The sequence below is a fragment of the Variovorax sp. OV084 genome (assembly GCF_900111625.1).
GTDB lineage: Bacteria > Pseudomonadota > Gammaproteobacteria > Burkholderiales > Burkholderiaceae_C > Variovorax.
This window is the reverse complement of sequence record NZ_FOII01000006.1, coordinates 218,593-276,263: the sequence shown is the minus strand read 5'-3', so window position 1 is coordinate 276,263 and position 57,671 is coordinate 218,593. Positions and strand designations below refer to the sequence as shown.

General features: G+C 67.6%; 34 protein-coding genes (2 of these 34 only partly in view). 23 read left to right on the top strand and 11 right to left on the bottom strand.

From position 1 onward, the window contains the following. Nucleotides 1-38, bottom strand: the 5' end (the start) of a protein-coding gene (locus BMW87_RS18510) for a LysR family transcriptional regulator (protein ID WP_177192800.1). 904 nt of this gene lie to the left of the window's left edge; only the first 38 of its 942 coding nucleotides appear in the window; its start codon is at nt 36-38; its stop codon lies beyond the left edge, outside the window. 112 nt (nt 39-150) lie between these two features. On the opposite strand from BMW87_RS18510, the gene gstA reads away from it, so the two are divergent. Then, a complete protein-coding gene (gene gstA / locus BMW87_RS18505; RefSeq protein WP_093077867.1) occupies nt 151-762 on the top strand; it encodes a glutathione transferase GstA in 612 nt (203 codons plus the stop codon). Between the two features lie 132 nt (nt 763-894). After that, on the top strand, nt 895-1,275 hold the full coding sequence (locus tag BMW87_RS18500) for an HU family DNA-binding protein (protein WP_093051666.1): 381 nt from the start codon (nt 895-897) through the stop codon (nt 1,273-1,275). A gap of 72 nt (nt 1,276-1,347) precedes the next feature. Here the strand turns inward: BMW87_RS18500 and BMW87_RS18495 are convergent, their stop codons facing one another. Continuing rightward, a complete protein-coding gene (locus BMW87_RS18495) occupies nt 1,348-1,557 on the bottom strand; it encodes a hypothetical protein (protein ID WP_093051663.1) in 210 nt (69 codons plus the stop codon). A gap of 163 nt (nt 1,558-1,720) precedes the next feature. On the opposite strand from BMW87_RS18495, the gene BMW87_RS18490 reads away from it, so the two are divergent. Together BMW87_RS18490 and BMW87_RS18485 are read left to right on the top strand one after the other, a co-directional pair. Next, nucleotides 1,721-2,194, top strand: a complete 474-nt coding sequence (locus BMW87_RS18490; RefSeq protein ID WP_093077866.1) for a hypothetical protein — start codon at nt 1,721-1,723, stop codon at nt 2,192-2,194. 96 nt (nt 2,195-2,290) lie between these two features. Further along, on the top strand, nt 2,291-4,117 hold the full coding sequence (locus BMW87_RS18485; RefSeq protein WP_093077864.1) for a bifunctional metallophosphatase/5'-nucleotidase: 1,827 nt from the start codon (nt 2,291-2,293) through the stop codon (nt 4,115-4,117). On the opposite strand, the gene BMW87_RS18480 is transcribed toward BMW87_RS18485, so the two are convergent. Continuing rightward, nucleotides 4,101-4,796, bottom strand: a complete 696-nt coding sequence (locus BMW87_RS18480) for a DUF418 domain-containing protein (RefSeq protein WP_093077863.1) — start codon at nt 4,794-4,796, stop codon at nt 4,101-4,103. The genes BMW87_RS18485 and BMW87_RS18480 overlap by 17 nt on opposite strands. Before the next feature lie 235 nt (nt 4,797-5,031). Between BMW87_RS18480 and BMW87_RS18475 the strand changes: the two genes are divergently transcribed. Next, a complete protein-coding gene (locus tag BMW87_RS18475; protein ID WP_093051892.1) occupies nt 5,032-5,616 on the top strand; it encodes a BPSL1445 family SYLF domain-containing lipoprotein in 585 nt (194 codons plus the stop codon). A gap of 13 nt (nt 5,617-5,629) precedes the next feature. Here BMW87_RS18475 and BMW87_RS18470 read toward each other — a convergent pair whose 3' ends face one another. Beyond that, entirely contained in the window at nt 5,630-6,475 is an 846-nt protein-coding gene (locus tag BMW87_RS18470; protein WP_093077861.1) for a ParB N-terminal domain-containing protein, read from the bottom strand. A gap of 269 nt (nt 6,476-6,744) precedes the next feature. Between BMW87_RS18470 and BMW87_RS18465 the strand changes: the two genes are divergently transcribed. From BMW87_RS18465 to BMW87_RS18420, 10 genes are all read left to right on the top strand, one after another. Then, nucleotides 6,745-7,266 carry a sigma-70 family RNA polymerase sigma factor gene (locus BMW87_RS18465; RefSeq protein WP_093051649.1) on the top strand — a complete coding sequence of 174 codons (522 nt, stop codon included), beginning with the start codon at nt 6,745-6,747 and terminating at the stop codon, nt 7,264-7,266. A gap of 48 nt (nt 7,267-7,314) precedes the next feature. Continuing rightward, the gene (locus BMW87_RS18460) at nt 7,315-7,584 is read left to right on the top strand and encodes a DUF4880 domain-containing protein (RefSeq protein WP_093077860.1); all 270 of its coding nucleotides are present in this window, start codon (nt 7,315-7,317) and stop codon (nt 7,582-7,584) included. Between the two features lie 148 nt (nt 7,585-7,732). Beyond that, nucleotides 7,733-7,963 (top strand): MbtH family protein, encoded by a 231-nt coding sequence (locus tag BMW87_RS18455; protein WP_093051643.1) that lies wholly within the window; start codon nt 7,733-7,735, stop codon nt 7,961-7,963. Beyond that, nucleotides 7,963-8,721 carry a thioesterase II family protein gene (locus tag BMW87_RS18450; protein ID WP_093077858.1) on the top strand — a complete coding sequence of 253 codons (759 nt, stop codon included), beginning with the start codon at nt 7,963-7,965 and terminating at the stop codon, nt 8,719-8,721. Before BMW87_RS18455 ends, BMW87_RS18450 begins: the two co-directional genes overlap by 1 nt. A gap of 58 nt (nt 8,722-8,779) precedes the next feature. Continuing rightward, nucleotides 8,780-14,077, top strand: coding sequence for a non-ribosomal peptide synthetase (locus BMW87_RS18445; RefSeq protein ID WP_093077857.1), 5,298 nt, complete (start codon nt 8,780-8,782; stop codon nt 14,075-14,077). Next, nucleotides 14,077-18,705: a type I polyketide synthase gene (locus BMW87_RS18440; protein ID WP_093077855.1), complete on the top strand. Its 4,629-nt coding sequence runs from the start codon at nt 14,077-14,079 to the stop codon at nt 18,703-18,705. Before BMW87_RS18445 ends, BMW87_RS18440 begins: the two co-directional genes overlap by 1 nt. A gap of 13 nt (nt 18,706-18,718) precedes the next feature. Next, a complete protein-coding gene (locus tag BMW87_RS18435) occupies nt 18,719-25,201 on the top strand; it encodes a non-ribosomal peptide synthetase (protein WP_093077854.1) in 6,483 nt (2,160 codons plus the stop codon). Further along, nucleotides 25,201-34,176: a non-ribosomal peptide synthetase gene (locus BMW87_RS18430; protein WP_093077852.1), complete on the top strand. Its 8,976-nt coding sequence runs from the start codon at nt 25,201-25,203 to the stop codon at nt 34,174-34,176. Before BMW87_RS18435 ends, BMW87_RS18430 begins: the two co-directional genes overlap by 1 nt. A gap of 4 nt (nt 34,177-34,180) precedes the next feature. After that, a complete protein-coding gene (locus tag BMW87_RS18425; protein WP_093077850.1) occupies nt 34,181-37,366 on the top strand; it encodes a non-ribosomal peptide synthetase in 3,186 nt (1,061 codons plus the stop codon). Nucleotides 37,367-37,385: 19 nt separating this feature from the next. Further along, entirely contained in the window at nt 37,386-41,420 is a 4,035-nt protein-coding gene (locus tag BMW87_RS18420) for a non-ribosomal peptide synthetase (RefSeq protein WP_177192799.1), read from the top strand. Nucleotides 41,421-41,467: 47 nt separating this feature from the next. On the opposite strand, the gene BMW87_RS18415 is transcribed toward BMW87_RS18420, so the two are convergent. The 4 genes from BMW87_RS18415 to fhuF form a co-directional block, all read right to left on the bottom strand. Further along, entirely contained in the window at nt 41,468-43,858 is a 2,391-nt protein-coding gene (locus tag BMW87_RS18415) for a TonB-dependent siderophore receptor (protein ID WP_093077847.1), read from the bottom strand. Nucleotides 43,859-44,023: 165 nt separating this feature from the next. Then, entirely contained in the window at nt 44,024-45,325 is a 1,302-nt protein-coding gene (locus BMW87_RS18410; RefSeq protein WP_093077845.1) for a lysine N(6)-hydroxylase/L-ornithine N(5)-oxygenase family protein, read from the bottom strand. A gap of 91 nt (nt 45,326-45,416) precedes the next feature. Then, nucleotides 45,417-46,253, bottom strand: coding sequence for a formyl transferase (locus tag BMW87_RS18405; RefSeq protein ID WP_093077844.1), 837 nt, complete (start codon nt 46,251-46,253; stop codon nt 45,417-45,419). Between the two features lie 62 nt (nt 46,254-46,315). Beyond that, nucleotides 46,316-47,056: a siderophore-iron reductase FhuF gene (fhuF, locus tag BMW87_RS18400; protein WP_093077842.1), complete on the bottom strand. Its 741-nt coding sequence runs from the start codon at nt 47,054-47,056 to the stop codon at nt 46,316-46,318. A gap of 268 nt (nt 47,057-47,324) precedes the next feature. Here fhuF and BMW87_RS18395 point away from each other — a divergent pair, with 268 nt between their 5' ends. The 7 genes from BMW87_RS18395 to BMW87_RS35510 all read left to right on the top strand — a co-directional run bounded on the left by BMW87_RS18395 (nt 47,325) and on the right by BMW87_RS35510 (nt 54,853). Continuing rightward, nucleotides 47,325-49,016, top strand: a complete 1,692-nt coding sequence (locus BMW87_RS18395) for a cyclic peptide export ABC transporter (protein ID WP_093077841.1) — start codon at nt 47,325-47,327, stop codon at nt 49,014-49,016. Then, nucleotides 49,013-49,597 (top strand): Fur family transcriptional regulator, encoded by a 585-nt coding sequence (locus BMW87_RS18390; protein WP_093077839.1) that lies wholly within the window; start codon nt 49,013-49,015, stop codon nt 49,595-49,597. The genes BMW87_RS18395 and BMW87_RS18390 overlap by 4 nt, the downstream gene beginning before the upstream one ends. A 21-nt stretch (nt 49,598-49,618) precedes the next feature. Next, a complete protein-coding gene (locus tag BMW87_RS18385) occupies nt 49,619-50,782 on the top strand; it encodes an efflux RND transporter periplasmic adaptor subunit (RefSeq protein ID WP_093077838.1) in 1,164 nt (387 codons plus the stop codon). After that, the gene (locus BMW87_RS18380) at nt 50,779-52,791 is read left to right on the top strand and encodes an ABC transporter permease (protein ID WP_093077836.1); all 2,013 of its coding nucleotides are present in this window, start codon (nt 50,779-50,781) and stop codon (nt 52,789-52,791) included. Before BMW87_RS18385 ends, BMW87_RS18380 begins: the two co-directional genes overlap by 4 nt. A 14-nt stretch (nt 52,792-52,805) precedes the next feature. Next, nucleotides 52,806-54,236 carry an efflux transporter outer membrane subunit gene (locus BMW87_RS18375; protein WP_093077960.1) on the top strand — a complete coding sequence of 477 codons (1,431 nt, stop codon included), beginning with the start codon at nt 52,806-52,808 and terminating at the stop codon, nt 54,234-54,236. 213 nt (nt 54,237-54,449) lie between these two features. After that, the gene (locus tag BMW87_RS18370; protein ID WP_093077835.1) at nt 54,450-54,629 is read left to right on the top strand and encodes a hypothetical protein; all 180 of its coding nucleotides are present in this window, start codon (nt 54,450-54,452) and stop codon (nt 54,627-54,629) included. A gap of 92 nt (nt 54,630-54,721) precedes the next feature. Then, nucleotides 54,722-54,853: a hypothetical protein gene (locus BMW87_RS35510; protein WP_256216822.1), complete on the top strand. Its 132-nt coding sequence runs from the start codon at nt 54,722-54,724 to the stop codon at nt 54,851-54,853. A gap of 13 nt (nt 54,854-54,866) precedes the next feature. On the opposite strand, the gene BMW87_RS18360 is transcribed toward BMW87_RS35510, so the two are convergent. Continuing rightward, nucleotides 54,867-55,931, bottom strand: a complete 1,065-nt coding sequence (locus BMW87_RS18360; RefSeq protein ID WP_256216821.1) for a FecR family protein — start codon at nt 55,929-55,931, stop codon at nt 54,867-54,869. Next, nucleotides 55,928-56,545, bottom strand: a complete 618-nt coding sequence (locus tag BMW87_RS18355) for an RNA polymerase sigma factor (RefSeq protein WP_093051594.1) — start codon at nt 56,543-56,545, stop codon at nt 55,928-55,930. Before BMW87_RS18355 ends, BMW87_RS18360 begins: the two co-directional genes overlap by 4 nt. A 311-nt stretch (nt 56,546-56,856) precedes the next feature. Between BMW87_RS18355 and BMW87_RS18350 the strand changes: the two genes are divergently transcribed. Further along, nucleotides 56,857-57,609, top strand: coding sequence for a siderophore-interacting protein (locus tag BMW87_RS18350; protein ID WP_093077832.1), 753 nt, complete (start codon nt 56,857-56,859; stop codon nt 57,607-57,609). Nucleotides 57,610-57,632: 23 nt separating this feature from the next. Here the strand turns inward: BMW87_RS18350 and BMW87_RS18345 are convergent, their stop codons facing one another. Next, nucleotides 57,633-57,671: the final stretch of an FAD-binding oxidoreductase gene (locus BMW87_RS18345; RefSeq protein WP_093077830.1), read on the bottom strand. Its footprint extends 1,395 nt past the window's final position; 39 of the gene's 1,434 nt are visible here — the last part of the coding sequence; its start codon lies beyond the right edge, outside the window — the gene reads right to left on this strand; its stop codon occupies nt 57,633-57,635.

The window sequence follows — 57,671 nt, the reverse complement described above, 5'->3', positions numbered from 1 at the left end:
TCGGCCTCCGAGATTGGCAACTCGTGAGTCCGGCTCATCAATCTTGTGCCCTCAACCCGCTTTTTCATGAAGCCCCTCGCGGCCACCATTCGTGGCGTGCACATCGATCACGTCAACACAACCCCGTCTGACCACCAACAGGAGCCGATCATGAAACTCTTCTACAGCCCCGGTGCTTCTTCATTGTCCCCGCACATCGTGCTGCGCGAGGCTGGTCTGACCGCGGAGATGGTCCGCGTCGACCTCGAGACCAAGACGCTGCCCGCCACCGGACAGAGCTATCTGCCGATCAACCCCATGGGCAAGGTGCCCGCGCTCGAATTCGACGACGGCGCGGTGCTTACCGAAGGCCTCGCCGTGCTGCAATACCTTGCCGATCTCGTGCCAGCCTCGCGGCTTGCGCCGGCTGCCGGCACCATGGCCCGCTATCGCCTGGCCGAAGCCCTGAGCTTCGTGGCCACCGAACTGCACAAAGGCTTCGCGCCGATGTTCGATCCCGACGTGCCGGCAAGCTACAAGCACAGCCTGATCGCGGACACACGCGCCTTCGATCGCATCGCATCGCTGGTGCAGCCGGGGCCGTACATCCTCGGCGAACACTTCACTGTCGCGGATGCGTACCTCTATCCGATCCTGCGCCTCGGCCGTCATGCGGGACTTGATTTTTCCTCATGGCCGGCGATAGGCCACTACATGGAACTGGTTGCGAAACGCCCCTCCGTGCGCGCCGCGATGCGGGCTGAAGGCCTGGTCGAAGACTGATCGATGAAGGCCTGAAGCGACCGCGTTACATCCGGGCTCTCGCAGTCGAATAAACTCCGCCCCGCTTGCAGCTTGTATTCGTGCTGCGCCGCCATAGGCAACATGGCGAAATCAAACCTAATAGGAACTCAGTTGAACCGCATCGAACTCGTCGAAAAAATCGTCACCGCCCACAACGTCAGCAAGGCAGAAGCTGCGCGCATCCTCGAGACCGTTACCGGCTCGATCGTCGCCGCAGTGAAGAAGGGTGACCCCGTCCAGATCGTCGGCTTCGGCACTTTCAAGCAAGTGGCGCGCGCCGCACGCTCGGGCTTCAACCCCAGCGCGGGCACCAAGATCAAGATCGCCGCACAGAAGGTGCCGAAGTTCGTGCCGGGCGCTGCCTTCAAGGCCGCCGTGGACCCGAAGGCTGCAAAGCGCAAGGCCGACAGCAAGGCAGTGGCTGCCAAGCCCGCAGCAGCGAAGAAGGCCGCAGCACCCGCCAAGAAGGCCGTGGCTGCCAAGAAGAAGTAAGAAGCTGCGACTGCAGAAATAAGAACGGCCCCTCGGGGCCGTTTTTATTTGGTGGTGCATTTATGCGCCGCTTCAGTCGGGTTCGATCACACCTTCGCTCAGATAGCGCTGGTATTCGGCAATGGGAATCGCCGTCGTCTGCGTGCTGCCGCCATCGCCCCAACTCAGCACGGCGCTGTCGGGCGCCAACTGGACCTCTATCGGCCCTTGGGGAATGAGGATCAGGGGGCCGTCGCCGGCCCGGTATTCGACATTTCCTGTGACTTTCGCGTTCGCTGCCATGGTTTCGTTCCTCGGGATGTTGGGGAATGCGGGGGCGGGCCTCAAGCGTATCGGATATGGCGACTCGTGGGGTATCGCGCTGCGGCGATGCGTGTAGGCGAACGTCCATCGGAAGCGCCCGTCACATCGGCGTAACGCGCGGCGTGGCACGCTCGCGCTTCGAATGACGAAGCGTTTCAGAATTCTTGTTGCTGTGTCGGTGGCCTGCCTGGCGATCCTGGCGGCAGCCGTCGCGTGGCGACTGACTGCCGGCAGCGATGCGCAGGCTCGCATGGCGGATGCAGCCCCATCGCTCGAAATCCGCTGGCACGGCGGCGGCATCGTGCTGCAGGGCGCGGTGCAGGACGTCGCCACGCAGCACGCACTGGCGGACGGCGCAGCCGCGCGCCTGGGTGGCGAGAGCGATCAGGTGACCGACTGGCTCGACATCACGCCCGCGGCGCTGCCGGTGGCCGATGCCGCATCGCTCGCCCGACTCATCCTTCTTGGGCAGGAAGGCTGGCACCTGCAGCGGCGGCCGACCGAGGGCTGGCTCGCCGTGCAATCGCTGACCGACGAGCGCAGCGCGCAGGCAAAGGCGCTGCTGCAGGCCGCCTTCGGCCCTGGCGTTGCGATGCGTCTCGTGCTCCTGCCCTGAGCGGGCGATCTCCTTGCGGGCTCAAGGGGCCTTCACGGCACCGTCATGTGCCGTCCCCAGCATCCGCTGCATTCAAAACAGAGGAGAGAGGTTCCCATGCATCCATCGTTCAAGCGCCTTGCCGTTGCCGGCGTGGTGGCCGCCACCCTGACTGCCTGCGGCGGCAGCGACAACTCAAACAATTTCATTCCTTTCGTGCCACCGCCCGCGGCAACCAACCCGCCGCCGGCGTCGCCCGCCGTGCCTGGCACCATGGACGTGAAGCTCATCGCCTTCAACGACCTGCACGGCAACCTCGAGCCGCCGAAGCTGTCGATCAGTGCGCCTGCCAAGGGCGGCGGCACGGTGCCGGTGCCCGCCGGTGGCGCGGCCTACCTGGCCTCGGCCATCGCCTCATTGAAGGCCAAGAACCCGAACAACGCGGTGGTATCGGCCGGCGACATGATCGGCGCCTCGCCGCTGGTCTCGGCACTGTTCCTCGACGAGTCGACCATCGAAGCCGTGAATGCGATGAAGATCGATTTCAACGCGGTCGGCAACCACGAGTTCGACAAGGGCCAGACCGAACTGCTGCGCATGAAGAACGGCGGCTGCGCGAAGAACACCGCGCTCGAACCCTGCCGCGTCAACAAGAGCTTTCCGGGCGCCAACTTCGGCTTTCTCGCGGCCAACACCGTGAAGGGCGACGGCAACACGCTGTTCCCCGCCACCGGCATGAAGACCTTCACGAAGGACGGCGCCACAGTGAAGGTGGCGTTCATCGGCATGACGCTGAAGGGCACGCCGAACATCGTGACGCCTGCCGGCGTCGCGGGCCTGACTTTCAAGGACGAGGCCGATACCGCCAACGCGTTGATCCCGCAGCTGAAGGCACAGGGCGCGGACGCCATCGTCGTCGTCATCCATGAAGGCGGCACCACCACCGTGGGCTACAACGACAAGAGCTGCGCCGGCCTGAGCGGCGACATCCTGCCGATCCTCAACAAGCTCGACACCTCGGTCGACATCGTGATCTCGGGTCACACGCACCGCTCGTACGTGTGCGACTACGGCAAGACCAACCCGGCCAAGCCCTTCCTGCTGACCAGCGCCGGCCAGTACGGCACGCTGCTGACCGACATCAACCTGACCATCGATACCCGCACGCGCAAGGTGACGGCCAAGGCGGCCGACAACGTGATCGTGCAGGGCGAGGCCTACACCAGCGGCACCACCACCGTCGCGCTGACCGACCAGTACCCGACCTTCGACAAGAACCAGGAAGTGGCTGCGCTCATCAACCAGTACCTCACCATCGCCGGACCGCTGGTGCAGCGCGTGGTGGGCTCGCTCACCGCAACGGCCACGCGCACGCAGACCGCGTCGAAGGAAAGCGTGCTGGGCAACCTGATCGCCGACGCACAACTGACAGCGACCAGCCCGGCCGGCAAGGGCGCCGCGCAGATCGCCTTCATGAACCCGGGCGGCGTGCGCGCCGACCTCGCGCCCGCCGGCGACGGCAGCGTGACCTACGGCCAGATCTTCGCCGTGCAGCCTTTCGGCAACAGCCTGGTGGTGAAGACCATGACCGGCGCGCAGATCAAGGCCGTGCTGGAGCAGCAGTTCAACAGCGGCTCCAACACCGTGGCCGCGCCGAAGGTGCTGCTGCCCTCCGCAGGGTTCACCTACAGCTACAGCACTTCGGCGCCAGCTGGCTCGCGCATCAGCAACTTGTCGCTCAACGGAACCGCGATGGCCGACGGCACCAGCTACCGCGTGACGATGAACAGCTTTCTGGCTACCGGCGGCGACAACTTCACCGTCTTCAACCAGGGCACGGACACGCTTGGCGGCGATCAGGGCGTAGACGCCCTGGAGGCCTACATCAAGGCGAACAGCCCGCTGACGCCACCGGCGACGAACCGCATTACGGTTCTGCCCTGAGCGGTTGCTGGCGAAGGGGGCGGGCCGCGTTCAGCTGGCCTGCCTGCCGGGACGACCAACGCGCCAGCCACCAGCAACTGAGCATCGCCTGCAGCACGGCGATGCCCAACAAGAAGCCGAAGCTCGGCCCGAGGGCGTAGAACAGGCCCAGCCCGAGCAGTGCCTGCGCGAGCCAGTTCGCCAGCGCCATGCACCCCATGGGCGCGAGCTTGCGCAACCAGTGCCGCCAGCGGGTCTGCTGGAACAGCAGCACGAAGGCCGCCATGCAGAACAGGCTGAGCGCGATCTGGTGCAGCAGGCGCATCACCCTGACACCCGCGCCGCCGGAGTCCCACAACATCAGCGGCGCGGTCGTGGCCAAGCTCACGACGAGCGCCACCTTCAACAGGCGAACCCAGAGCCGCCGGTGGGCGACAGACTCCTGCAGCATGCGTCGAACGAGCAGGCGTATGGAGTTGGGCTTCTCCCCGGGCCGCACCGCCTGCATCGCGAAGCCCAGGCCGAAGAGCAGGGCGAGCAGCGCGATCGACGTCACGATGAATTCGAGCAGTGAAGAACTGCGCAGATTGAACAGTGGTACGCCGAACAGCGCGAAGCCGCGAAGCGAGTCCAGCAGTTCAAGGCGGCGGGTGCTACCGGCGCCTGGGTGGCGCGACGGCCTTGCGAGGTCGGATGTCATGGGAGTGCGCAAAGTGGGGTCGCTGCGATGCTATGAATCTGCATTGCACGAACATTGCGTTTGGGCCGCCTCCAGGCCGGCCCCGGGCGCACCACCGTTCACCGATGCCGTGACCTTGCGTAGGCCGATGTCTCCAACCGGATTTGGGCCGGTTTTGCAGACTTAGCATGAGCAGATCTGCTGTCGAAGGCAGAGATTTCTTCGCCGACTCATGTTTTTTGCAAAGGATTCCGTCATGAAAACCATGAACTTCCGCATGCTGGCGCTTTCATCCGCCGTGGCGGCGTGCAGCCTGGCCTTTGTCGGGTGCACCACCACGCGACCGCAGGATCAGTCCAGCAGCGCGTCTTCGCGCACTTCCATCGACGCCCAGGTCGATGCCTCGCTGTCCAAGCTGTACGACTCCGTGAGAGGTTCACGCGAGCTGGTCGCCAAGTCGAGCGGCGTGCTGGTGTTTCCTGCCGTGATGGGGGCCAGCTTGGGCGTGGGCGCTGAATACGGCCGGGGCGCCTTGCGCGTGAACGGGCGCACGCAGTCGTACTACAGCACCACCGCCGGGTCGGTGGGCTTCCAGGCGGGTGCGCAATCGAAGGCGGTGATCTATCTGTTCACCACGCAGGCGGCGCTGGACAAGTTCCGCAGCAGCAAGGGCTGGACAGCGGGCGCTGACGCCACTGTGGCGCTCGCGACCATCGGGGCCAACGGCAGCATCGACACCAACACGCTGCGCCAGCCCGTGGTGGGCTTCGTGATGACGAACGTGGGGCTGGAAGCCGGCGTCTCGCTGTCGGGAGCGAAGATCAGCGAAATCCAGCCGTAGCAGGCTGCTGGGCTCAGTGGCCGAGCCGGGCCTGCAGCTCGGCCACTTGTTTGCGCAGGGCCTCATTCTCGGCTGTGAGTTCGGCCACGCGCTGTTCCAGCGCCTGTACCGCATCCGGCCTGACTTGTTGTTGTTCGTCGTCCGAATGCGCTTCGGCGGACTCCTCACGCGGCTTCTTCTTCGATTCGCGCACGCGCTTGGCGGCCTGCTTGAGCTCGTCCTTGCCGGCGTTCGCGGCCGAGACCTGCTCCTCGGCCGGCAGCGTGGCCACGGCAGCTGCGGTGTTGATCGAGATCACGCCCGACTTCACGGCTGCCACCAGTTCCGGCGCGGCCTGTTTCTGGATCTTTTCGATCATCCCGACCTGGCTGCTGCTCAGGCGTGCGGCCTTGGCGATGGCTTCGCGGCTGCTCAACGGCGCGGGTGGCGGCAGGGTGGGGGCTGACGCACTGTCGTCCGGCGAGCCGTCGGCGGGGGGATCGACGTCGAACGGGGCGTCGGACGCCGAGGCTGGCTCAGCAGCGACGCGGCTGCGCTGCTTGTCGACGATGTCCTTCTTCCGCAGCGCCAGCACGCCGCGCAGGAAATCCGAAATGCTACGCCGGCCAAGGTGCTGGTCGATCATCCAGAGGTGCACGTCCTCGATGGTCTTGAAGCGCGTGTTCTGCACCGTCTTGAACGGCAGGTCGTGTTTCTGGCAGATGCCATAGCGGTTGTGGCCGTCCACCAGCACGTCGCCCCATAGCACCAACGCGTCGCGACAACCCTCGGCCAGGATGCTGCGTTCCAGCGCTTCGTGTTCCTCCGGCGTCAGTGGGTCGATATAGGCTTTGAGTTCTTCGTTGACGACGATGTTCATGAGGGGCGGGAAGCGGAACGGGGCAAAGGGGCGGAATTTTAGATGCGCCCGGCCGACGGCTTTCGAGACGTCGTCCGGGTGTCTCTGTTTGGTGCATCCAAACGTCTATAGAGGTAAGGACACAGTCGCAAATTTGCGCTGTCATCCTTTTGTAAATATTAATGATTCTTATTTAAATATGTGGCCGGAGAGCCGCAGCCACGCCAATGCGCCCGACGCGCCCCGTTCCGAATTTCGACGCCTGGCCCCAATCTGGAGTTGCTCAAAAAATGCTGTCACTCACGTCCGAATCTTCTCTGGGAGATGTTTTCGTCGCCAATCGGGCCCAGCTTCTGCACGTGGCCCGCAGGATCGTCCGCACCACGGACCTTGCCGACGATGTCGTGCAGGACGCCTATCTCCGCATTGCCGACGGCGCCTGCGACCGCAAGGTCGACAAGCCCATGGGCTATTGCTGCCAGGTGGTGCGCAATCTCGCACTCGACCATTGCCGCCGCCAGTCCCTCGAAGCCACCTACCGCACCTTCGACGTGGACGTCGAGACGCTCGATGTCCCGGGACCAGCGTCGCCGGACCGCGTGATGCGCGACCGGCAGGCTGTCGGCCTGATCGAGAAAGCGCTGTCGGCGCTGTCCCCGAGGACGCGCGTGGCCTTCCAGCTCTACCGTCTCGAAGGCCTCACGCAGCGCGACATCGCGGCGCAGATGGGCTGCGCGCTCGGGCTCGTGAACCGCCTGATCGCCGAGGCGGACGAGGCTATCGGCGCGATGCGCCACCTGATCAAGGATTGACGCAGAGAAACTCTCGTGCCGCTTCGTGTAAGGTAAAACCGTACACGCATGGCACAAGAGCAAGACGACCTCATCTGGCGCACCGCATGGGACTGGGTGCGGCGCGAGCACGACCGCGAGAATTTCGGCGAAGGTTCGCGTGTCGAAATGGTGACGTGGCTTCTCGCCGACCCCGCCCACCGCAAGGCCTACGACAAGGCCGCCCGCCTCTGGCTGCTCGCGGGTCTGGTGCCTCCCACCATCGACGTCGATGCGTGGAAGAAAAACCAGAACCGGGCAACCCCCGAAGACGCAGCACCCAGCGACGACGACGCCTGATCGTCGCCAGCGCGCCGCCTGGCCGCTCCCCGCACCGGGGTGAACAGATTCGGTCCCGAATCGTCATGTTGATCAGAAGCCCAGCAATCGGCCTCCCACCGGCCCGCTTGCCCGCCTGCTTCCTCAATCAACCGCACAAGGACCGCCCATGTCTACCAGCTGCTTCGATCGCGAAGACGAAACCTTCATCGTCCTGGTCAACCAGGAAGACCAGTACTCCATCTGGCCGCACTGGAAGGCCGTGCCCAGCGGCTGGAAGGCTGTCGACGGGGTAAAGGGCGACAAGAAGACCGCGCTCGATTTCGTCGAGAAGAACTGGACCGACATGCGCCCCAAGTCGCTGCGCGACTGGATGGCCGCGGAAGCTGCCGCAAGCTGATGGCCGGGTCGGCGAGGGTTTCGCTGCTGTGCCTGCCCTGCGCGGGCGCCAGCGCGACGATGTATTTGCGCTGGCGGCATCAGCTGCCGCGCTGGATCGAGCTCGTGCCCGTCGAACTGCCGGGTAGGGGCATGCGCATGGGCGAGCGCTTCGTCGAAACCTACGACGCCCAGGTCGCGCGGATCTGCGCCGAGCAGGCGAACGCGATGCACGGCAGCTTCGCGATCTTCGGGCACAGCATGGGCGCATTGCTGGCCTATGGCGTCGTGCAGCGTCTGCGTGCGCTCGGTCGGCCGTTGCCGCTGGCGCTTTTCGCGTCGGGCAGTTCCGCGCCGTCGCAGCGCGACCCGAGCCGCCTCCCCGACACGCATGACGAAGCCGCGCTGATCGCCGACCTGCGCAAGCAGGGCGGCACCCCCGAAGAAGTCTTCGCCAGCGCCGAGCTGATGCGCATCACCCTCGACACGCTGGGCGCGGACTACCGCGTGTGCCAGAGCTTCGAGTACACGGCCGATGCGCCTCTTCCAATGCCTCTGCATGTCTTCGCGGGCCGACAGGACGACATCGACGCGGCGCGCATCGAGGCCTGGTCGGCGCATGCCGGCGGCGCTTTCACGCTCGACTGGTTCGATGGCGGCCACTTCTTCATCCGTCAGCACGAGGCGGCCTTCCTGGCTGCACTGACGCGCCGTCTGGGGCAGGCCATGGCCGGCAGGCATCAAGGCTCATTGCATGGGCATCGACTTGACGCGGCATGAGTGAACGCTGCCGGCCCGGTGCCGGCTGCGCCCCTACTAATTTTCTGGAGTGAGCGAGATGGCAGACACGGCAGCAACGACGGTGAATCCGGGGCATCACCCGGTGTCCGCAAACTTCGTGGAACACCTGCGGGCATTGGCGCAAAGCCGGCCGGACGACGTCTGGCTCACGGTGGTGGGCGAGGCGGATGGCGCCTACTTTGAGAAGCCGGTCACCTACGCCGTTTTCGAGTCGCGCGTGCGCGCGCTGGCGGCCCGCCTGCAGCAGCAGTTTGCGAAGGGCGAGCGCGCCCTCGTCATGCTGGACAACGACGACCATTACGCGGTGAGCATGCTGGCGTGCTTCTACGCCGGCGTGATCGCGGTGCCGGTGTTCCCGCCCGAATCCATGCGGCCGCAGCATCTCGCGCGGCTGACGGGCATTGCGGAAGACTCGCAGGCGCGCTGCGTGCTGACCTCGGCGGCGATGCGTGCCGCGATGGACGGCGCGGCCGATGCGTTCGCGCAGGCCGAGATGATTGCCGTCGACGAGGTGAGTCCCGCGCTCGCCGATGCATGGATGCCGTTCGCGCCCGCTGTGGACGATGCTGCGTTCCTGCAATACACCTCAGGCTCGACCTCCGCCCCCAAGGGCGTGATCGTGACCCACGGCAACCTCATCGCCAACGAGCGCGCCATTCGCGACGGCATGGGCATCGGGCCGGACGACAAGTTCGTGTCGTGGGCGCCGCTCTATCACGACATGGGCCTCATCGGCGGCCTCATGCAGCCGCTCTACAGCGGCATTCCGCTGGTGCTGACCTCGCCGCGCTACTTTCTCGAAAGCCCGGTGCGCTGGCTCGAACTCATCTCGCGCCATCGTGCCACCCTGAGTGGCGGCCCCGACTTTGCCTATCGCCTCTGCCTCGATCGCGTGAAGGGCGCGCGGCTCGCGGGGCTCGACCTCTCGACATGGCGCGTCGCCTACTCCGGCGCCGAGCCCGTGCGCGCAGACACCGAAACCGAATTCATCGAGCGATTCGCGCCCGCAGGCTTCGGCCCCGACGCCGTGTATGCCTGCTACGGCCTCGCGGAAGCGACCCTGTTCGTCACCGGTGGACAGCGTGGCGCCGGGCTGGTCGCGCGCGCCTTCTCCGCCGATGCACTGGCCAGGGGCGAGGGCGTGGAAAGCGCGCAGGGCACGATGCTGGTCGGCTGCGGCGCCGCGCCAGACGGCCACGACGTGCGCATCACCGACCCCGATTCGCTGGCCGCGCTAGACGCTGGCCGGGTCGGCGAAATCTGGGCCAGCGGCCCGAGCATCTGTGCCGGCTACTGGGGCAAGGAACGCGAAACCAGCGAGACCTTCGCCATGCATGAAGGGCAGCGCTGGCTGCGCACCGGCGATCTCGGCTTCATGCACGGCGGGCAGCTCTATGTGACGGGCCGCATCAAGGACCTGATCATCGTTCGCGGGCACAACATCTACCCGCAAGACATCGAGCGCACAGTCGAGGCCGAGATCGAGGCCGTGCGCAAGGGGCGAGTCGCCGCCTTCGCGGTGTCGGGGCCGGATGGCGAAGGCATCGGCGTGGCCGCAGAGGTTTCGCGCAGCATGCAGAAGCTCGTGCCTCCGCACCTGCTGGTCGATGCACTGGGTGCGGCGGTCAGCGAGGTGTTCGGCGAGGCGCCGTCCGCCGTGGTGCTGCTCAATCCGGGCGCGCTGCCCAAGACTTCGAGCGGCAAGCTCCAGCGGCAGGCGTGCCGCGCGGGGCTTGCGGCGCGCAGCCTCGATGCCTATGCGATCCACGAACACGGCGTCTTCACGCTCGGCGGCAGCGGGTCTTCGATTCCGGCGGAAGCACTGGTGCTCGACGAAATCGGAGAAGCGGTCTCGGCCATCTGGAAGGAAGTGCTCAGGTGGCCCGAAGACCGTGCGTTGGCGCACGACGCGCATTTCTTCACCTCAGGCGGCAATTCACTGGCCGCGGTTCAAGCATGCGCGCGTATCGCCCGGCACTGGAACATCGAATTCGATCTGCGCGACCTCTTCGAGCAGCCCCGGCTGAACGCTTGCGCGGCCATCGTGCGCAGCCGCAAGGACCGTCCGGGCCGCGTGCCCGGCATGGCGGCCATCGAGCCGCTGTCCGCCGAGCGCCGGCTGCAGCCCTTGCCGCTGTCGCACGCACAGGAGCGTCAATGGTTCCTGTGGAAGCTTGCGCCGCAGAGCACGGCGTACCACATGAGCGGCGCGCTGCGCCTGTCGGGCACGCTGGACGCCGCCGCGATGCATGCCGCGTTCGAAGACATCGCCGCGCGCCACGAGTCGTTGCGCACGGTATTCCTGGCAGGCGCTGACGGCACGGCAGAGCAGCTGATCAGCCCGTCGTGGGCACCGCTTCTGAATCTGATCGATCTGCGTCACCTCGCGGCCAGCGAGCGCGAAGCACGTGCCGCAGAAGAAGCGCAGCGCCTGTATGCCGCGCCCTTCGACCTGACGCAGGGGCCGTTGCTGCGCGTGGCGTTGATCCGCCTGTCGGACACCTCGCACCTGCTGGTGGTGGTGATGCATCACATCATTTCCGACAGCGCCTCGATGCAGGTGCTGCTCGATGAACTGGCGGCCGGCTATGCCGCGCGGCTGAAGGGCGATGCCCCGTCGCGCAGCACCGCGCCACGAATCCAGTACGTCGATCATGCGGCGTGGCAGCGCAACTGGCTCGCCGCGGGCGAGGCCGAGCGGCAACTGGCCTGGTGGCGCGCGCAGCTCGGCGAAGAGCATCCTGTGCTGGCGCTGCCGATCGACCGTCCGCGCACGGCGCAGATCGGCTATCGCGCGGCACGCCACAGCGTCGAAGTGCCCGGGGCACTGCTGGCCGGCTTGCGCCAGGCCGCGGCTAGCGAGGGCGCCACGCTGTTCATGGTGCTGCTGGCCGGCTTCCAGGCGCTGCTGCACCGCTACACCGGGCAGGAAGACATCCGCGTCGGCGCGCCGGTGGCAAACCGCAGCCGTGTCGAGGCGGAAAACATCATCGGCTTCTTCGTCAATACGCTGGTGTTGCGCAACCGGATCGGTGGGCGCATGCGGCTGTCGGATGTCGTGGCGCAGGCGAAAGAAGCGGTGCTGGGCGCGCAGACGCATCAGGACCTGCCCTTTGAGCAATTGGTCGAAGCACTGCAGCCGCAGCGCAGCCTGAGCCAGAGCCCGCTGTTCCAGGTGATGTTCAACCATCTTGTCGAGGACTACCGGGCGCTGGCGCAGTTGCCTGGGCTGGAGGTTGCGCACCATGCGCTGCCCGACGGAACGGCGCAATTCGAACTCGTGCTGGAAGCCCGCGAGACACCAGATGGCCGGTTGAGGCTGGGGCTGGTTTACGCGGCGGAGCTGTTCGATCGGGAGACGATCGAGCGGATGGCGGGGCACTACGTGGCGGTGCTGGAGGCATTGGCTGCCGAGCCTGAGCTGGCAGTGGGCGATGTGGCGCTGGTGGGTGCTGCGGAGCGCGCGCAGCTTGTGGCTTGGAGCGAGAACCCGCGCCGCCACGAGGGCGCACAGCCCGTGCATCGCCAGATCGAGGCGCATGCGAAGCACCGCCCGGATGCGCCCGCGTTGGTGTTCGGCGACGAAGCCCTGAGCTATGGCGAACTCAATGCCCGGGCGAATCGCCTTGCCCACCGCCTGATCGGCATGGGCGCAGGCCCCGATGTGCTGGTGGGCATCTGCGTGGAGCGCTCCACAGAAATGATGGTAGGCATCCTTGCCGTGCTCAAGGCAGGCGGCGCCTACGTGCCCCTTGACCCCGAGTACCCCGCAGACCGCCTTTCCTACTTGGTCGAAGACAGCGGCATCGCATTGCTGCTGACCCAGAGCCATCTTCGCAATCTCATACCTAATGCCGACGCATTGCAGGTGCTGGAACTCGACACCCTCGATACAGCGTCCGAGTCCGAGGCCGATCCGCAAGTCAGCCTGCACGGCGAACACCTGGCCTACGTCATCTACACCTCTGGCTCCACAGGCCGCCCCAAGGGTGCAGCCATCCGCCATTGCTCGCTGTTCAGCTGCATGGCCTGGATGCAGGAGTTCTACACCCTCGCAGGTGCAGACACGGTCCTGCACAAGGCCCCCTTCGGCTTCGACGTGTCGGTCTGGGAGATGTTCTGGCCATTGACCTCAGGGGCAAGACTGGTCATTGCCAACCCGGGCGATCACCGCGACCCGGTGCGCCTGGTCGAACTCATCCAGAAGCACCAGATCACGACACTGAACTTCGTGCCCTCGATGCTGCAGGCCTTCCTGGCCTACGAGGGCATCGAAGCAACGACGAAGCTCAAGCACATCATCTGCGGTGGCGAGGCCATGCCGGCAGCCACGCAAAGAGAAGCACTTCAGCGCCTGAGCGGCGCCACGCTGCAGAACCTGTACGGGCCGACGGAGACGACGATCCACGTCACCCAGTGGACGTGCCGGGACGACGGCAGCAGCCAGGTGCCGATTGGCCGGCCGATCAGCGAGACGCAGGCGTATGTGCTGGACGCCAGCCTGAACGAGGTGCCGGCGGGCGTGGCGGGTGAGCTGTACCTGGGGGGCATCAACCTCGCACGGGGCTACCTGAAGCGACCAGCACTGACGGCAGAGCGCTTCATCGCAGCGGCCAACGGAAGCCGCCTGTACCGCACGGGCGATCTGGTGCGCTGGAACAACGAGGGGCAGCTGGAGTACCTGGGGCGCATCGACCACCAGGTGAAGGTGCGGGGGTTCCGTATCGAACTGGGGGAGATCGAGGCGCAGTTGCAGGCGCAGCCGGAAGTACGCGAAGCGGTGGTCGTTGCGAACGAAGGCCCCGCAGGAGCGCGGCTCGTGGGCTACGTCTCGGGCCAAGGCATAGACACAGCCACGCTGCGAGAGCGCCTTGCAGAGGCGCTGCCCGACTACATGGTGCCCAGCGTCATCGTCGTGCTCGATGCCCTGCCGCTGAACGCCAACGGCAAGGTAGACCGCAAGGCGCTGCCCACCCCAGCCATCACCAGCGACAAGCCCTACGAAGCCCCGCAAGGCCCCATCGCCGAAACCATCGCCGCCATCTGGGCCGAAGTGCTGCAGATGGACAAGGTCGGCACTCACGACAACTTCTTCGATCTCGGCGGGCATTCGCTGCTGCTGGTTCGCGTGCACCGCCTGCTCGAAGACAGGCTGCGCACCACCGTCGCGCTGGTCCAGCTTTTCAAGTACCCCACGGTCGGTTCGCTGGCGCAGTGGATGGCGCGCGGCGCCGATGCACCCGCGGCGTTGTCGCCCACGGCCGGCGACGACCGTGCGCTGCGCCAGCGCGCCGCCTTGCTTCAACGTCGCAAATCAGCGGAAAGAGTCAACTGATGAACACCCTCAACGAACAGGCCGCGCAGGCCGATGCAGCCACCGGCATCGAGATCGCCATCGTCGGCATGGCGGGGCGCTTTCCGGGCGCCGAAGATGTCAATGCGTTCTGGCGCAACATCCGCGACGGTGTGGAGTCCATAGCCGGCTTCACCGACGAGCAGCTGCGCGCGCAAGGCATCTCGCAGGAACTGCTCGACGATCCGGCCTACGTGAAGGCGGGCGTCCAGTTCAAGGGCTTCGACCAGTTCGACGCCGGCTTCTTCGGCTACTCGCCGCGCGAAGCCGAGTACCTCGATCCGCAGCAGCGCATCTTCCTGGAGTGCGCATGGGCAGCACTGGAGCATGCCGGCTGCGACGCGCACACCTGGCCGGGCAAGATCGGCGTGTACGCGGGCGAGGGCCCCAACCTGTACCTCATGCGGCACCTGCTGCCCGCGTTCGGCCTGGGCGACGGACGCGGCATTGCCGACCTGCTCGGCCTCATGAGCGGCAACTCCGGCGGTTCGCTGTGCACCCGCGTGGCCTACAAGCTCAACCTGCGCGGCCCGGCAGTGACGGTGCAGACCGCCTGCTCGACCTCGCTGGCCGCGGTGCACACAGCCTGCCAGGCGCTGCTGGGCTACGACTGCGACATGGCGCTGGCCGGCGGCGTGTGGCTCAACCTGCTGCAGGACGGCGGCTACCTCTACCAGGCCGGCGCCATCCTCTCGCCCGACGGCCACTGCCGCGCCTTCGACGAGAAGGCCGCGGGCACGGTAATCGGCAGCGGCGCGGGCCTCGTGGTGCTCAAGCGCCTGGACGACGCGCTGCGCGACGGCGACACCATCCACGCCGTCATCAAGGGCACCGCCGCCAACAACGACGGCGCCGACAAGGTCGGCTTCACCGCGCCCAGCGTGAACGGCCAGGCCGAAGTCATCCGCGCGGCGCAACTGATTGCTGGCGTGACGGCCGAATCCGTCGGCTACATCGAGGCGCACGGCACAGGCACGGTGCTCGGCGACCCGATCGAGCTGGCCGCGTTGACGCAAGCCTTCCAGGCCGATTCAGATCGCACCGGCTACTGCGCCATCGGCTCCGTCAAGACCAACGTCGGCCACCTCGATGCGGCGGCCGGCGTCACCGGCCTCATCAAGACGGTGATGGCGCTCAAGCACAAGACGCTGCCGGCCAGCCTGCACTACGAGCGGCCCAATCCGCAGATCGATTTCGCGGCGAGCCCGTTCTATGTCAATGCCGCCACCAAGGCATGGCCCTCGGGTGCCGCGCCGCGCCGCGCGGGCGTCAGCTCGTTCGGCATCGGCGGCACCAATGTGCATGTGGTGCTCGAAGAGGCGCCGGCCGCGAAGCCGGCCGAAAACCCGTCCAGCTGGCAGGTGCTGCCGCTGTCGGCACAGAACGCCGCCGCGCTGCAGGAGGCGGGCCGGCAGCTCGGCCGCCATCTCGAAGCGTCTGCCGACCAATCGCTTGCCGACATCGCGCACACCTTGCAGAGCGGCCGCCGCCCGCTGCCGCTGCGCGCGGCCATCGTCGCCAACGGCCATGCCATGGCTGCGCAGACGCTGCTGTTGCCCGAGGGCGGCTTCGAGCAGGTGATGCGCGCGCCGGCCACCGCGCCCGAGGTCGCCTTCCTGTTCCCCGGCGGCGGCACGCAGCACGCCAACATGGGCGCGGCGCTGTACCGCGACGACCCGGTGTTCCGCGGCGAGGTCGACCGCTGCTGCGCCTTGCTGAACGACGCGATGGGCATGGACCTGCGCCAGCTGCTTTACCCGGCAGCCGGTGCCGAAGCCGCAGCCGACCAGAAGTTGTCGTGCATCGAATACACGCAGCCGGTGCTGTTCATCGTCGAGTACGCGATGGCACGCACCTGGATGGCGCGCGGCGTGCAACCCGCCGTGATGCTGGGCCACAGCCTTGGTGAATACGTGGCTGCCTGCCTGGCCGGCGTGTTCAGCCTGGAAGACGCGCTGCGCATCGTCACCACGCGCGGTCGCTTGATGCAATCGATGCCCGCCGGTGCCATGACGGCCATCGCGCTGACCGAGGCCGAACTCGCACCGTTCCTCCAGGCCGGCTGCGACATCGCCGCGATCAACGGCCATCAGCTGTGCGTGCTCGCGGGGCCGTTGCTGGCCATCGAAGCGGCAGAAAAGCAACTGCTCGCCGGTGGCCTGATGCCGCGCCGCCTGCACGTTGCCATCGCTTCCCACTCGGCCATGACCGAGTCCATCGTGGCCGAACTGCGGCAGGTGGTTGCCTCGGTGCCGCGCCATGCGCCGCGCATTCCTTTCATCTCCAACGTCACCGGCCAGCCGATCACGGCCGAGCAGGCGGTGGACCCGGCCTACTGGGGTCGCCATCTGCGCAGTACCGTGCGCTTTGCCGACGGACTGGCTGTGTTGCTCGGCGTGGCTGGGCGCGTCGTGCTCGAAGTGGGCCCCGGCGAAACGCTGTCGGGCCTCGCGCGCCAGCATCCGCTGGCCGGGTCGGCCGCGGGCATCTGGGCGAGCCAGGCGCATCCACAGCAGCAGGCCCGCAACGAGCGGCAGCTGGCCAGCGTGACCGGCGCGCTCTGGTGCGCCGGTGTCGAGATCGACTGGGCCGCCTGCCGCGCGAGCCAGCCGCGCCGCCAGGTGCCGTTGCCTACCTATCCGTTCCAGCGCCAGTCGTACTGGATCGAGGCGGGCACATTCGAGGGCGGCGCCCAGGCAGGGCCGGCAGCCGACGCCTTCTACGTGCCCACCTGGAAGCGCACCGAGCCGCTGCTGGCGGTGCACACCCCCGCGCCGGCCGGCACCTGCACGCTGGTGTTCGGCGAAACGCGCAGCCTCACCGACAGCCTGATCCGCCACCTGCACCGTGAGGCCGACGCGCATCCCGTCGTCTGGGTGGAGCAGGGGCCGGGCTTCGTCGAGATCAGCCCGCGCCACTACGCGGTGCGCCCCGGCGAGCGCGCCGACCACGAGCAGGTGCTGCGCAAGGTGCAGGCCGAGCTGGGGCCGGTCTCGAAGATCTATCACCTGTGGAGCGTGGACGACGAGCTTGCAGCGCCTTCGCAGTCGAGCGAGATGCTGGAGCGCGGCTTCTTCAGCCTGCTGGCCCTGGCGCAGGCCCTCGACAGCGCGTCGGCCGGCAGCGAGCGCAAGCTGGCGATCCAGGTCGTTACCAACCAGATGGAAGACGTGAGCGGGCTGGAGCCCCTGTGCCCCGAGAAGGCCACGCTGTTCAGCCTGGCCAAGGTGATCGGGCAGGAGTATCCGCACATCGACAGCCGCGTCGTCGATGTGGTGCTGCCTACAGCCGGCAGCGATGCCGAGGCATGGCTGGTGAAGCAGCTCGCGGCCGACATGCCGGCGCGCCACGACGAGCCGCTGGTGGCGTACCGCGGCCCGCATCGCTGGGTCAAGGCCTACGAGCCGCTGGCGCTGCCGGCGCCGGGCGCGGGGCCGCAGCAGCGGCTGCGCACCCACGGCGTCTACCTGATCACCGGTGGCCTCGGCGGCGTGGGCCTTTCCGTGGCGCGGCACCTTGCCAAGTCGTGGCAGGCGAAGCTGGTGCTTTTCGGGCGCACGCCGTTGCCCGAGCGCAGTACCTGGGAGGCGCTGGCCGCATCGCCGGAGCAGCCAGCGGCATTGCGCCAGAAGCTGCTGCAGCTGCTCGAACTCGAAGCCCTTGGCGGTGAAGTGCTCGCGTTGTCGGCGGACGTGGCCAATGCCGCGCAGATGAAGGCCGCCACCGCGCAGGCCCGGCTGCGCTTCGGCGCCATCCACGGCGTGATCCACGCGGCGGGCCATGCCAGCAGCGGGATGATCGGCCAGCGCACCCGCGCCATGGTCGACGCCGTGTTCGCGCCCAAGCTGCGCGGCACGCAGGCGCTGCTCGAAGCGGTGCGCGAAGACGCACTCGATTTCGTGCTCTTCTGTTCATCCATTTCCAGCATGGCCGGCGGCCTGGGCATGAGCGACTACGCCGCGGCCAACGCGTACCTCGACGCACTGGCCGCGCAGGTGCAGCGCAGTGCGCGCCACGCGGTGTTCTCGGTCAACTGGGACGCTTGGCGCGACCTTGGCATGGCCGCTGGCATGGTGCTGCCCGAAGGCGTCGGCATGGACGGCCCCGAAGGCGCGCTGGCGCTGGAACGAATCGTCAACGGCCCGGCGTTCTCGCAAGTCGTGATCTCCACGACCGACCTGACGCAGCGCCTTGGCGAGCTCGACAGCGGCATGCTCGAGCTGATCGAGTCCGGGCCGCTGGCCCACGCCGCGCGCGCGGGTCGTCGCAACCACCCGCGCCCCGCGCTCGACACGCCCTACGTCGCGCCCGACGGCGACCTCGAGACCGGCCTTGCTGCCGTCTGGCAGGACATGCTGGGCATTACCGCCATCGGCATCCACGACAACCTGTTCGAGCTGGGTGGTGACTCGCTGCTCGCCATCCAGATCCTGGCGCGCGTGCGCAAGGCCTACGAGGTCGAGCTGCACCCGGCCGCCTTCTTCAAGGCGCCAACCATCGCCGACCTGGCCCTGCTGGTCGAGACCCGGCTGATCGAAGAGATAGAGAACAGCGAGAACAGCGACCCGACCGATGCCGCCACACCGGACCGACTGTCCGCCACCGTCTGAAACAAGCACCGTCATGCCCGAAATCCAGGATATCTCCGCACGCCGCGCCAGCCTGAGCGCCGAACAACGCGCCAGGCTGAAAGAAAGACTGCGCGGTGCGAATGTGGCCGGCACGCGAGAGGCCGGGAGCGCCATTCCCCCGCGCCCGCAGAAGGACCGGGCGCCGCTGTCTTTTGCCCAGCGCCGGCAGTGGTTCCTGTGGAAGCTGGACCCGGCCCGCACCGCCTATCACCTGAGCGGCGGCCTGGTGCTCACGGGGCAACTGGACACCGAGGCCCTGCGCGCGAGCATGCAGGCGCTGGTCGACCGCCACGAGTCGCTGCGCACCGTGTTCCGCGAGGAAGGCGACGGCGAGGCGGAGCAGGTCATTCTTGAGACCTTGACGGTTGAACTGCCGTGCATCGACCTGAGCGCGCTCGACACTGAAGCGTGCGAGGCAGCCATCCAGCACGAGGTGCGCAGCATTCGCACCGAGCCTTTCGACCTCACGCGCGGCCCGCTGATGCGCACCGTGCTGCTGAAGACCGGCGCGCAAACGCATCGGCTGCTGGTCGTGATGCATCACATCGTGTCCGACGGCTGGTCCGTGCAGCTCACGCTGGACGAGCTGGCCGCGCAGTACGCCGCGCGCGTGCAGGGGCAGCCGGCAGCGCAGCCCGCACTGACGGTGCAGTACGCCGACTACGCCGTCTGGCAGAACCAGTGGCTCGACGGCGGCGAGGGCGAGCGCCAGCTCGCATGGTGGCGCGATCACCTGGGCACCGAGCAGCCGGTGATCTCGCTGCACACCGATCGCCCGCGCAACGCCGATGGCCGCTACGGCTCGGCGCGCGTCACCATCGCGCTGCCGGCCGACACCGTCGTGCGGCTGCGCCAGCAGGCCCAAGGGCAGGGCGCGACGCTGTTCATGGCGCTGCTCGCGGGCTTCAATGCACTGCTGTTCAGGCACGCGGGGCAGACCGATGCGCGCGTCGGCGTGCCCATTGCCAACCGCAACCGCGCGGAGACGGCGGGCGTCGTCGGCTTCTTCGTCAACACGCAGGTGCTGCGTTCGAAAATCGGCGCGCGCACGACGCTGGCCGAGTTGCTGGTGCAGACGCGTGACACTGCCATCGGCGCGCAGACCCATCAGGACCTGCCGTTCGAGCAGTTGGTCGGTGCGTTGCGGCCCGAACGCAGCCTGAGTGCCAACCCGCTGTTCCAGGTGATGTTCAACCACGTGCGGCGCGACCATCGCTCGCTGGCCGAATGGCCGGGCGTATCGGTTCAGCGGCTGGACTTCGAGGAAGAGGACGCGCAGTTCGAACTGACGCTGCAGACGCTGGAGCTCGAAGACGGTCGGGTCGATGCGACCTTTCTCTACGCTGCGGAGCTGTTCGATCGAGAGACGATCGAGCGGATGGCTGGGCACTACGTGGCGGTGCTGGAGGCATTGGCTGCCGAGCCTGAACTGGCAGTGGGCGATGTGGCGCTGGTAGGGGCGGCGGAGCGCGCGCAGCTTGTGGCGTGGAGCGAGAACCCGCGCCGCCACGAAGGCGCACAGCCCGTGCATCGCCAGATCGAGGCGCATGCGAAGCACCGCCCGGATGCGCCCGCGTTGGTGTTCGGCGACGAAGCCCTGAGCTATGGCGAACTCAATGCCCGGGCGAATCGCCTTGCCCACCGCCTGATCGGCATGGGCGCAGGCCCCGATGTGCTGGTGGGCATCTGCGTGGAGCGCTCCACAGAAATGATGGTAGGCATCCTTGCCGTGCTCAAGGCAGGCGGCGCCTACGTGCCCCTTGACCCCGAGTACCCCGCAGACCGCCTTTCCTACTTGGTCGAAGACAGCGGCATCGCATTGCTGCTGACCCAGAGCCATCTTCGCAATCTCATACCTAATGCCGACGCATTGCAGGTGCTGGAACTCGACACCCTCGATACAGCGTCCGAGTCCGAGGCCGATCCGCAAGTCAGCCTGCACGGCGAACACCTGGCCTACGTCATCTACACCTCTGGCTCCACAGGCCGCCCCAAGGGTGCAGCCATCCGCCATTGCTCGCTGTTCAGCTGCATGGCCTGGATGCAGGAGTTCTACACCCTCGCAGGTGCAGACACGGTCCTGCACAAGGCCCCCTTCGGCTTCGACGTGTCGGTCTGGGAGATGTTCTGGCCATTGACCTCAGGGGCAAGACTGGTCATTGCCAACCCGGGCGATCACCGCGACCCGGTGCGCCTGGTCGAACTCATCCAGAAGCACCAGATCACGACACTGAACTTCGTGCCCTCGATGCTGCAGGCCTTCCTGGCCTACGAGGGCATCGAAGCAACGACGAAGCTCAAGCACATCATCTGCGGTGGCGAGGCCATGCCGGCAGCCACGCAAAGAGAAGCACTTCAGCGCCTGAGCGGCGCCACGCTGCAGAACCTGTACGGGCCGACGGAGACGACGATCCACGTCACCCAGTGGACGTGCCGGGACGACGGCAGCAGCCAGGTGCCGATTGGCCGGCCGATCAGCGAGACGCAGGCGTATGTGCTGGACGCCAGCCTGAACGAGGTGCCGGCGGGCGTGGCGGGTGAGCTGTACCTGGGGGGCATCAACCTCGCACGGGGCTACCTGAAGCGACCAGCACTGACGGCAGAGCGCTTCATCGCAGCGGCCAACGGAAGCCGCCTGTACCGCACGGGCGATCTGGTGCGCTGGAACAACGAGGGGCAGCTGGAGTACCTGGGGCGCATCGACCACCAGGTGAAGGTGCGGGGGTTCCGTATCGAACTGGGGGAGATCGAGGCGCAGTTGCAGGCGCAGCCGGAAGTACGCGAAGCGGTGGTCGTTGCGAACGAAGGCCCCGCAGGAGCGCGGCTCGTGGGCTACGTCTCGGGCCAAGGCATAGACACAGCCACGCTGCGAGAGCGCCTTGCAGAAGCACTGCCCGACTACATGGTGCCCAGCGTTATCGTCATGTTGGAAGCCCTGCCGCTGAACGCCAACGGCAAGGTAGACCGCAAGGCGCTGCCAGCACCGGAGTTCACGAGCGACAGGGCGTATGAGGCGCCGGAGGACGAGGTCGAGCAAGCGCTCGCAACGATCTGGGCCGAAGTGCTCGGCGTCGCCCGCGTGGGCCGCAACGACAACTTCTTCGAACTTGGCGGCGACTCCATCCTCAGCCTCAAGGTAGCGGCGCGCGCCGCCAGGGCCGGCGTGCAACTGAATCCCCGACAGGTTTTCGAACACCAGAGCCTGTCGCGCATCGCCCATGCCATCAGGATCGATCACGCTTCACAGTCACCGGCGATTCCCGTACTGACGACAACGCAGCGCGCCGGCACCCTCGCGCTGTCTCACGCGCAGATGCGCCAGTGGTTCCTGTGGCAGCTCGACTCCGCAAGCACCGCGTATCACATCAGCGGCGCACTGAAGCTGGAAGGCAAGCTCGATGTAGAGGCCGTGCGCGCGAGTTTCAACGCGCTGGTGCAGCGCCACGAGTCCCTGCGCACAGTGTTCCGCGCCGACGCGCAAGGCCTGGCCCGGCAACTCATCCGAGAAGCCGGAGCGCTGGACATCGCCATGGTCGATCTCGCGGCGCTGCATACCGGGCAGGAACGCGAAGCGCGCAGCAGGGAAGAAGCCCTGCGCCTGAGCCACACGCCCTTCGACCTGGGCGAAGGCCCGCTGCTGCGCGTAGGCCTGATCCGCTTGGCGCCCGAGGAGCACATGCTCGTCGTGGTGATGCACCACATCGTGTCCGACGGCTGGTCGATGCAGGTCATCGTCGACGAATTCGTGGCGCAGTACAGCGCACGCGTGCAAGGCTCGGTTGCAGAGTTGCCTCCATTGCCGATCCAGTACGCCGACTACGCCGCATGGCAGCGCGACTGGCTGGAAGCCGGCGAGCGCGACCGCCAGCTGGCGTACTGGACGCAGCACATCGGCACCGAGCAGCCCGTGCTGCAACTGCCCACCGACCACGCAAGAAAGGCCGATGGCCGATACAGCGCCGTGCGGCATGGATTCGAACTGCCGGGCGATCTCGTGCAGCGGCTGCACCGGCGCCTGCAGGGCCAGGGCGCGACGCTGTTCATGGGCTTGCTTGCGGGCTTCCAGGTACTGCTCAGCCGCTACACCGGCGAGCCCGACATTCGCGTGGGCGTGCCGGTTGCCAACCGCCACCGCGCCGAAACCGAAAGCGTGATCGGCTTCTTCGTCAACACGCAGGTGCTGCGCAACATGCTGGACGGCCGCGAGAGCCTGACGCAGGTGCTGATGCGCGCCAGGGAAGCCGCGCTCGGCGCACAGGCCCATCAGGACCTGCCGTTCGAGCAGTTGGTGGAGGCGCTGCAGCCCGAGCGCAGCCTGAGCACCAGTCCGCTGTTCCAGGTCATGTTCAATCACCAGCGCGGCGACCTGAAGGCGCTGCAGAACCTGCCCGGCCTCACGCTGACCGAGTGCGACCTGGGCGCGCAGGCCGCGCAGTTCGAACTGACGCTGGAAACCACTGAAAGCGCCGATGGCAGTGTGCGAGCGAGCCTGCGGTACGCGGCGGAACTGTTCGAGCCTCGAAGCATCGAGCGCATGGCGGGCCACTACCTCGCGGTGCTGTCCGCCCTGGCCGATCACCCCGAACAGCCGGTAGGCGACGTGGCATTGCTCGGCGAAGCCGAGCATGCGCAGCTGGCGGCATGGGGTGCGCGAAAGCGGGCGGCTGAAACGAGTGAGCCGATTCATCGGTTGATCGAGAAGCAGGTTCGGGCGCATCCCGAAGCGTCTGCGCTGTCCTTCGGCGAGCAGACGCTCAGCTACGCCGAGCTCAATGCACAAGCCAACCGCCTCGCACACCGGCTGATCGCCTTGGGCGTGCGGCCCGAGACCAAGGTGGGCATTGCGGTGGATCGCTCCATCGAAATGGTGGTGGGCATCCTGGCGATCCTGAAGGCCGGCGGTGCCTACGTGCCGCTGGATCCGGAATATCCGGCCGACCGGCTGGCCTACATGGTCGGCGACAGTGGCATCGCCCTGCTGCTCACGCAGAGCCATCTGCAGGTGCCCGGCACCGAAGCGCTGCAGGTGTTGACGCTGGACACGCTCGACCTGTCCGAGGAGCCGTCGCACGACCCGCAGGTCGAACTGCACGGTGAGAACCTCGCCTACGTCATCTACACATCGGGCTCCACGGGCCGGCCCAAGGGTGCGCAGCTGTGCCATCGCAACGTGAGCCGCCTGTTGAGCGTCACCGACGCGTGGTTCGGCTTCGGCCCAGAAGACGTGTGGACGATGTTCCATTCCTACGCCTTCGACTTCTCCGTGTGGGAGATCTTTGGCGCCCTGTGCACCGGCGGCAAGCTGGTGGTCGTGCCGTTCTGGGTGAGCCGCTCGCCTGAAGACTTTCTGCAGCTGCTGCGCAAGGAGCGCGTCACGGTGCTCAACCAGACGCCCTCCGCCTTCGGTCAGCTCACCAGCCTGCCCCAGGCCCATGAAGGCGGCCTGGCGCTTCGCACGGTGATCTTCGGCGGCGAGGCGCTGGATCCGCAGCGCCTGCGCGGGTGGATAGAGCACCGCGGCGACGCCAGCCCGCAGCTGATCAACATGTACGGCATCACCGAGACCACGGTGCACGTGACCTGGCGGCGCATCACCGCTGCGGACGTCGGCGAGGCGCACAGTCCGGTGGGCATCGCGATCCCGGACCTGGGGCTTCGGGTGCTCGACGGGCAGCTCAACCCGGTGCCGCTGGGCGTGGCAGGCGAGCTGTACGTCTCGGGTGCCGGGTTGGCGCGCGGTTACCTGAACCGCAAGGGCCTGACGGCAGAAAGATTCATCGCAGCGGAAGACGGAGAGCGGCTGTACCGCACGGGCGACCTGGTGCGCTGGAACGTGGAGAGCCAACTGGAGTACCTGGGCCGCATCGACCACCAGGTGAAGGTGCGGGGCTTCCGCATCGAGCTGGGCGAGATCGAGGCAGGGTTGCTGGCGCAGCCGGAGGTGCGCGAAGCCGTGGTTGTTGCGAACGACGGCCCTGCGGGGACCCGGCTGGTGGGCTATGTGTCGGGGCAGGACATCGACACCGCCGTGCTGCGCGAGCGTCTCGGCGAGGCGCTGCCCGACTACATGGTGCCCGCGGTGCTGGTGGTGCTCGACGCACTGCCGCTGAACGCGAACGGCAAGGTGGACCGCAAGGCGCTGCCGGCGCCGGAGTTCACTGCGTGCAGCGCGTACGAGGCGCCACGGGACGAGACCGAAGAGAAGCTCGCCGCCATCTGGGCGGAGGTGCTGGGTGTCGAGCGCGTGGGGCGCAACGACAACTTCTTCGAGCTTGGCGGGCACTCGCTGCTTTCCGCGCGGCTGGTGGCGCGCCTGCATGCCGCCATGCAAAGCGAACTCACGATCCGCGACGTCTTCCAGTACCCGACCCTGGCCGCCATGGCCGCCCGGATCGCCGAGGCCCTTCGGGACAGCCCCGTGGTCCAGGCCCTTTCAGAAATCGATTCGCTGATCGACAGCATGGAGACCGTTTGATGGAAACCACAGCAACCCGTCGCATCGCCGAGCGCTTCTCCCGGCTGTCGACCGAGCAGCGCCGCGTGGTGTACGAGGGGATCCGTTCCAAGGGCCTGACGCTCGACCAGTTTCCCATCCTCCCGCGCGAAGACGCGGCGCAGGACCGCTGCCATGTCTCCTACGCGCAGCAGCGCCAGTGGTTCCTGTGGCAGCTCGATCCGCAGAGCACGGCCTATCACATCAGCGACGCGCTCAAGCTCACTGGAGCGCTCGATGTGGACGCGGTACGCACGAGCTTCAAGGCATTGGTGGCACGCCATGAATCGTTGCGTACGGTGTTTCGCGCCGATGCCGACGGGCTCGCCGAGCAGGTGATTCGCGAAGACGGCGAACTCGACTTCTCGCTGCTGGACCTCAGCCTGACGGACGCCGACGCCCGCGAAGCCATGGCCCGCGAAGCAGCACACCGCATCGGCAACGCGCCCTTCGACCTGACGCAAGGACCGCTGATGAGGGTGGCGCTGATCCGCCTGGCGCCTGAAGCGCACGTGCTGGTGCTGGTGATGCACCACATCGTCTCGGACGGTGGGTCGCTGCAGATCATCGTGGACGAGTTTGTGGCGCAGTACCGCGCCTGTGTGCAGCACGAAGCGGTGGCGTTGCAGGCAATGCCGATCCAGTACGCCGACTACGCCGTGTGGCAGCGCCACTGGCTGGAGGCCGGCGAGCAGGAGCGCCAGCTCGCCTACTGGAAGGCGCAGCTCGGCGCGACGCAGCCGGTGCTGCAACTGCCGCTCGACCGCGCCCGAAGGCCCGATGCCCGGTATGGCGCGGCCGCCCATCGGGTCGAGTTGCCCGTGTCGCTGGTTCAGGGCCTGCAGAAGCGGGCCCGGAGCCAGGGGGGCACGGTGTTCATGGTGCTGCTGGCCGGCTTCCAGGTGCTGCTCGGTCGCTACAGCGGCCAGCAAGACATTCGCGTGGGCGTGCCGATTGCGAATCGCCACCGTGTGGAGACTGAAGGCGTCGTCGGCTTTTTCGTCAACACGCAGGTGCTGCGCGCCGTGGTCGACAACCGCACCAGCCTGTTGCAGGTGCTGGCGCAGACGCACGAGGCGGCATTGGGCGCGCAGATGCACCAGGACCTGCCGTTCGAGCAATTGGTCGAGGCACTGCAGCCCGAGCGCATTCCGGGAATCCAGCCGCTGTTCCAGGTGCTGTTCAATCATCAGCGCGCGGATTTCTCCGGACTGGAGGGGCTGACGGGGCTTGCGCTGGAGCCCTACGACCTGGGTGCCCAGGCCGCGCAGTTCGAGCTGATGCTGGTCACCGACGAGAGCCCCGACGGCCGGCTGCATGCGAAGTTCAGCTATGCGGCGGAGCTGTTCGATGCCTCGACCATCGAGCGCATGGCCGGCCACTACCTGGCGGTGCTGCAGGCGCTGGCGGACAACCCCGAACAGGCCGTGGGCGAGGTGACGTTGTTGAGCGAAGCCGAACGGGCGCAGCTCGCGGCCTGGGGTGCCAATTCGCAAAGCTTTCCGGATGCGACGCCGGTGCACCGGCTGATCGAAAGGCAGGCTGCGCAGCAGCCCGAAGCGGCAGCGCTGGTGTTCGGCGACGAGATGCTGAGCTACGGCGAACTCAACGCCAGGGCCAACCGCCTCGCGCACCACCTGATCGCGCTGGGCGTCAAGGCGGAAACGAAGGTGGGGATCGCGGTGGAGCGCTCCATGGAAATGGTGGTGGGGCTGCTTGGCATCCTCAAGGCCGGTGGCGCTTATGTTCCGATGGACCCGGAGTACCCCGCGGAGCGGCTGGCCTACATGGCGCAGGACAGCGACGTTGCGTTGCTGCTGACGCAAAGCCATCTGCAGTCGCAGGTGCCGGGCGCCGAGGGATTGCGCTTGCTGGCGCTCGACACCCTCGACCTGGACGCACAGCCCGCAAGCGACCCGCAGGTCGCGCTGCACGGCGAGAACCTCGCCTACGTGATCTACACCTCGGGCTCCACCGGCAGGCCCAAGGGCGCGCAGATGAGCCATCGCAACGTGACGCGGCTGCTCGGCGCCACCGATGCCTGGTTCGGGTTCGGCCGGCAGGACACCTGGACCCTTTTCCATTCCTATGCCTTCGATTTCTCGGTGTGGGAAATCTTCGGCGCGCTGTGCACCGGCGGCAAGCTGGTCATCGTGCCGTTCTGGGTCAGCCGGTCGCCCGAAGACTTCCTGCAACTGCTGCGGGCGCAGCGGGTGACGGTGCTCAACCAGACGCCTTCGGCGTTCGGCCAGTTGATCAGCCTGCCGCAGGCCTACGAGGCTGGCCAGGAACGCCTGGCGCTGCGCGCGGTGATCTTCGGCGGTGAGGCCCTGGACCCGCAGCGGCTGCGCCGGTGGATCGAGCACCATGGAGAGGAAAGCCCGCAGCTGGTCAACATGTACGGGATCACCGAGACGACGGTGCATGTGACCTACCGGCGGATCACGGCGGCAGACCTGGGCCGGCAGCGCAGTCCGGTCGGCCTTGCCATTCCGGACCTCGGGCTGCGGGTGCTCGATGCGCATCTGAACCCGGTGCCGGTCGGCGTGGCCGGCGAGTTGCATGTCTTCGGCGCCGGCCTCGCGCGCGGCTACCTGCACAGGGCTGGCCTGACGTCGGAGCGCTTCGTCGCGGGAGCGGACGGAGAGCGGCTGTACCGCACGGGCGACCTTGTGCGCTGGAACAACGAGGGGCAGCTGGAGTACCTGGGCCGCATCGACCACCAGGTGAAGGTGCGGGGCTTCCGCATCGAGCTGGGAGAGATCGAGGCGCAGTTGCTGGCGCTGTCCGAAGTGCGCGAGGCGGTTGTGGTGGCCGACGAAGGCCCCGCCGGCACGAGGCTGGTGGGCTACGTATCGCCGCATGCCGACCGGGCGATCGACGTTGCGCAGCTGAAGGAGCAACTGGGCCAGGCGCTGCCCGACTACATGGTTCCCGCGGCAATCGTCGTGCTGCAAGGATTGCCGCTCAACACGAACGGCAAGGTAGACCGCAAGGCGCTGCCGGCCGCGGAATTCACGAGCGAGCAGGCGTACGAAGCGCCCGAGGGCGAGGTGGAAGAGAAGCTCGCGTCGATCTGGGCCGAGGTGCTGGGCGTGGCGCGCGTGGGGCGGCAGGACAGCTTCTTCGAACTCGGCGGCCATTCGCTGCTGGCGCTGCGGCTTTTGGAGCGCATGCGCGCCCAGGGCTGGGCGGCACAGGTGCGCACGCTGTTCCAGCAGCCCCGGCTCGGCGCCTTCGCGCAGGCGCTGGCGCAGGAGCCGGTGCGGCGGGAAGTGATTGTTCCGCCCAACGGCATTCCGGCGGATTGCAGGGCGATCCAGCCGGAGATGCTGACGCTTGTGGCGCTGGATGCGCGGCAGATTGCGCGCATCGAGGCGGCGGTGCCGGGCGGGGCGGCCAACGTACAAGACATCTACCCGCTGGTGCCGATGCAGGAGGGGATGCTCTTCCACCACATGCTGCAGACGGAGGGCGACGCGTACATCACGCTGAACCGCCTGAGTTTCGAGAGCCGCGAAAGGCTCGAGCACTTCGTCGCCAGCTTCAACGAAGTGATTGCGCGCCATGACATCCTGCGAACGGCCGTGATGTGGGAAGACCTGCCCGAACCGGTGCAGGTGGTGCATCGCAAGGCGTTGCTCGAGCTCCAGTGGCTGGCAGATGCCGGGCAGGGCGACTTGAGCGCGGCCGCGCGGCTCGATGCGCACGTCGACCCGGCCCGCTACCGCATCGACGTGCGCAAGGCACCGATGCTCAGGGCCATCGCCGCTCACGACACGGACAACGGCCGCTGGCTCCTTCAACTGGCGAACCACCACCTGGTGGTGGACCACACCACGCTGGAGCTGGTCGTCGAGGAAATCGCGCTGATCCAGCAAGGGCGAAAGGCCGAGCTGTCGACGCCTGTGCCGTTCCGGCGCTTCGTCGGGCAGGCCAGGCTGGACGTGAGCCAGGCCGAGCACAAGGCTTTCTTCAGCCGGATGCTCGCCGATGTGGAGGAGCCGACAGCGCCGTTCGGTCTGCTCGACGTGCAGGGCGACGGCACCCGCGTGCGCGAAACCTCGCTCGCGCTGGACGCCCGACTCGCGTTGCAGGTCAGGCGGCAGGCACAGAGACATGGCGTGAGCGCCGCGGCGCTGTTCCACCTGGCCTGGGCGCTGGTGGTGAGCAAGACCACGGGCAGGGACGACGTGGTGTTCGGCACCGTGCTGTTCGGCCGCATGCAGGGCGGCGCGAATGCCGACCGGGCGCTGGGCATGTTCATCAACACGCTGCCCGTGCGCGTTCGGCTGGGAACGCAAGGCGTGCAGGCATGCGTGCGCCAGACGCATGCGGCACTGATCGAGCTGATGCATCACGAATACGCCAGCCTCTCGCTGGCCCAGCGCTGCAGCGGACTGCCGGAGCGGATGCCGCTGTTCACGGCGCTGCTGAACTACCGCTACGGCGCGCAGCAGGGCAAGGCGGCGCAGAAGGGCCCGCTCTGGGAGGGCATGGAGATCCTCGGCAGCAGGGAGCGCACCAACTACCCGATCGAGATGTCGGTGGACGACCTGGGCGAGGGCTTCGGGTTGGTCGCGCAGATTCACGAGGCCGTGGATGCCGGGCGCGTGTGCGACCTGATGGTTGCAGCTGTCGAGGCCGTCGTGCAGGGCCTGTCGCTGCAGCCCGACTGGCCGGTCTGCGAACTCGGGGTGATGTCCGATGGCGAGCAGCGCCAGCTTGCCGCGTGGGGTGAAAACGCTGTGCGGTACACCGAGGATGTGCCGGTGCACCGGCTGATCGAGCGACAGGTCGCGGCACATCGCGACGCGGTGGCGCTGGTCTTCGGCGACGAGATGCTGAGCTACGGCGAACTCAATGCGCGAGCCAACCGCCTCGCGCATCATCTGATCGCCCTGGGCGTGAAGCCGGAGACGAAGGTGGGGATTGCAGTGGAGCGCTCCATCGACATGGTGGTCGGCGTGCTCGCGATCCTGAAGGCCGGCGGTGCGTATGTGCCGCTGGACCCGGAGTACCCGGTAGACCGGCTGGCCTACATGGTGGCTGACAGCGGCATCGCGCTGCTGCTCACACAGAGTCACCTGAGAGCCCTGGTGCCGGGCGCCGAGGCGCTGCAGGTACTGGCACTGGACACGCTGGACACCGGCGGCTGCTCCGATGCAGACCCGCAGATCGCGCTCGGCGGCGAGAACCTGGCCTACGTCATCTACACCTCCGGCTCCACGGGAAAACCGAAGGGCGTGATGGTGCGGCACCTGTCGCTCAGCCACTTCATGCTGAGCATGAAAGACGCACCGGGCATGACGCAGGACGACGTGCTGGTCGCGGTCACCTCCCTGTCGTTCGACATCGCCGCCCTGGAGCTGTATCTGCCGCTGCTCAGCGGTGCGCGCCTCGTGCTGGCATCGAGGGATGTGGTGCGAAGCGGCAGTGCGCTCGGGAAACTGATGGATGACTGCGGCGCCACGGTGCTTCAGTCCACGCCCGCGGGCTGGCGGCTTCTGCGGGCTACCGGATGGAATGGTGGCCAGCTTGCGAACTTCAAGGGCCTGTGCGGTGGAGAAGCGCTGCAGGAAGACCTTGCGGAAGACCTGCGGGCGATCGGTGTCGAGCTCTGGAACATGTACGGCCCCACCGAAACGACCATCTGGTCGACGGCGGCCGAGGTTCGCGGCAGGCCTCGCATCGGCGGACCGATTGCGGCCACAACGCTCCATGTGCTGGACGGATTCCTGAACCCGGCGCCGGTAGGTGTGCCGGGCGAACTGTTCCTGGGCGGCATCGGCCTGGCGCGCGGCTACTTCCAGCGCGCGGGCCTGACGTCCGAGCGCTTCGTTGCGGCGAAAGACGGTCAGCGCTTGTACCGCACGGGCGACCTGGTGCGATGGAACACTGAAGGGCAGCTGGAGTATCTGGGCCGCATCGACCACCAGGTGAAGGTGCGGGGCTTCCGCATCGAACTGGGGGAGATCGAGGCGCAGCTGCTGGCGCAGTCCGAAGTGCGCGAGGCCGTGGTGGTGGCGCGCGAAGGCGCGGGTGGCGCATCCCTGGTCGCCTACATCGCATTGCAGGTGGGGCAGGCGATGGAGGTGGCGATGCTGCGCGACCGGCTCGCGGTGGTGCTGCCCGACTACATGGTGCCGGCCGTCATCGTCGTGCTCGACCGCCTGCCTTTGAACGGAAACGGCAAGGTCGACCGCAAGGCACTGCCGGAGGCGGAGTTCACGAGCGACCGCGCATACGAGGCGCCCGAAGGCGAGGTGGAACAAAAGCTGGCTGCGATCTGGGCCGAGGTGCTGGGCGTTGCACGCGTGGGGCGGCATGACAGCTTCTTCGAGCTCGGCGGGCACTCCCTGCTGGCCGCACAACTCGCGTCGAGGGCACGCGTCGACGGCGGCTTCGAGTTGCCGCTGCGCAAGATATTCGAGCACCCGGTGCTTCGAGACCTTGCGAATGTCGCCCGGCAGGCGAGGCATGGCACCCCGTTGTCCAGCCAGGCACCGGTGCTGCAACCGGTCGAGCGCATGGCCGACATGAAGCTCTCGCCCGCGCAACAGCGCTTGTGGCTGGTGAACCGGCTGTCGGACGGATCGACCGGCAAGCACTCGGCCTACAACATCTCGGCGGCGCTGCGGTTGTCGGGAGCGCTCGATGTCGATCTGGTGCGGGCCACGCTCGATGCCATCGTGCAGCGGCACGAAGTGCTGCGGACCTGCTTCCCCGAGAACGACGACGGCGACCCCGTGGCGCGCATCGCGCCAGAGAGCGAGCTCGTCGTTCCGTTGACGGATATTTCGCACCTGTCGGGCGAGTTCCGGGCGACAGCGATGAACGACGCGCTCGCCGTGCATGCGGGCACCGCGTTCGACCTGACCACTCGCCCGGCCTTTGCGGCGGCCGTGCTGCGCTTGCAGCCCGAGGAGCACGTGCTGCTTCTGTGCGTGCATCACATCGTGTTCGACGGCTGGTCGGAAGCCGTCTTCATCCAGGACTTCATGGCCCTCTATGCGGCGCTGCGGGAGGGGCGTGGCTCACCCCTTGCACCGCTCGCGATCCAGTACGCGGACTACGCCGACTGGCACCACCGCAAGCTCGCGCAGAACCTTGCGCAAGACACCGCGTTCTGGCGCGACTACCTCGATGCTGCTCCCGCCGTTTCCACACTCAAACCCGATCGCACCCGGCCCCCCGTGGCTTCGGTGGCGGGCGACACGGTCGGCATCGACATCGGGCGCGAACTCGCGCAGGCGCTGCAGGGCCTGGCGCGGGAGCAGAAGACCTCGCTCTATGTGTTGCTGCTGTCGGCCTTCCTGCTCGTGCTGCACCGGCAGGCCGCGTCGGACGACCTGGTGGTCGGCACCGACGTTGCAGGGCGCGACCATCCGGCGCTCGAAGACCTGATCGGCTTTTTTGTCAGCGTGGTGCCGTTGCGTTCCCGGCTCTTGCCCGCGCTGCCATTCGCACAGTGGCTCTCGACGGTCAAGGAGAGCACGCTGTCGGCCTTCGAGCACCAGGACGTGCCTTTCGACCAGATCGTCGAGCTGGTCGGCGCGCCCCGCAGCCGCCAGCACAACCCGCTGGTGCAGGTTCTGTTCGTCATGCAGAACACGCCCGAAGAACGCTTCGAGATCCCGGGTGTCGTCATCGAGCCGATCGCGAAACCCGGAACGACATCGAAGTTCGACCTCGCGGTCTTCGTGAGCGAGAACGAGAGCGGCCTGCGGGCCGAGTGGACCTTTGCTTCCAGCCTGTATGTGCGCGAAACCATCGAACGCGCATCCGCCGCGTGGCGCGATCTCCTGCAGCAGGTTGTCGCGGCACCCAACGGCGTGCTGGAGAGTTTCGTCATTCAATCCAACCCGGAAAGAAAAACCATGTCATCTACTTCGCCTGCGCTGGGCAAACTGCAGAAGCTCAAGAAATTCGCGGACAAGGACCGCGACGTCCAGTCGGCACCGCGCTCGCCCGTGCGTACGTCCTTCCTGTCGGACCAACGGGCCTTTCCGCTGGTCATCGAGGCCACGAGCAGCGACATCGACGCGGTGGCATGGGCCCGGGAGCAGCGCGACTACATCGAGGCCAGCCTGCGCAAGCACGGCGGCATCCTGCTGCGCAATTTCGGCCTGCGTACGCCGCAGGAATTCGAGGCTTTTGCAGAAGTGATCGAGCCCGAGCTCTACGGCGGCTACGGCGACCTGCCGAAGAAGGAAGGCGGACGCAACACCTATCGCTCGACGCCGTATCCCGAGCGCCAGATGATCCTGTATCACAACGAGAGCTCGCACCTCGACCGCTGGCCGCGCAAGCAGTGGTTCTTCTGCGAGCTGCCTTCGCCCGTGGGCGGCGCCACGCCCATCGTCGATTGCCGCGAGATGCTGCGCCAGCTGCCGGCCGACATGGTGGCGGAGTTCGAGCGCAAGGAGCTGTTGTACGTGCGCACCTTCGTGCCCCGGTTCGACGTGAGCTGGCAGGACTTCTTCAAGACCGACAGCAAGGCGGAGGTCGAGGCGCGTCTCGCACTGACGGGCACCGCCTGGCGCTGGCTGGACGAGGAAACCCTGCAGACCCGCACCCGTTGCCCGGCGGTGATCACGCACCCCGTCACGGGCGAGCGCGTTTTCTTCAACCAGATCCAGCTGCACCATGTGAGTTGCCTGGAGGCGGACGTGCGCGAAGACTTGCTGGTCATGGCCGGAGGCCTGGATCGCCTGCCGCGGCACGTGACCTATGGCGACGGTACGCCGATCGATGATGAGACCATGGCGATCGTCGGCCGTGCCTACGAGGCCTGCGCCGTGCGCTTCGACTGGCGCCAGGGCGATGTGGTGATGCTCGACAACATGCTCGCGGCACACGCGCGGGACCCGTACGAGGGGCCGCGCAAGATCGTGGTCGCCATGGGCGCGATGTTCGACCGCGCTGCCCAGCAACCCGTTGTGTCCGAGGGTTGAAGCCATGGCTGCCATCCTTGAAACCACGAGTTCCGCTTTGCCGCTCAGCCCGGAGCAGCGGGCCATCTGGGCTCAGCACGGAGAACAGGCCGCGACCGGCGCGCCCAAGCTCGTGCTGCTGGCCGATCTTGACGGCGAGCTCGATGCGGCGCGCCTGCAGGCTGCGGTGCAGTCGGTGGTGCAGGCCCATGTGGCGCTGCGCTCGGCTGTGTTGCAGGTTCCCGGCTTCCGGGGCCTGCGGCAACAGGCACTCGATGCGGCGGTAATGCCGGGCCTGAAAAAAATCGACCTTCGCGGCAATGACGACAGTGCCGCCGCGCTGGCCGACTGGATCGCCGTGTGTACGGAAGAGCCGCTGGATGTCGCGAGCGGCGCGCTGCTGCGCATCGGAGTCGCCCGGCTCGGCGAAACACGACACAAGCTCCTGCTGGTTGCCAGCGTGTTCGCTGCGGACAAGGGCAGCCTGCAGGGCTTGCTGGATCAGATTGCCACGGCCTACCTGACGGGGCAGGTCGTCGATGCGGACGAGGTCTTCCAGTACGCGCAGTTCGTCGAATGGCGCCAGGAGCTCGACAGCGACGACGAAGCGGCCGACGGGCGTGGCTACTGGCATGCCTACATCGACCGCGCCGACATGTTGCAGGCGCCGCGCCTGAACACCCGGGCGGACGGGGAGCGCGAAGGCACATCGACTCGCATCAGCCTCGACCTTCCTCTTGACGCGGCGCTCGCCGCCCGCATGCAGGAAGTGGCCGGGCAGCTTGGGTGCGGCACCGACTTGCTGCTGCAGGCCGTTTGGTGGCTGCTCGTGGCCCGGCTGACGGGCCACCGGCCATTCGTTGCCGGCTGGCAGAACGATTGCCGGCGCAACTACGAAGTGATGCAGGCAGCGGTGGGCGTTTTCGAGAAGATCCTGCCCGTGGTCGTGGATGTCGCGCCTGAAGAGCGCTTGTCCGACTGGATCGGGCGCCTGGGCAAAACAGTCGAGGCGCATACCGAGGCGCAGGAGTACTGGGCAATCGATGCGCCGCCGATCTCCGCGCACCTCGACGTGGGCTTCGGTTTCGACGAGGCGCCTGTGCGGTCGCACGGCGCCGTGTCATGGCGTGTGGACACCGCGCCCGGGCCGCAGCCTTGTTTTGAGCTGGCCCTGCAGGTCGGCCAGGCCGGGCAGGCGTTCACGCTGTCCGTGCATGCGGACGCATCGCGCTATTCACCGCAGGCCGTGGAGCGGTTGCTGTGGCAGTACGGCACGTTGCTCGAAGATGCCGTGGCGCAGCCTCGCGCGACGGTTGGCAGCCTCGCGCTGGTCGGTTCGCGCGAGCGCGAATTGCTGTTGCTCGCAGCCCGTGGCGAGGAGGTGGACTTCGGAACCCTCACGCTGGCCGAGCAGGTCGCCGGCTGGGCTCGGACGACGCCGGACGCGCCCGCGCTGGAGGCAGGCGATGTGCTTCTGAGCTACCGCGAATTCGATGCGCGAATCAACCGGATGGCGCACTGGCTGCAGGCCAAGGGCGCCACGGCCGGAGCGCTGGTGGCGCTCAACCTTCCGCGGTCGGTCGACTTGCTGGTAGCGATGTTCGCGAGTTGGCGCATCGGGGCGGGCTACCTGCCGCTGGACCCCGAATGGCCCGCTGCACGCCGCCAGGCCGTGCTGGAAGACGCCGTGCCGTCGCTCGTGCTCCATGCCACCGGGTCGGCTTCGCCCGGCGATGCACCGTGGCGGCAGGTATCGCTCGGTGACATGGACCGGGGCGGCTTTGCCGACAGCGCACCGGCACACCAGCCTGCGATGCGTGACCTGGCCTATGTGCTCTACACCTCGGGTTCGACGGGAACGCCCAAGGGCGTGGTGATCGAGCAAGGGCAATTGCTCAACTACGTGGCGGCGGTGTCGTCGGCCATGGACCTGGGCCGCTGCCGTCGCTGGGCGCTCACCAGCTCGGTCGTCGCGGACCTGGGCAACACGGCGCTCTTCGGTGCGTTCCACAACGGCGCCTGCCTCGTCGTGGCGGGCCCCGGCGACGTGAAGGATGCGCGCGCTTTCGCGGGCTTCATGCGCGAGCGCCGGATCGATGCACTCAAGATGGTGCCCTCCCACCTGGAGGCCTTGCTCGAGGACGATGCACCGAAGCTGCCCGACACGCTGGTGCTGGGCGGTGAGGCCGCACCGCGCTCGCTCATCGAGCGCATCGCGCGGCTCGCACCGCAGACCGTGGTCTACAACCACTACGGCCCCACGGAAACGACGGTGGGTGTGATGGTGCATCGTGTGCCGGCAGAAGGCGCCTCGTCTTCGGTGCTGCCGCTGTCGCGCGTGCTGGCGAACAACCGCATCCATGTACTGGATGAGTCCCTGCGCGTGGTGCCGAGCGGTGCGCTGGGGGCGGTGTATGTCGGCGGTGCGCAGCTGTGCCGCGGCTATCTGAACCGGGAAGTGGAAGGCGCTTTCGTGGCCGATCCATTCCAGCCCGGGCAAAAGCTCTACCGCACGGGCGACCTGGCCTGCGTGCTGCCCGAGGGCGGCATCCGCCTGGCAGGGCGGGCTGACGACCAGGTCAAGATCCGGGGTTTTCGTGTCGAACCGGCCGAGGTGGAGGCGGTGTTGCTGTCGCAGCCCGGCGTACGGCAGGCCGTGGTGCTGGCGTTGCCGGCCGGCGGAGGCGACACCGAACTCCGGGCCTTCGTCGTGGCAGACGAGTTGCTCGCATCGGAGGCCGACCGTTCGGCGCTGACCGGGCGGCTGGGCACGCTGCTGCCCGCGCACATGGTGCCCGCACGCTGCAGCTTCGTTGCGGAGTTCGCGCGGCTGCCGAACGGAAAAATCGATCGCCAGTCGTTGCTGTCCGCAGCAAAGGTCGATGACCGGAAGCCGGTGGCAACGGCCCCGCGCGACGCACTCGAATCGGTGCTGGCGCAGTGCATGGCCAGCCTCGTTCAGCGCGACGTCATCGGCGTGGAAGACGACTTCTTCGAACTGGGCGGGCACTCGCTGCTCGTGATCAAGCTGGTGGCGCGCATCCGCAAGCTGCTGCGACTCGATATCGCGCCGGGGCTGGTGTTCGACCATCCCACCGTCGCCACGCTGGCGGCGGCGCTTCGCGCGCTGGAGGAGCAGGACGTCGAGCGAATGGAACTGCTGGCGCACACGCACGAGCAAGCTCGCCTCAAGGACTCGGGATCAGTTTGATATGCAGGATGGAACAGTGATGAACATCACCGATGCGGCGCAGCGGATTTCGGCAGCAGACGAGTGGGCGGAGGAAGACGACGAAATCCGCCGTCGAGTGTCGAACGGCGACGAGGTGCCGTTGTCCCATGCGCAGGAGCAGCTCTGGTTCCTGCAGCGCCTGGAGCCGGGGCTGACGGCCTACAACCTGCCGAGGATGCTCCGCCTGCAGGGCCCGCTGGATGCGGATGCGCTCGAGCGGGCGTTCCAGGCCGTGATCGATCGCCACGGCATCCTGCGCACCCGCTTCTTCGAGAAAGACGGCGTGCCCATGCAGCAGATGGTGCGGGACGTGACGTTCGTGCTGGAGCGGTTCGACCTGTCCCTGGAGTCCGGGGCCGTGCGGCAGGCGCGTGTCGATGCGCTGACGAGCGAGATGGCCCTGCACGTGTTCGACCTGGGCGCCGCGCCCGCACTGGTGGCGAGGTTGATCCGGCTGTCGGACGAAGAGCATGTGCTGACGGTCTGTCTGCATCACATCGTGTCGGATGCCTGGTCCAACCCCATCCTCGCGGCAGACCTCGCTTCAGCCTACCGCCTGGCATTGGCCGCGGGCGCGGCCGTGCGGTTGCCGGCCTTGCCGGTCCAGTACGCCGACTACGCACTGTGGCAGCGGGAACGCCTGCAGGGCGAGGCCCTGGCGACGCAGCTGAACTACTGGAACACCCATCTGGGTGCCGACGTGCCGCCGCTGGAACTGCCGCTGGACGGGGTTCGTTCCTCGCGGCAGACCTTCGACGGTGCCGTGCATCGCTTCGAGCTGGAGCCTGCACTGGCCGTGGCGTTGCAGAAGTTCTGCCGCACGGAAAAGTGCACGCCCTTCGTGGTCCTGCTCGCGACGTGGCAGATGCTGCTGGGCTGGTACAGCGGCCAGAACGACTTTGCCGTCGGCGTGGCCAATGCCGGTCGCCATCGCGACGAGGTGCGCGATCTGGTGGGTTTTTTCATCACGACCCAGGTGTTCCGGGCGCGGCTCGAGCCGCGCGCCACGCTGCTCGAAATCTGCCGACGGGTGCGGCGCGATTCGTTGTCCGCGCTGGAGCATGCGGATCTTCCCCTCAAGGCGCTGCTGGCCAGCCGCAACGTGAAGCGCGACGCATCGCGCAATCCGTTGTTCCAGGTGATGTTCGGCGTGCAGATGGGCGACAGCGCTGCCGGCCTCGCGTTCGGCGACGCGCGCACGGAGGAGATCGGTACCCGCAATGCGAGCGCCAAGTTCGACCTGTCACTGGATTTCTTCATCGAACCGACGCGGGCGCACGCGCAGATCGAATACAACACGGGCCTTTTCGGCGAGGCGACGGTGGCGCGACTGGCAGGCTGGTACGTGCGCCTGCTCGAGGCATTGACGGTCGATCCGGGGCAGGCCTTTTCGGGTGTCGATCTTTGCAGCGCGGCGGAGCGCGCGCAACTCGCGGCGTGGGGTGTGAACACGCAGCGCCATGAAAACGCGACACCGGTGCATCGGCTGATCGAAGGGCAAGCGCAACGAACCCCGGATGCGCCGGCCTTGAGCTTCGGCGAAGAGACGCTGAGCTACGCGCAGCTCAATGCGAGGGCGAACCGTCTCGCACATCATCTGATCGGCCTTGGCGTAAGGCCCGAGGCGAAGGTGGGCATCGCGGTGGAGCGCTCCATCGAGATGGTGGTGGGGATCCTGGCGATCCTGAAGGCAGGCGGTGCGTACGTGCCGCTGGACCCGGACTACCCGGCGGACCGGCTGGCCTACATGGTGGCCGACAGCGGCATCGGGCTGGTGTTGACGCAGAGCCATCTCACCGTGCCGGGCACCGAGGCCGTGCAGGTGCTGTCGTTCGACATGCTGGACGTTCGCGCCGAATCCGAGACAAATCCGCAGATTGCGTTGAGCGGCGAGAATCTCGCCTACGTCATCTACACCTCCGGCTCCACCGGAAAGCCGAAGGGCGCCGCCAACCGTCATGGCGCCTTGTACAACCGCCTTGCCTGGATGCAGCAAGCCTATGCACTCGGTGCGGACGACACCGTGCTGCAGAAGACTCCCTTCAGCTTCGACGTGTCGGTGTGGGAGTTTCTCTGGCCCTTGATGTTCGGCGCTCGCCTGGCGGTTGCCCTTCCGGGCGACCACCGCGACCCGGCACGTTTGCGAACTTTGATCGGGCAGCACCGGGTCACGATCCTGCACTTCGTGCCCTCGATGCTGCAGGCCTTCCTGGCCCACGAGGGCATCGAGGCCTGTACCAGTCTGCGGCGCATTGTGTGCAGTGGCGAGGCCCTGTCGGCCGAAGCACAGAACGAAGTGTTCAGGCGGCTGCCGCAGGCGGTGCTCTGCAACCTCTATGGCCCGACCGAGGCCGCGATCGACGTGACGCACTGGACCTGCCGGGATGACGGGCGGAGCCAGGTGCCGATCGGACGACCCATCAGCGACACCCAGGCGCATGTGCTGGATGCGGAGCTCAACCAGGTAGCTGCAGGAGCGGCTGGAGAGTTGTACCTGGGCGGGGTCAACCTTGCGCGCGGCTATCTCAACAGGGCGGCCCTTACCGCAGAGCGCTTTATTGCGACGGAAGATGGCGCCCGGCTGTACCGCACGGGCGACCTCGTTCGCTGGAATGCGGAGGGCCAACTGGAGTACCTGGGCCGCATCGATCACCAGGTGAAGGTGCGGGGCTTCCGCATCGAGCTGGGCGAGATCGAGGCGCAACTCCTGGCGCAGCCCGAAGTGCGCGAAGCGGTGGTGGTGGCACGAGATGCCGCAAGCGGAGCCCGACTGGTGGGCTACGTCTCCGCCCACGCCGGGCAGGCCATCGAGACAGCCGTGTTGCGTGAACGTCTTGCCGCGGCGCTGCCTGACTACATGGTGCCGGCGGCGCTGGTGGTGCTGGATACATTGCCGCTGAACGCCAATGGCAAGGTCGACCGCAAGGCGTTGCCGGCGCCGGAGTTCGGAGAGGCCCGGGCAGGCGAAGAGCCACAGGGGTTGGTGGAGGGCGCACTGGCAGCGATCTGGGGGCAGGTGCTGGGCGTGCCGCACGTGGGGCGCCACGACAACTTCTTCGAGCTCGGTGGCGATTCCCTTGTCGCGCTCAGGCTGCTGGCCAGGATCAACAAGTCGCGTGCGCTGGGCGTGAAGATCTCCCTGCAGGACCTGCTTCAGAAGCAGACGATCGCCAGGCTGGTTGCACAGCTGGATATCGGGGCGACTCCGCAGCCTGTCCAGTTGCTGAACGCGTATGCCGGGCCGGCAGAAGCGATGCCGCTCTTCTGCGTGCCGCCCGGGCTGCGCCATCCGGTCGACTATCGGCCGATGGCGCACCACCTGGAAGACTCGCGTGCCGTCTACGGCCTGAGCTACACGGACGACATCACCGGGCTGGAGTCGATCGGGCAGATGGCCCGGTACTACGTCGATCTCATCCGCAAGACGCGGCCGCAGGGTGCCGTTGGCATCGTCGGCTGGTCACTGGGGGCGGTTGTTGCAGTGCATGTCGCCAGCCTGCTGGAGCAGGAGGGCGTGGAGGTCGCCTTCCTCGGCATGGTCGACAGTTTCCTGCTGGACGAGAGCTTCGATCCGGACGGCTGGTATCAGGACTTCCGCGATTTCGTTCTGGACACCGCGAACGGCAGCATGGGCCGCGAAGCCGTCGACGCGATGCTCGACAGGTTCGAACCGATCCGCTCAGCATCGGACGAGACCGTGCGCGACGCTGTCGAAGAAATCGTGGCCGCGGCCGGCATGAGCATGAAGACGGCCGACATCGTCCAGGGGATCATTGCAACCAGGCGCATGAACGCGATCACGGAAAAGATCGCCGCGTTCCCGCGCCTGAACGTGGCGCCGCATTTCTGGTGGAAGAAGGGGAGAGCGGCTGCGGAAAAGGCCGCGCTCCTGTCGCAGTTCGACGGCGAAGCGCGTGCTTCAGTCGAAGTGGATGCCGACCATCAGGGCATCGTGCGCCACGCTGCGATGTTGAGTCATCTGCATGCGGCCATGTGCGATGCGCAGGACAGGGAGACAGCAGGCGCGCGCTGATGGATGGCCTCGCCCCCCGCATTCACGCGGGGGGCGAGGCTGATCGATCAGAACTTGTACCGGGCGGTCAGGGTCGCCGCGCGCAGGGTGCCCTGGTAGCACTCGCCGTGGTAGCAGATCGAGTTGTACTTCTTGTTCGCCAGGTTGGAGACGTTGAGCGCGAAGCGCCACGGGCCGGTTTCGTAGTGCACGGCCGCATCGACGAGCGTCACGCCGCGTTCGAACGTGGTGTTGTACTCGTCGTTCTGGCGTTTGCCGATGTAGCGCACGCCGCCGCCGAAGCCCAGGCCGTTGCCCAGGGTGTAGTCGAGCCACACCGAGGCGGACTGCTTGGGCACGAGCGGCGGGATCTTGCCGACTTCGTCCGGATCGGCGCTGGCGAGCACCTTCATGTCCAGCCAGGTGTAGGCAGCAGCGATGTTCAGGCCCGGTGCGAGCTCGCCCTTGGCCTCCAGCTCGATGCCGCGTGAGCGCTGCTTGCCGATCTGGCGCCCCTCGGAGGTTGCCGGGTCGTAGGTGACCACGTTGGTCTTGCGCAGGTCGAAGGCCGCGGCGGTGAACAGGGTGCGCGTGCCTTCGGGCTGGAACTTGACGCCGACCTCGACCTGCTTGCCGCGGCTGGGATCGAAGGGCTGGTTGTTCGCGTCGACGCCGCTGTTGGGCAGGAAGGACGTGGTGTAGCTCATGTAGGGCGCCCAGCCGTTGCCGAGCAGGTAGCTAAGGCCTGCCCGGCCGCTGAACGCACTGTCCGATTTCCGGGTGAAGGTCTCGCTCAGGTAGTTGCTGGTGCTCTGGCGTACCTGATCCTGGCGGCCGCCGACGGTGAAGACCCATTTGTCGCCGAACTTGATCTGGTCCTGGGCGTAGATGCCGATCTGGCGCGTCGACTGCGACAGATCGGTCACCGGGATGGTGGGCGTTGCCACGGCTTGGCCGTAGACGGGTGCGAGCACGTCGAGGTCTGGTGCCGCGCCGCGGAAACGCCGCTGCTTGCCGTTCTGGTCGGTGTAGTCGAAACCGAGCAGCACCGTGTGCTGGACGGAGCCGTACTGCAGCTTGCCCTGCACGTTGGTGTCGAGCGTTGCCAGGTTCACGGGGTCGTTCCAGCTTCTGGCAACGCGGGAGAGCGTGCGCTGGTCATCGCCGAGCGAGCCGGCCCAGACCGCTCGCCTGTTCAAGTCGATCCTGCTGTAGCGGAAGTTCTGGCGGAGGGTCCAGGTGTCGTTCAGGGCCGTTTCGAAGCGGTAGCCGATGGCGGCCTGTTTCTGCTTGAGCTGGCCGAAGCTGTAGTCGCCCACCTTCACGGGGTAGAGAACGTAGTCCTGGGTGAGGTAGTACGGGTCTTCAGACGTGTTGTTCTTGAGGTACTCCGCAAAGACGGTCAACGAGGTCGTTGCATTGGGCTGCCAGCGCACGGAAGGCGCGATGTAGGTGCGCGTGTGGTTCAGCTTGTGACCGTCGGGGTATCTGTCCTGGTCGTTGCTGTCGAGGCCTACGCCAACCAGGCGATAGCTCAGATCGGTGTTGTTGCCGATCTTGTCGCCGAGGTCCAACGCCAGTTGCTTGCGTTGGTAGCTGCCGTACTGGAGTTCGATTTCGCGGCTCTTCTCCCCGGTCGGCTCCTTGCTCACGCGGTTGACGATGCCGCCTGCGTCGCCCTGGCCGAACACCATCGACGACGGGCCGCGCAATACCTCCACGCGCTCCAGCCCATACGGTTCGCTCAGGTAGTAGGTGGGGCCGAACGCCGGCTGGGCGAGCCCGTCCCGATAGACGCCGTTGGCGGAAGTGCTGAAGCCCCGCAGCAGGATGTATTCCCAGCCACGGTTGTCGGGGCCGTACGTGTTCGTCGTGACGCCAGGCGTGTAGCGAATGGCCTCCATGACGTCCTGCGCGCCGCGCGCCTCCATTTCATTGCGGCCGATGATGGAGATCGACTGCGGCACTTCGAGCACCGGCGTGTCGGTCTTGGTGGCCGTGCTGCTGCGGCGGGCCACGTAGCCGGTGACCGGGCCGGTGGGCGATTCGTCGGCGTTGGCCACCACCTGCACCGCGGGCAGAGTGCCCTGGGAGCTGGCAAGGTCGGCGGTGCGGCGGATCGTGAAGCTGCCGTTGGCGGCGCGCGTCGCCTCGAGCGAGGTGCCGGCGAGCATCTGGCCCAGGGCCTGATCGACCGTGAGCTTGCCTTGCACGGCGCGCGAGTTCTTGCCCGCGACCACCTCGCCGGCAGCAAACACCTGCACGCTGGTCTGGCGCGAGAGCTCGTTGAGCGCTGCACCGAGTGCCTGCGACGGCACTTTCACGTCGAACACCTGCGCCACGGCCTGGCCGGAAGCCTGCGCTTGCGCTGAAGCCAGCGGGGCCCAGACGGTGAGAACGGAACCGAACGCCGCGGCAAGCGCGGCATTCAGCAGATGTTGACGAGGCAGGGGACGCATAAAAGAACAACTCCAGTTTTTGAATTACGACGCATTCACATTCAGGTGCGGATGCCGGCCCAACTTCCGGTCTCTGGCGCATCTATGAGTAAGACGTTCGAACTCATCAAACAGAGACACTCTCCCTGCACAAATCTTTAGTACGCCGGGTGCGGCGCCGGAATTTCAGTTCTGGACGGCCTCGGGTTCCGGCCGGAGGTGCACTGCCGCGCCGGCCGGCGTGGCCAGCAGGGCGCTGCCGATTTCGCCGGTTCTGACCGAGGTGACGGACAGCAGGGTGTCGCTCAGGCCATGCGAATCCTCGCAGGCGCCTTGCAGGTAGATGGCCGGATGGAAGTCGGGCGTGGCCAGGACGCGGTAGTGCCGGTCGACCTCGTAGCTGCCGAGATAGCCCGCCAGCGGCGCGAGCAGAGCCTTGTGGTGCTCCCGGACATAGCCGGTGGCGAGCACCACGGCGTCGTAGCGCAGGGCGTGCTCGCGCAGGGCGTTCTGGTCCCACAGCGTGAGGTGCACGCCCTGGTCGTCGGCCATGACGTTGCGGATGTCGTGCCGGCGCAGGAAGCGCAGGCGGTTGCCGCCGGTCACCCGCTGTTGGTAGAAGGCCTTGTAGATCTGCTGGATCAGCTCCAGGTCGGCCACCGCATAGTTGGTATGCCAGAACTCGTCGAGCAGCGCGGCGCGTTCCTCGTCGGAGCGGCTGAAGGTGTAGTCGGTGAACTCGGCGTTGAAGATCTCGTTCACGAAGGGGCTGTCGTCGGCCGGGCGGATCGAGCGCGAGCGCGTGACGAGGTCGACCTGCGGCGCGCCGGGCCGGCCCTGCAGGTCCATGAAGATCTCGGCCGCGCTTTGCCCCGCGCCCACCACGGCGATGCGGCGGGCGTCCGGCAGCTGTGCGATGTCCTGCAGGTAGCTGCTCGAATGGAAGACGCGCGGGTCGTTCCGGAGCGTGCGAAAGCCGTCGGGGATGTTCGCCATGCCGCCGATGCTGACCACGAGGTTGCGCGCGAGCCGCTCGACCAGCTTGCCCGCATGGTTGCGCGAGCGCACGCGCAGCAGGGCCACCTCGCCGCCCTTTTCTTCGGGCAGCACCTCGAACACCTCTTCGCCGTAGGCGCAGGCGTCTTCGAACTGCTCGGCGGCCCACGAGAGGTAGTCGTTGAACTCGTGGCGGCTGGGGAAGAAGCTCTTCAGGTTGGCGAAGTCGGTCAACCGGCCTTTTTCGTGCAGGTAGTTGATGAAGGTGAAGCGGCTGGTCGGGTTGCGCAGCGTCGCCAGGTCCTTCAGGAAGGAGATCTGCATGTGCGCGTGGTCCAGCAGCATGTGCGGGTGCCAGGCGAAGCTCAGCTGCTTCTCGATGAACAGCGCGTCGAGCGGCCGGCCGGCATGGCGTTTTTCGTCGAGGGCGATGGCCAGGGCGATGTTGGACGGGCCGAACCCGATACCGACCAGATCATGGACGTGTGGCATTGAAATCAACTCCTGTGGTGGAGGGCGGCGCGCCGCATGCGGCAGCCCACCCTGGGCCGTGTGTAAGAAGACGCTCGGCGGCGCGGGATGTTCACGCTTCCACGGTCTCGGCCATCAGGGCCAGGCCCTGGTGGAGCGCGGGAAAGAGGCTGCGGTTGAAGTTGTTCCAGCGCAGCTCGAGGATGGTGTCCGCGGGGTCGATGTCGGTGCCCAGCACGTCGAAGATGACTTCGCCCGAATCGATGCCGGTGTCCACGTAGTGGAAGGAGGCGCCGGTCTTCAGCACCGGCTCGATCGCGACCGTCTCGCGCGTGCGCCAGTCGACCACCCGCTGGCCCTTGGCGCCGTACAGCGCGTCGAGCGTGGCCCAGGCGCCGCGGCGCTCGAACGGCGACTCCAGGCGCGTGATGCCCGGATGGATGTTCACGATCCGGCGGAAGAAGGGACTTTCGGGGCGCGCCAGCTGGTCGAGGATCACCAGCAGGCCGTCGAGCACGACAAGGTCAGCCTCCAGCGCGGTGAGCCGCTCGAGCAGGCGCTGCTCGAACTCCTTCTTTCCGGCTGCGCGCTCGGCGGCCGCGTCCAGCGGCAGCCGCCGGTAGGTCGACGGTACGTTGTGGAAGATGTCGTTGGCCCGGCGGCCCTGCACCTGCAGGTCGCCCGGGTAGATCCATTGGCGGGCCGGATCGAAGCCGAAGCCGTAGTCCTGCAGCGCCTGGCGGTCGCGCGGCGAGCCCTCGTCGTCGTCGAAGAGCACGGCCTCCAGCGAGTAGGCATCGCCCAGCGGCGTGCGCTCGAGTGCCTCGGCCAGGTACTCCAGCGGGGACTTCATGTAGCGCTGCCCGCCCTTGTAGTCGATGTACTGGCCGGCCTTGTCGGCCGCCGCATTCCTCAGGGACATGATGTAGACGAGTTTTGCCTTGGACATGGATATGCGCTCGATGGATGGGTGGATGGAAGAAGTGATGACGTGATGACGTGATGGCGTTGTCAGCGGTGCGCCGGCGACAGCGGGCAAGCGCCGCAGTAGCCTTCGCGTGGCAACAGATGGAAGAGGCAGCACTGGCGGTGCAGCTTCACGGTCCGCTCGCGACCCTCGAGGCGCACGCGGATTTCGCGTTGCCGGCCGGGCAGGGGGTTGCTCCATGCCGGCCAGGCGGGGTTGTGCAGCAATTGCTGCCTGTCGCCGGCGATCGGCGGCGACCCGCCGGTCAACGCAAGCGCCTGGTCGAGCACCGGTTCGAGGTTGCGCGCCGCGTTGCCCCAGAGGATCTTGGCGGCGATGCCCGTCAGGCGGCACAGCGCAGAGAACAGCGGCTCCAGGTGCTGCCGCAGCAGCGCCGAGTAGCGTTCTTCGGTGGTCGCGCCGCGTTGCGGCTGGCCCAGTTCGCGGATGTGGAAACTCAGTGGGTGGGCGTGCGGGCCGAGGCGCACCCAGACCTGCTCGGCGGCAACGGGAAATCCATGCTGCAGCACGCTGGCCGCGGCCGCGACCGGCGGCAGCAGCATGCCGAGGTAGTCCAGGCTCCAGGCCGAAGCCACCGCGCGCAGGTCCTTGCCCTCGACCCCCAGGTGCGACGCATGCAGACGCAGCACACGGCCCAGCAGTTCGGGCGAGTGCACAAGGTCGGCAACGCGCAGCGCGCCCGCGGGCGGCTGCGGCGCGCACTGCAGCGCCTCGCCGTGCGGCGCCAGGTTGCCCTGGAACAGGGGTTCCAGCATGGCGATCATGGCGTCGTCGCGAAAGAGGGGGCGCCAGCGGTGCAGCGGTTTGCAGGGGGCATGAAGCTAGGACGGATGGGCCGCGCAGGTGTTCATGCCGCGCGGCGTGAACATTTGCGCGGGCCACCCGTCAAGTGGGGTACAGGCGGTCCGTTGCCGCCCGCAGCCCTGTAGCCCAGTCGGCGCGGCAGGGGTGCATCCATCCGTTTCGCGTCCGGCGGCAGGGCTTGCCCATGCCGCCGGACCCCAGTCGCCCAAGGGCGGAAAGAGTTCTTGCATGACAACTGCCCCCGCTCCCGACGGCGAGTTCGCACGCCTGCTCAAGCCGTTCCTGCCGTGGATCCTGCTGTCGGCGGTCATGGGCATCGGCGCGGGCGCGGCCACGGTCGCGCTGCTGAGCACCATCAACCAGGTGCTCAACCGGCAGGGCGGCCTGTCCGGCGGCCTGCTGCTGACGTTCATCGGGCTGTGCGCGGTGGCGCTGTTCGGGCGCATGGTGTCCGATGTCTCGACCAACTTCGTCGGCCAGCGGGTGGTCGCGCAGGTCCGCAAGAGCCTGGCGCAGAAGATCCTTTCGGCGCCCATCGATGCGCTGGAGCGCTACCGCACCCACAGGCTGATGCCGGTGCTGTCGCAGGACGTGGACATGGTCAGCGACGTGGCATTCGCGCTGTCCGCGACGCTGATCGCCTGCGTCACGGCGCTCGGCTGCCTGGCCTACCTGGCCTACCTGTCGCTGCCGCTGTTCGGTGTGCTGCTGGTGGCGCTGGCGATCGGCGCGACGGTGCAGGCCATGGCGCAGTTCCGCGGGGTGAGCGGTTTCTGGAAGGCGCGCGAACATGAAGACCAGCTGCACAAGGCCTACCGCGCGATCAGCGAGGGCGCCAAGGAGCTGCGCATGCACCGCGTGCGCCGCCAGCGCATGTTCGGCGGCCAGATCGAGCGCATCGTCGACAACATCCGCACGGTCAACGGGCGCGCGATCAACACCTTCGTCATTGCCGCCGCATTCGGTTCGGGCCTGTTCTTCCTGCTGATCGCGCTGATCCTGGGCTGGGCCTCGTTCCGACCGACCGAGCCCGCGGTGCTCAGCGGCTTCGTGCTGGTGCTGCTGTTCCTCAAGGGGCCGATGGACCAGATCGCCGGTGCCTTGCCTGCCGTGGGGCGCGCGCGAGTCGCATTCCGGCGCATTGCCGACCTGTCGGCGCGCTTCGCCACGCCGGAGCCGCACCTGCACGTCGGCCATGCCGGCAGCGAGCTGAAGTTCGAGCACGAGATCGCACTGCGCGGCGTGCGTTATGCCTTCGATGCGCCCGAGGGCGGCGAGGCCTTCGCGCTCGGGCCGATCGACCTGCGGCTTCGCCGCGGCGAGATGGTGTTCGTGGTGGGCGACAACGGCTCCGGCAAGACCACGCTGATCAAGCTGCTGCTCGGCCTGTACGCGCCGCACGAAGGCGAGGTGGCAATCGACGGCACCCCGGTGGGCCCCGAGCGCCGCGACGACTACCGCCAGCTCTTCACCACGGTGTTTTCCGACTTCTACCTGTTCGAGGACCTCGCAGCCGGCCCGGACGAAGAGCAGGGCGAGGCCAGCATGCAGGTGCTGCCGCAGCGCGCCTTGCCCTACCTGGAGCGCCTGGAAATCGCACACAAGGTGAGCCTGAAGAACGGTGCGTTCACCACCACGGACCTGTCGACCGGCCAGCGCAAGCGACTGGCGCTGGTGCACGCCTACCTCGAGGGGCGCCCGGTGCTGGTGTTCGACGAATGGGCCGCCGACCAGGACCCGACCTTCCGCCACCTGTTCTATACCGAGCTGTTGCCCGAGCTGCGTGCCAAGGGGCACCTGCTGGTGGTGATCTCGCACGACGACCGCTACTTCCACCTGGCCGACCGCATCATCACCATGAGCGCCGGCCGCATCGCGGACGACCGGCCCCGCGCCCACCTGGAGAGTCTTGCTGCATGACCGACGGCCCGCAAACCAACGATACGCAGCGGCCGGTGTTCATGTCGCAACTGCGGGCGGCGCGAATCCGGCCGTCCGTGGTCCGGCTGTGCGTGCTCCAGACGCTGGCGGACGCGGGCAGCGAATGGCAGCGCGGTGAAGAAGTCTTTCGCCGCATGCTGCTGCGCGGCACCTCGGCCAGCCTGACCACGGTCTACCGCATCCTCAAGGAGTTCGAACATTCGGGGCTTGTCGAGCGCGAATGGGCGCGCAGCCGCGGTGGTGCGCTGGCGGTGTTCCGCTACGCCGCGCCCGGTGCGGATGCCGACGCCTTGAGCGTGCGCATGCGCTGCAACGGATGCGGCACGTTCACCGAGGTGCAGGACCGCGAGCTTCACGAGGCGCTGGTGCGCGTGGCCCAGAGCAAGGGCCTGCCGCTCGCGGGCACCTTCGACGTGCAGATCCATGGCTCCTGTTCGTCCTGCGAGCACCGGTCCACGGGGGAATCGTCGAGCGAGCACCAGTCGTCGCGCGAGCACGGCAGGATGCTGCCGCTCGTGGGCTTCAGGGCTCGCCCGCGCGCGCAGCGCCTTGCCGCTTGACGAGGAGCCGGCGTGAGTGATGTGCGTCAAGGCGCCTGGCGCCGCCGTGCGGTCGCCGCGGTGCTCGTGTCTCTTTGCGCGGCGGCCGGCGCGGGGTTGCTCTGGGGAAGGGGCGAGCCGATGGACGTCGACTCCGTGCCAGTGGCGCGCGGCACCATCGAGTCCAGCGTCTCGGCACTCGGGGTGCTGCAGCCGCGGCACTACGTGGACGTGGGCGCGCAGGTCTCCGGGCAGATCCTTCGGCTGCACGTGCAGCCGGGCGACGTCGTAAAGCGGGGGCAGTTGCTGGTGGAGATCGATCCCAGCGTGCAGCGGGCCACGGTCGATGCGGGCCGTGCCTCGCTGGCGGGGCTGCGCGCGCAGCGCGACGACCAGCAGGCCCAGCACGTGCTGGCGCAGCAGCAGCATGCGAGACAACGCCAGATGGCTGCCGACGGCGCCACGCGGGACGAGGACGTGCAGGCCGCGCAAGCCGCGCTGGCGTCGGCCGGTGCGCGCGTGAGACAGCTCGAGGCGCAGATCGCACAGACCCAGGCGACGCTGAAGGCCGACGAGGCCCGCCTCGGCTACACCAGCATCTACGCGCCGATGGCCGGCACCGTCGTGTCGGTGGAGGCGCGCGAGGGCCAGACGCTGAACGCGACCTACCAGACGCCCAATGTGCTGCGCATCGCAGACCTGTCTTCGATGACGGTGTGGTCGGAGGTTTCCGAGGCCGACGTGCGGCGCATCAAGACCGGCATGCCGGTCTACTTCACCACGCTCGGCGAGAGCCAGCGCCGTTGGCAGGGACACGTGCGGCAGCTGCTGCCCGCGCCGCCGGCGCCCGAGAGCAAGACGGGCAGCGACAGCAGCGCCAAGCCTTCCGCCGCGGCGAGCAAGGTGGTGGTCTACACGGCGCTGTTCGATGTCGACAACGCCGACGGCGAGCTCATGCCGCAGATGACGGCCAAGGTCGCCTTCGTCGAGTACGCTGAAAAAGACGCGCTTTCGGTGCCGCTCGCCGCGCTGGTGCCGGTGACCGGCAGCAGCGACCGCTTCACGGCGCGCGTGCTTCGCCCCGATGGCAAGGTCGAGGTCCGGCAACTGCGCGTCGGCGTACGCAACCGGCTCGCTGCGCAGGTGCTGGAAGGCGCGCAGGCCGGGGACCGCATCGTCATCGCCGCCAGGGCTCCGAAGCCATGACGACCGCGGCGCATGCGCCGGGCGATGCACAGCGGCCGCTGATCGAGCTGCAGGGCATTCGCAAGTCGTACGGCGGGCGCGGTGGCCGGGGCGGCAAGGAAGCAGGGGCGGGCAGCCCGGCAACGACCGTGCTGCATGGCATCTCGCTGCGCCTGTACGCGGGCGAGTTCGTGGCCGTCGTCGGTGCTTCGGGCTCGGGCAAGTCCACGCTGATGCACATCCTGGGTTGCCTCGATCGGCCGAGCGCCGGGCGCTACCTGTTCGACGGCCAGGACGTGGCCAGCTTCGATGCCGACGCGCTCGCCTGGCTGCGCCGCGAGGCCTTCGGTTTCGTGTTCCAGGGCTACCACCTGGTGCCCAGCGAGTCGGCGCGCGAGAACACGGAAATTCCCGCGCTCTATGCCGGCATGCCGGAGGCCGAGCGGCGTGCGCGCGCCACCGCACTGCTCGAACGGCTGGACATGGGCGCGCGGCTCGACCATCGCCCGCACCAGCTGTCGGGCGGGCAGCAGCAGCGCGTGGCCATCGCGCGTGCGCTGATGAACGGCGGGCGCATCATCCTGGCCGACGAGCCCACCGGTGCGCTCGACAGCAAGAGCGGCGCCGAAGTGATGGCGCTGCTGCACGAACTGGCGGATGCGGGCCACACCATCATCCTCATCACGCACGACCGCTCGGTGGCCGCGCAGGCGCGGCGGATCATCGAGATCCGGGACGGGCGCATCGTGGCGGACTCGGGTGAGCACACCAGCGAAGGCGCGGCGGCAATCGCTGCAGCGCCGGCTCCGGTCTTCAGTCGCCCATCGGTCACTGGCGGCGCCTCGCTGCCTGCCGACATTCGCGAGGCGACGCGGGCCGCATGGCGGGTGATGTGGAGCAACCGGTTTCGCACCGGGCTCACGCTGCTGGGCATCGTGATCGGCGTGGCCTCGGTCATCGTGATGCTGGCGGTCGGCGGCGGCTCGCAGCGCAAGGTGATGGCGCAGTTCGAGACCTTCGGCACCCGCACCATGTTCGTTTCCGTGCAGCTCGCCAGCCTGCGCAACCCGAGCGCGCCGCTCACGCTGGACGACGCGCTGGCCGTTCGCGCGCTGCCCAATGTCGAAGGCGTCGCGCCCTACATCGAGGACAGGGTGGTCGTGCGCCGCGGCAACATAGACCACCTCACCGAGGGCGGCGGTGCCACAGTCGATTTCTCGCGAGTGCTCGGCTGGGGCGTGAGTCGGGGAGTGATGTTCGACGCCGAGGACGAACGGCGCATCGCCAAGGTCGCGGTGATCGGCGAAACGGTGCGCCAGCGCCTGTTCGCCGACGGGCAGGACCCCGTCGGACAGGACATCCTGGTGGACAAGGTGCCGTTCCAGGTCGTCGGCGTGCTGGCGTCGAAGGGCGCCACCAACGGCGAGGACCAGGACGACCGGGTGGTTGTGCCGCTGTCTTCCGCGGCCACGCGCGTCTACGGCCATCCCCACCCGACGTGGCTTGCAGTGCAGGTGCGCGACATCGACAAGGCGCAGGAAACGGCCACCGCCATCGAGGCGCAGCTCGAACGCCAGCAGGCCGGGCGCCACGTGCTGATATGGAACCGCGTCGAGGCGCTGCGCGTGCAGACCGAAACCGCGCGCGCCATGACGCTGATGCTGGGGCTGATCGCCATCGTGTCGCTGATCGTGGGCGGCATCGGCGTGATGAACGTGATGCTCATGACGGTGCGCGAGCGCACGCGCGAAATCGGCATCCGCGTGGCGACGGGCGCGCGCCAGCGGGACATCCTGCGGCAGTTCATGACCGAGGCGGTGCTGGTGACGTCGGTGGGCGGCACCGTGGGCGTTGTTGCCGGGCTGGGCATCGTCGTGGGGCTGATGCTGGCCGGCGTGCCGGTGCTGTTTTCGCTGGCGGCGAGCGTGGGCGCCTTCGGCTGCGCGGTGCTGACGGGCGTGATCTTCGGGTTCATGCCGGCGCGCAACGCTGCGCGGCTGGACCCCGTGGTGGCGCTGGCGGGGGAATGACGGTGTTGCTGCGAATGCGTTCCGGATGCGGCTGGTGGGCGGCTTTGTTGTGCGCGGCGCTGTTGTCGGGCTGCGCGCTGCATGGCGATCGCGCCGAGCGCGCGGTGGAGCTTCCCTCTGCATGGCGTCATGCGCAGGCTCGCGTCGACACGGGGCCGGTCGATGCGCAGTGGTGGCGCAGTTTCGGCAGCACGGAACTCGACGCGCTGATTGCGCGTGCGCAATCGCAAAGCAACGATCTCGCGGCCGCTGTCGCCCGGGTGCGGCAGGCCGACGCGCGGGCGCGCATCGCTGGCGCGGCGCTGCGGCCACAGGTGACGGGCACTCTCGGCGTCAGTCGCGAGGGCCGCCTGGGCGGCAATGCAACGGTTGCCGGCAGCACTTATGCGGTGGGTTTTGCCGCCAGCTATGAACTCGACCTGTGGGGCCGGGACGCCGCGCTGCGCGACGAAGCGCTGCAGGGCTTGCGCGCAAGCGCCTTCGACCGCGACACGGTGCGGCTCACCGTGACAGCCGATGTCGCCGCCACCTGGCTGCTGGCGCTGGCCCTGCGCGAACGCGCCGAAATTGCCGCGCGCAACCTCGACAACGCGCGCCGCGTGCTGGCGCTGGTGGAGTCCCGCAGCCGCGCCGGCGCGGTGTCGCCGCTGGATCTTGCACAGCAGCGCGGTCTGGTGGCCGCGCAGCAACGTGCGCTCGCAGCGCTGCATCAGCAGGCGGGCGACGCCGAGACCGCGCTGGCGTTGCTGCTGGGCACTGCGGCGCCGGCGTTCGAACTGCGGGGGCCGCGGCTCGATGCGCTTCAGGTTCCCGTCGTTGGCGCGGGCGCGCCTTCTGCATTGCTGGTGCGGCGCCCGGACATCGCACGCGCGGAGGCGCATCTGGCTGCGGCCGATGCCAACGTGCTGGCGGCGCGCGCCGCACTGCTGCCGACCGTCTCCCTGAGCGCCACGGTAGGCACCGGAGATAGCCGCTTCGGCAGGCTCTTCGACAACCCGCTCTATAGCCTGGCTGCCGGGCTGGCAGCGCCGGTTTTCGACGGTGGGCGACTGGCGGGCGGCCAGCACCTGGCCGAGGCGAGGCGCGAAGAATTGCTGGCCGCCTACCGGGGCGCGATCGTCGGTGCGTTCGCGGACGCGGAGACTGCGCTGAACGGCGTGTCGGCCATCGATGCGCAGGCAACGGCGCAAGGCGCCGAACTGGCCGAGGCGCGCCGCGCGGCAGATCTGTCGGAGGCCCGCTACCGTGCGGGCGCCGAGACACTGCTGACCTTGCTCGACGCGCAGCGCACCCTCTACACCGCGCAGGACCTGGCGGTCCAGTTGCGCATGGCGCGCTTGCAGGCACGGGTCTCGCTCTACCGTGCAATGGGCGGCGGATGGCGGCAGGCCCGGTGCGCGGATGCCGCACCCGCCGCAGTCGAAGGACATACCGAATGCGTTTGACGCTCGTGGCCCTGCATCGCCGGGCCGGCCTCCTTGAACATTCGGGGCCGCGGATCGTCTTTTTCTCTAGACGCCTGCGCGCCGGCATTTTCCGGTGCGCATCGGCCTCGACGGTCATCCCCCTGAATCAACAACACAGCGCCTGGAGTAGCAGTGGCCCCGCAAAACCATCCGGAGGCACCGTCCGCCGAGGAGACCGCATGGCGTCTCTACATGGACCTCCGAGAGAATCCATGCCGCACGGGCGCGTTGAAGCTGACGCACTGGCTGCGGGAAGACCAGGCGCATCCGCCCGCATTCGACCGCGCCCTGCGCCTCTGGGCATTGGCGGGCGCCGCCCTGGTCGTCAGCCGCCGCAGGAATTTTCATCCGCCCACGGGCGGGCTCGAATGAGGCGCGCCGGGTTGGCCGCGCACTGCCTCGTGCCCGATGAATGCGTCCGCACCGCGGCGTCGCTTTTCGCTTGCATGCACGCCTCGCCGACTTTGCAGAACACGGAGGAACTGGCCCGGTGGCTCGGGAAAGACCCACGGCACCTGCGCGCGCTCGACATCGCGCTGGCGGAGTGGGGCCTGGTGCAGTCCGGCCACCCCGTGGGGAATGTGCGCGGCGCCTGACGCGGCGAAGGACTCAGCGCGTTCGCAGGGTCACGCTGCCGTCCGGCTGCGGTTCGGCGGCCAGAGGCAGGATCGTCGGCAGGGCGGCCACGAGGCCGTCGGAATCGTTGGTGCGGAAACGGCCCGACAGCCGCATCGCGTCGACGCGCGAACTCGTGCTGACGATGGGCCGTGCGCGATAGCTGTTGACCGCGGCCAGAGCGTCGCCGAGTGGTGTGTTCTCGAAGACGAGCCAGCCATTGCGCCACGCGGACAGGGCTGCCGTGTCGGTTTGCCGCACTGCGGCGGCACGGCCGTCGTCGATTTCAAGCAGCTCGCCCATGCGCAGGTCGATCACTTCCGTCTCTGCGCCGGTGGACCCGTCGCGCGGCGGCATGTGCACGCGCACATGGCCATGCTCCACGCCCACGGTGATCGGGCCGCCACGGTCGCGCACGGTGAACGCGGTGCCGACTACTTCGATGGTGGCGCCGCGCGTGCGTACCCTGAAAGGGCGGTCTGCATCGCGCGCCACCTCGAAGCGCACTTCGCCGTGCGCCATGTCGACGGTGCGGTGCTGGCGATAGAGCGCCACGTCGATCGCGCTCTGCGGTGCCAGGTCGAGTTGGCTGCCGGGCGCGCCGCTGCGGCCGTCGGTCAGCGTCACCTTCAGCATCTGCGCGGTACGGGTTTCGTAGGCTGCGCGGAACACGGGTTGCTGCCAGTACCACTGCACGCCCCGGCCCGCGACCAGGCCGGTGCCCAGCAAGGCGGCGACCGAAAGCAGCATCTTGCGGCGCTGCTGCCGGTGCGTCGATGCGGCGGCAGTGGCGGCCGCGTTGGCCATCAGCGCGGCGTCGGGTTCGTCGAAGTGCGCGCGCAAGTCGTTCGCCATGCCGCCGAGTGCGTCCCAACGCTCGCGAGCCTCCTGCACGGCCGCTGCATGTTCCGCCGATTTGCCGCGCCACTGGTTGAGCAACGCGCGGGCGCGGCCCGCGGCCTCGCCGGGTGCGATCTCTCCTTCGACGATCAGCGCGAGCGCGCGCTCGATCAGCCGTTCGCGCGGAGGAGCGCTTGCCGCCATGCTGCCGCCGTTCACGAGAAGTCTTCGGCCAGCGCCGCGTCGAAGCCCGGCCGGCTCAGCACGACCTGCGGTTCGATCAGCTCCGAGCGCAACTCGGCAAACACGCGCGAGCAATCGATGGTGGCACGCAGCAGGTGCTTGGCCACGGCCATCTCGGTGATGTTCAGCCGCTGCGCAATTTCAGCGCGCGTGTGGCCGTAGGCGCGGAACAACAGGAATACCTCGCGCCGGCGCGGCGGCAGTTGTTCCATGGTTTCGACCACCCGCGCCAGCACCCGTTGCTGGGCCACGACGTATTCGCTGGACTGGGCCGTCTGGTGCGTGCCGATGCCCGCATGCGTGCTGACCCATTCCTGCGCGACCTTGCGCCGGCGTGCATCGTCGACGCACAGGTTGCGCGCCACGCGAAACAGCAGGGCGCGGGGCGATTCGATGGAATAGGCGGCGTCCTGCAGATCGGGCAGTGCATCGCCACGATTGCCGCCGCGCGTCTTGAGCGACGCCGCATAGACCCGCTCGAAGCTGGACTGCGCGATGTCGGCCGCGTAGTGCGGATCTCTCAGGTCGCGAGTGAGCTGCCGGCGCAAGTCCGCATAGTGAGCTACCAGTTCCTGAACGAGGTCGCGCATCCGGCCGCCTTCTCGCAAGCATCGACGATGGACCCCGGGGTCGTTCGCCAGAACGCACCGACGGATTCGCCTCGACTTCCACGTGGGAAGAGGCGAGCTGGCCGCAGAAGCATTTGGTTTTGAAAATCCCCGGGAGGGGTGAATAAGAACTATTCTTATTGGAGTGTATCACTGAATTGTTAGCCGAAGACATGACTGTGGCGCGTCGCGGATGAGCCGCCTTTGCCACTTTTGCCACCGGCTGTCGAAACTAACTTGTCAGATTCTCGCGGCGTTGCCGCATCCACTCACTGTCCAGAGAGTTCCTTCTTATGTCTTCTTCCCGTTTCGCGGCGCCTTCGCCTGATGCCCCCCAACCCGGGCTGATCGAACGCACGTTCACCCGCCTGTTCCTGCGTCCGGTGCGTGTCATTGCGGCCACCAGCCTGTCGACGCACTTCCGGTTCATCGACCTCGAAGGCGCGGCTTTCGAAGGCCATCGCTGGTCGCCTGGCCAGAAGCTCCAGATCAAGGCCGGCGGCACATTCGAGGCGCGCACCTACACCCCCGCGTCCTTGGATGTGGCGCGCGGCGTCATGCGCATCGTGGCGTTTGCGCACGGCGAGGGGCCGGGCAGCGAATGGGTGCGCCGCACCCGGCCCGGCGACGAACAGCAGGTGTTCGGGCCGCGCCGCTCGCTGGAACTCGAGCCGCTGCCGGCGTCGACGATCCTCTTCGGCGACGAGACCTCCTTCGGCCTCGCGGCGTCGCTGTGCGGCAGGGATGCGCCCGGGCAGGGCGTTCGCGCCGTGTTCGAGGTGAACGCCGTCGCCGAATCGCGTCAGGTGCTGGATGCGCTGGGCATCCAGCCGCTCGCGCTGATGGAGCGCCGCGCCGACGATTCGCACCTCGGCGAGGTGCTGGCCGCGATGGTGCCGCCCATGGACGGCAGCACGCACTATGTGCTGACCGGCAAGGCCGCGTCGATCCAGCAGGTGAGTCGGGCGCTCAAGGCGCAGGGTGTCGAGGCGCGGCGCATCAAGGCCAAGGCGTACTGGGCACCGGGGAAGACCGGGCTCGACTGAACGCAGTCCGCGAGCGGGCCAGGCTAGACCCGGATCACGCGGCCCGGGTTGAGGATGTTCTT

Excerpts from the sequence above, each read along its gene's own strand:
- gstA (WP_093077867.1), top strand. The coding sequence starts at position 151 with ATGAAACTCTTCTACAGCCCCGGTGCTTCTTCATTGTCCCCGCACATC.
- BMW87_RS18495 (WP_093051663.1), bottom strand. The coding sequence starts at position 1,557 with ATGGCAGCGAACGCGAAAGTCACAGGAAATGTCGAATACCGGGCCGGC.
- BMW87_RS18490 (WP_093077866.1), top strand. The coding sequence starts at position 1,721 with ATGACGAAGCGTTTCAGAATTCTTGTTGCTGTGTCGGTGGCCTGCCTG.
- BMW87_RS18485 (WP_093077864.1), top strand. The coding sequence starts at position 2,291 with ATGCATCCATCGTTCAAGCGCCTTGCCGTTGCCGGCGTGGTGGCCGCC.
- BMW87_RS18480 (WP_093077863.1), bottom strand. The coding sequence starts at position 4,796 with ATGACATCCGACCTCGCAAGGCCGTCGCGCCACCCAGGCGCCGGTAGC.
- BMW87_RS18475 (WP_093051892.1), top strand. The coding sequence starts at position 5,032 with ATGAAAACCATGAACTTCCGCATGCTGGCGCTTTCATCCGCCGTGGCG.
- BMW87_RS18470 (WP_093077861.1), bottom strand. The coding sequence starts at position 6,475 with ATGAACATCGTCGTCAACGAAGAACTCAAAGCCTATATCGACCCACTG.
- BMW87_RS18465 (WP_093051649.1), top strand. The coding sequence starts at position 6,745 with ATGCTGTCACTCACGTCCGAATCTTCTCTGGGAGATGTTTTCGTCGCC.
- BMW87_RS18460 (WP_093077860.1), top strand. The coding sequence starts at position 7,315 with ATGGCACAAGAGCAAGACGACCTCATCTGGCGCACCGCATGGGACTGG.
- BMW87_RS18455 (WP_093051643.1), top strand. The coding sequence starts at position 7,733 with ATGTCTACCAGCTGCTTCGATCGCGAAGACGAAACCTTCATCGTCCTG.
- BMW87_RS18450 (WP_093077858.1), top strand. The coding sequence starts at position 7,963 with ATGGCCGGGTCGGCGAGGGTTTCGCTGCTGTGCCTGCCCTGCGCGGGC.
- BMW87_RS18445 (WP_093077857.1), top strand. The coding sequence starts at position 8,780 with ATGGCAGACACGGCAGCAACGACGGTGAATCCGGGGCATCACCCGGTG.
- BMW87_RS18440 (WP_093077855.1), top strand. The coding sequence starts at position 14,077 with ATGAACACCCTCAACGAACAGGCCGCGCAGGCCGATGCAGCCACCGGC.
- BMW87_RS18435 (WP_093077854.1), top strand. The coding sequence starts at position 18,719 with ATGCCCGAAATCCAGGATATCTCCGCACGCCGCGCCAGCCTGAGCGCC.
- BMW87_RS18430 (WP_093077852.1), top strand. The coding sequence starts at position 25,201 with ATGGAAACCACAGCAACCCGTCGCATCGCCGAGCGCTTCTCCCGGCTG.
- BMW87_RS18425 (WP_093077850.1), top strand. The coding sequence starts at position 34,181 with ATGGCTGCCATCCTTGAAACCACGAGTTCCGCTTTGCCGCTCAGCCCG.
- BMW87_RS18420 (WP_177192799.1), top strand. The coding sequence starts at position 37,386 with ATGAACATCACCGATGCGGCGCAGCGGATTTCGGCAGCAGACGAGTGG.
- BMW87_RS18415 (WP_093077847.1), bottom strand. The coding sequence starts at position 43,858 with ATGCGTCCCCTGCCTCGTCAACATCTGCTGAATGCCGCGCTTGCCGCG.
- BMW87_RS18410 (WP_093077845.1), bottom strand. The coding sequence starts at position 45,325 with ATGCCACACGTCCATGATCTGGTCGGTATCGGGTTCGGCCCGTCCAAC.
- BMW87_RS18405 (WP_093077844.1), bottom strand. The coding sequence starts at position 46,253 with ATGTCCAAGGCAAAACTCGTCTACATCATGTCCCTGAGGAATGCGGCG.
- fhuF (WP_093077842.1), bottom strand. The coding sequence starts at position 47,056 with ATGATCGCCATGCTGGAACCCCTGTTCCAGGGCAACCTGGCGCCGCAC.
- BMW87_RS18395 (WP_093077841.1), top strand. The coding sequence starts at position 47,325 with ATGACAACTGCCCCCGCTCCCGACGGCGAGTTCGCACGCCTGCTCAAG.
- BMW87_RS18390 (WP_093077839.1), top strand. The coding sequence starts at position 49,013 with ATGACCGACGGCCCGCAAACCAACGATACGCAGCGGCCGGTGTTCATG.
- BMW87_RS18380 (WP_093077836.1), top strand. The coding sequence starts at position 50,779 with ATGACGACCGCGGCGCATGCGCCGGGCGATGCACAGCGGCCGCTGATC.
- BMW87_RS18375 (WP_093077960.1), top strand. The coding sequence starts at position 52,806 with ATGCGTTCCGGATGCGGCTGGTGGGCGGCTTTGTTGTGCGCGGCGCTG.
- BMW87_RS18370 (WP_093077835.1), top strand. The coding sequence starts at position 54,450 with ATGGACCTCCGAGAGAATCCATGCCGCACGGGCGCGTTGAAGCTGACG.
- BMW87_RS18355 (WP_093051594.1), bottom strand. The coding sequence starts at position 56,545 with ATGCGCGACCTCGTTCAGGAACTGGTAGCTCACTATGCGGACTTGCGC.
- BMW87_RS18350 (WP_093077832.1), top strand. The coding sequence starts at position 56,857 with ATGTCTTCTTCCCGTTTCGCGGCGCCTTCGCCTGATGCCCCCCAACCC.